The sequence below is a fragment of the Rhodococcus sp. RS1C4 genome, from assembly GCF_002258225.1.
Classification (GTDB): Bacteria; Actinomycetota; Actinomycetes; order Mycobacteriales; family Mycobacteriaceae; genus Rhodococcoides; species Rhodococcoides fascians_E.
Window position 1 is genome coordinate 112984 of the sequence record NZ_NOXZ01000031.1, and the last position, 57671, is coordinate 170654.

Consider the following 57671-nt stretch of genomic DNA (forward strand, 5'->3'; position numbering starts at 1 on the left):
CCACACCGACACGTGGCGGGTGCTCCGCATCCAGAGTGAATTCGTCGAAGGGTTCGGTGCGCTCGCCGAGGTGCCAAGGGCCGTAACGGTATTCGGCTCCGCCCGCACCCCGCAGGATCACCCGGAGTACGAGCGCAGCCGGCAGCTCGGACAAAGCCTCGCCGAGGCCGGATTCGCCGTCATCACCGGTGGCGGGCCCGGCGTCATGGAAGGAGCCAACCGCGGCGCATCCGACGCCGACGGCTTCTCCATCGGCCTCGGAATCGAGCTGCCGTTCGAGCAGGGACTCAACGACTGGGTCGATCTCGGCGTCAACTTCCGCTACTTCTTCGTCCGAAAGACGATGTTCGTCAAGTACTCCCAGGCATTCGTGTGCCTACCCGGCGGATTCGGCACCCTCGACGAACTGTTCGAGGCACTCACCCTCGTTCAGACCCGGAAAGTCACCAGGTTCCCGATCATCCTGCTGGGCACCGACTTCTGGTCCGGTCTGATCGAGTGGATCAAGAACACCCTCGTCGCCGAAGGCAAGGTCTCGCCGTCCGACCTGGAACTCATCCACTGCACGGACAGCGTCGAGGAAGCCGTGCGGATCATCGAAAGCACAACGGGGGAGCAGTCATGAGTTGGAACGTGTGCGTGTACTGCGCGTCGGGGCCCGTCGATCGGCCGTTCATCGACTTGGCGCGCGAGCTGGGCACGGAGATCGGACGCCGAGGATGGGGGCTGGTGTCCGGCGGCGGCAACGTGTCGATGATGGGCGCCGTCGCGGAGGCAGCCCGTGCGGCAGGCGCGAACACCGTCGGCGTGATCCCGAAGGCGCTCGTCCACCGTGAAGTCGCCGACGTCGACGCCGACGAACTGATCGTCACCGACACCATGCGCGAGCGAAAGAAGATCATGGAGGACCGCGCCGACGCGTTCATCACGTTGCCGGGAGGCATCGGGACGCTCGAGGAACTGTTCGAGACCTGGACAGCGGGTTACCTGGGAATGCACGCCAAACCGATCGTTCTGCTGGACCCGGTCGGTCACTACGACGGACTCCTGCAGTGGATCGACAGCCTGTCCTCGACGGGATTCGTGCAACAGCGGGCCCTGGACGCGCTGGTCAGAACCGACACCGTCCGGGGTGCACTGGATGCATGCGCGGAGCCTGCGGAGTGACCTCGAATTCGGACGGGAGCGCAGCCTGCGGAGTGACCTCGAAAACGGCCGGGAGCGCAGCCTGCGGAGTGACCTCGAAAACGGCCGGGAGCGGAGCCTGCGGAGTGACCTCGAAATCGGACGTTACTCTGGAGTAAGGTTAGCAAGGTCACATCGGACTAAGGGGAGTTCATGGCTGTCGATGCCCGTCAGAAGATCAAGGTGACCGACGTCGCCGTCGCGTTGCCGAAAATGGTGACGGAGGTGCCCAGCCTGCTTCGGGGTGTCGCCGGGTTCACCCGCAAACCCCATCACAAGGCGTCGATCGGCCTCGTGTTCCAGGATGCTGCGGCGAAGAACGGTGACAGGCCGTTCGTGCGGTTCGAAGGGGAGTCCACGTCCTACGCGGACGCCAACGCGATCGTCAATCGTTACGCTGCTGTCTTCGCTGACCGGGGTGTGACGCGCGGGGATGTCGTCGGGGTGTTGAGCAAGAACCGCCCGGAGGCTCTGTTCGCGGCGTTGGCTGCGGTGAAGCTCGGTGCGACGGCTGGAATGCTGAACTACAACCAGCGTGGTGACGTGCTCGAGCACAGCCTGGGAATTCTCGATGCGAAGGTCCTGGTATTCGACGAGAACACGCAGGAGGCACTCGATTCGCTCGAGGCTGCTCCGCAGGCCGGTTCGGTGCTGCCGCTGAAGGAACTGGACGAGCTGTCGCAGAAGGCGTCGCCGAAGAATCCGTCGGTCACCGCGGAGATCCTGGCGAAGGAGAAGGCGTTCTACATCTTCACCTCGGGCACGACGGGAATGCCGAAGGCGAGCCTGATGAGCCATTTCCGGTGGCTCAAGTCGATGTCCGGTCTGGGCAACATGGGTGTGCGTCTGCGTAGCGACGACGTCATCTACTGCTGCCTGCCGCTCTATCACAACAATGCTCTGACGGTGACGCTGTCCTCGGTGCTCGCCGGTGGTGCGACGATGGCGATCGGCAAGCAGTTCTCGGTCAGCAATTTCTGGGAAGACATCAAGGTGAACAAGGCCACGGCGTTCACCTACATCGGTGAGCTGTGCCGGTACCTGCTCACCCAGCCGAAGAAGGCGACCGACCGGGACAACACGGTCAAGCTCGTCGTCGGCAACGGCCTTCGCCCGGAGATCTGGGAGGAGTTCACCGAACGGTTCGGCATCCAACGCGTCGCCGAGTTCTACGGCGCCAGCGAGTGCAACATCGCCTTCATCAATGCGCTGAACATGAAGAAGACCGCGGGAATCTGCCCGCTGCCGTACGCGGTGGTCGAGTACGACGAGGAGTCCGGCAAGGCCAAGCGCGGTCAGAACGGCAAGCTGCGGAAGGTCGGGAACGGTGAGGTCGGTCTGCTGCTCTCCAAGGTCACCGATCGCGCCCCGTTCGACGGCTACTCCGACGACGAGGCCACCGAGAAGAAGCTCGTCCGCGACGGGTTCAAGGACGGCGACGCATGGTTCGACACCGGCGACCTCGTGCGTAAGCAGGGTTTCCTGCACGTCGCTTTCGTCGACCGCCTCGGCGACACGTTCCGCTGGAAGGGTGAGAACGTCGCGACCACACAGGTGGAAGGTGCCCTCGGCGGCCATTCCGCCATCGACGGTGCCGTCGTCTACGGCGTCGACATCGACGGTGCCGACGGCAAGGCAGGCATGGCTGCGGTGACGTTGCGCGACGGTGAGTCGTTCGACGGCAAAGCCGTCGCAGCGCATCTGTACGACAAGCTTCCGACGTACGCCGTGCCGTTGTTCGTGCGCGTCGTCGACAGCCTCGAACAGACGTCCACGTTCAAGAGCCAGAAGGTCGCCCTCCGCAAGCTCGGCTACGAGGAGGACGGGGAGAGCGAGCTCTACGTGCTGCGCGGCAAGTCCGGCGGTTACGACAAGGCGTACGACGGTTACGTCGACGAGGTCGCGGCAGGTAAGGCGCCCAGCAGCAAATAATGCCCGTGCCAGTATTGAAAGCATGAGCACTCTCTGCGGCAAGCCGGTGGCCGACGATCGCGCGCTCGTCATGGCGATCGTCAACCGCACTCCTGATTCCTTCTACGACAAGGGTGCGAACTTCACCGACGAGGCGGCGATGGCGTCGGTCCATCGCGCCGTCGCCGAGGGTGCCGACATGGTCGACATCGGCGGCGTCAAGGCGGGCCCGGGTGTGCTCGTCGACGCTGCCGAGGAGATCCGTCGCGTCGTTCCGTTCGTCGAGGCCATCCGCGGTGAGTACCCGGATCTGCTGATCAGTGTCGATACCTGGCGTAGCGACGTGGCGAGGCTTGCGTGCGGTGTCGGTGCCGATCTCATCAACGACACGTGGGCCGGGGCGGACCCTGGCCTCGTCGGGGTGGCCGCCGAGGAAGGCGTCGGCATTGTCTGCTCGCACACCGGAGGTGCCACACCGCGTACCCGACCACACCGTGTTCGCTATACCGATGTCGTTGCCGATGTCGTCGAGGAAGTGACAGCCGCGGCCGAGAAAGCTGTTGCCGCGGGTGTGCGTCGCGACTCGATTCTCGTCGATCCGACCCATGATTTCGGCAAGAACACCTTCCACGGGCTCGAGTTGTTGCGTCGCGTGGACGTTCTTGTAAACACCGGATGGCCAGTGCTCATGGCGCTGAGCAACAAGGATTTTATCGGGGAGACTCTAGGTGTAGAACTCGCCGACCGGTTGGAGGGAACATTGGCAGCGACAGCATTGGCCGCAGCAGGCGGCGCCCGAATGTTCCGGGTGCACGAGGTTGCGTCGACCAGAAGAGTCGTAGACATGGTTGCGGCGATACAGGGAAACAGGGCTCCGGTGCGGACCGTCAGGGGGCTGGCATGACGCTTGCGGACCGAACCACCGTCCTGGATTCATGGGCGGACACGAATACGTGGGACACCCCGTCGTGGTCCATCGCCGAACTCGAGGCAGCGAAGGCGGGCCGCACCGTCTCCGTCGTACTGCCTGCGCTCGACGAGGAAGACACCGTCGCGGCAGTAGTGGATACCATCCACCCGTTGCTCGGTGGTCTCGTCGACGAACTGATCGTCCTGGACTCCGGGTCGACCGACGCCACCGCCGAACGTGCCACGGCCGCCGGCGCGCGAGTGATCAGTCGCGAGGAAGCAATTCCCGGACTTGACCCGGTCAAGGGCAAAGGTGAAGTGCTGTGGCGAGCGATCGCTGCCTCGACGGGTGATCTGATCGCGTTCGTCGACTCCGATCTGATCAACCCGGACCCGGCGTTCGTACCCAAGCTTCTCGGCCCCCTGTTGATGGGCGACGGTATCCATCTGGTGAAGGGCTACTACCGACGTCCGTTGCGCACCAGCGGCACCGAGGACGCCAACGGCGGTGGCAGGGTCACCGAACTGGTTGCCCGGCCGATGCTCGCCGCCATGCGCCCGGAGCTCACCGGCGTGATCCAACCGCTGGGCGGGGAGTACGCGGGAACGAGAGAGCTCCTCTCCGCGGTGCCGTTCGCGCCCGGCTACGGCGTGGAGATCGGGCTGTTGCTCGACACCTACGACAAACTGGGACTCGGCGCGATCGGTCAGGTCAATCTCGGTGTCCGCAAACACCGCAACCGCCCGCTGGTGGAACTGGGCGCGATGAGCCGTCAGATCGTGGGCACCATGTTGAACCGCTGCGGAATGGTGGACTCGGGGGCCGGACTGATGCAGTTCCGCGTCGACGGAGATTCCTTCGTGCCGTTCTCCACCGAGGTGTCGCTGGCCGATCGACCCGCCATCAACACCTTGCACGTGTAACGCGCAGAACCGTTCGAGAGCAGGGCTGTGAGAAGATTCTGCGATGCTGACGCTTCTGCTGTACGTCGTCGTCATCGCGGTCATCGCAGCCCTGCTCTTCTTCGTCGCAAGTGCCGTGTTCGGTCGCGGTGAAGAGCTCGAACCCTTGCCCGAGGGGACGACGGCCACCGTCCTACCTGCCGAGGGCGTGACCGGCGACGACGTGAAAGACCTCAAGTTCCAGCAGACGTTGCGTGGCTACAAGCCCAGCGAAGTCGACTGGGCCCTGGAACGACTCGCCGCGGAGATCGACCTGCTCCGGTCGCGCCTGGACGATACGACGAACGTGGACAAGTGACGGCCGTACCCGGCCCCGACGGCAAGCTGCGGTGCCCGTGGGGAGCAACCGACGACGAGCTGTACCGGACCTATCACGACACCGAATGGGGTCGTGAACTCCACGGCCGAGACGCCCTGTACGAACGATTGTGTCTCGAAGCGTTCCAGTCCGGATTGGCGTGGATCACGATCCTGCGCAAGCGCGAGAACTTCCGTCGCGCCTTCGCCGGATTCGATCCGGAGAAGGTGGCGGCATTCGGCGCCGCGGACACCGAGCGGCTGATGCAGGACAGTTCGATCGTGCGCAACCGCGCCAAGATCGACGCAGCCATCGGCAACGCGAGGGTGATCCTCGACCTGGACCCCGACCTCGATTCGCTGCTCTGGTCGTTCGCTCCGGCCCCGCGAGGACAGCGTCTCGATTCGATATCGGACGTACCTGCGGTGACCACCGAATCCACCGCGATGGCCAAGGAGCTCAAGCGTCGTGGGCTGCGGTTCTTCGGTCCGACCACGGCTTACGCATTGATGCAGGCCACCGGAATGGTCGACGATCACCTGACGGGATGTTGGGTGAAGTCCCCGAATACCGACTCCAGTTCCCGGTATCGGTCCCGATAGGGAAGAATGGAGCGCAAGAACCATTCTCGCTCACGGCGAGAACACTTTTTTGGCCGAAGCGCAGAGCTGGGTGGCGCAGATCTGGAGGGAGCAGAGGATGGCGGCGATGAAGCCCCGGACCGGGGACGGTCCCCTCGAAGCAACCAAAGAGGGACGAGGGATCGTGATGAGGGTGCCGCTCGAAGGCGGAGGACGCCTGGTCGTCGAGCTCACCCCTGACGAGGCAGCCGCCCTCGGTGAAGAGCTGAAAGGCGTCACCGGTTAACTGTTTTTCGTTTCTGTGCCCAGCCCCGCTTGCCGATTCCGGCAGGTGGGGCTTAGTGGTGGTCGGGGTGCGCGGTAGGCGGGGTGTGTCGTGCTCGCCGACGTGATCGACCTGCTCGTCTGCCCGCACTGCGGCTCCGACCTCGACGTGGAGGACCGCACTCTTCTGTGCGATCGAGGGCATTCGTTCGACGTCGCACGTCAGGGATACGTCAGTCTCCAACCGGGCAGCGCAGGCAAGATCACCGGCGACTCACCGGACATGATCGCGGCCCGCACCGCGTTCCTGAGCACCGGCCACTTCGACCGGGTGACGGCGGCCCTCGTCGACGCGGTCGGTGCGTCTCGCACCGTGCTCGAGATCGGCGTCGGCAGCGGTCATTATCTGGCGGCCGTCCTCGATCGCACCGGTGGACGCGGAATCGGCATCGACGTGTCCAAGGCCGCGGCTCGTCGTGCGGCGCAGGCTCATCCCGCGATCGGGTCCGTGGTCGCCGACGTCTGGAACGGTCTACCCGTCCGTTCCGGCTCGCTCGACGCGATCACCTGTGTCTTCTCGCCGCGCAACGCCGCAGAATCCAGGCGGGTCCTCGCATCGGGAGGCAGGCTGGTAGTGGTCACCCCCACCGTCCGGCATCAACAGGAACTGATCGGCGAGCTCGGCCTCATCGGCGTGGACGAGGACAAGGCCAGGCGGCTCGGCGATTCCCTGTCCGGAGGGTTCGACCAGGTGGACCGGACAGCCGTCGAATACCGCATGGAGCTCACCCACACCGAGGTGGGCAGCCTCGTCGGGATGGGTCCGTCCGTTCGGCACACTACCGAAGCGGACAGGCGTGCCGCAATTGAATCCTTGTCCGAGCCGGTGGTCGTGACCGCGTCGGTCGTCGTCGGAACCTACGAGCGACGGGCGAGCGCCGCGGAGTAGACGTCCAGCGTCTGCTGAGCGATGGCCGCCCACGAGAATTCGGCGACGGCACGGGCACGACCGGCCTTGCCCATCGATGCCGCGAGCGTCGGATCCAGCGCGACCTCGTTGACCGTCCGGGCCAGAGCCTGCTCGAACGCCTGCGGTTCGTATGCGTTGTAGTGCACGAGGCGACCGGTGACACCGTCGTCGACGACCTCCGGGATGCCGCCGACGTCGGACGCGACCACCGCGGTTTCCGCTGCCATGGCCTCGAGGTTGACGATGCCCAGTGGCTCGTACACCGACGGGCAGACGAAAACCTGTGACGCAGAAAGTATTTCGCGGATCTTTTCGGTGGGAAGCATTTCGCGCACCCAGTGGACGCCGTCGCGCGCAGCGGACAGCTCGGCAACCGCACGTTCGGTCTCCGCGGCGATCTCCGGAGTATCGGGAGCGCCCGCGCAGAGCACCAGCTGAATCGACGGATCGAAATGGTGCGCGGCCGCGATCAGATGCCCGACGCCCTTCTGGCGCGTGATCCGCCCGACGAACGCGACGATCGGCCGATCCAGGTCGACACCGATGGCGTCCAACGCGGAATCCGACGGATCCGCGGCGGGTCCGGCGTGCCAGTTCTCGGTGTCTATTCCGTTGCGCACCACATGAACACGCTGCGGGTCCAGGCGCGGGTAGGCATCGAGGACGTCCTTGGCCATGCCCTCGCTGACGGCGATGACCGCGTCGGCGTACTCGACGGCATTGCGCTCGGACCACGACGAGATGCGGTAGCCGCCGCCCAGCTGCTCGGCCTTCCACGGACGGCGAGGCTCGAGCGAATGCGCGGTGAGGATGTGCGGAACGTCGTACAACTCCGCGGCCAGGTGGCCGGCGAGACCGGTGTACCAGGTGTGCGAGTGCACCACGTCCGCGTCCGCCGCGGCGTTCGCCATTCGCAGCTCCGCCGACAGGGTCGTCAGCGCCGCATTGGCGCCTTTCAGTGCCGGATCGGGATCATGGACGTGCGCGGTGTCCCGCGGCGCACCCATGCAGTGGATGTCGACCTCGCACAGCGCTTTCAGCTGCGCCGCGAGTTCGGTGACATGCACCCCGGCGCCTCCGTAGACCTCCGGCGGGTATTCCCTAGTCATCATCGCCACGCGCACATCTGTAAACCTACATTCCCGCGGTGAAACGCGTGTACTGCTAGCAAGCTTCACCCAGTGCGGATAGGTTGGCTCTGTGAGGACACAACCGCATGTTCTAGGGATCGTGCTTGCCGGCGGTGAGGGTAAGCGGCTCTACCCCATGACCGCGGACAGAGCAAAGCCAGCCGTACCGTTCGGCGGCGCCTACCGACTGATCGACTTCGTTCTGAGCAATCTCGTCAACGCCGGATACCTCCGGCTGTGCGTGCTGACCCAGTACAAGTCCCATTCACTGGACCGCCACATCTCCCAGACCTGGAGGCTGTCCGGATTCGCCGGCGAGTACATCACCCCGGTGCCGGCGCAGCAACGCCTCGGCCCACGCTGGTACACCGGCAGCGCCGACGCCATCTTCCAGTCGCTCAACCTCGTCTACGACGAAGACCCCGAGTACATAGTCGTTTTCGGTGCCGACCACGTCTACCGCATGGACCCCGAGCAGATGGTCCAGCAGCACATCGACTCCGGTGCAGGCGTCACCGTCGCCGGGATCAGGGTGCCGCGCAGCGAGGCCTTCGCGTTCGGATGCATCGACAGCGACGAGAACGGCAAGATAACCCAGTTCCTGGAAAAGCCCGCTCAGCCTCCGGGCACACCCGACGACCCCAACGTCACCTACGCATCGATGGGCAACTACGTCTTCACGACGAAAGTGCTGATCGACGCCATCAAAGCGGACTCGGAGAACTCCGACTCCGACCACGACATGGGCGGCGACATCATTCCCGCACTCGTCGAAGCCGGTGTCGCCTCGGTCTACGACTTCAACGACAACGTCGTACCCGGCGCCACCGAACGCGACCGCGGATACTGGCGCGACGTCGGAACCATCGACGCCTTCTACGACGCACACATGGACCTGGTGTCCGTGCACCCGATCTTCAACCTCTACAACCGCCGGTGGCCCATCCGCGGCGCCGCCGAGAACCTCCCACCCGCCAAGTTCGTGCAGGGCGGGCTCGCGCAGGAATCCGTCGTCGGCGCCGGATGCATTCTCTCGGCCGCGACCGTCCGCAATTCGGTACTCAGTTCCAACGTCATGATCGACGACGGTGCCACCGTCGAAGGCAGCGTCCTCATGCCAGGCGTACGCATCGGCAAGGGCGCAGTGGTTCGCCGGGCGATCCTGGACAAGAACGTCGTCGTCGGGCCCGGCGAAATCATCGGCGTCGACATGGAACGCGACAACGAACGCTTCAACGTCTCCGCAGGCGGCGTCGTCTCCGTCGGCAAGGGCGTCTGGATCTGACGGGAGTGGAGCCTGCGGAGACCCGAGGTCAGCTGCGCGAAGCGCAGATCAGTCCGTCGCCGAGCGGAAGCAGGACGGTGGTGAGACGCTCGTCTTCGGCGATGGCTCGGGCTGCTGCCCGGACTGCGACGGTGGTGGCGTCGCGCTGAGTCGAGTCCGGCACCCGGCCGTTCAGCAGTGCGTTGTGTAGCACCAGTACACCGCCGGGGCGTAGTAGTCGGACGCTCTCCTGAACGAAATGAAGATGGTCGACGGGGCTGGCGTCGATGAACACGAGGTCGTAGGTGTCGTCGGCGAGGCGAGGGAGGACGTCGAGCGCCCACCCGTTGATCAATCGCGTACGTGACGGCGGGATACCTCCGGCTCGGAACGCTTCCTTGGCCGCGCGCTGGTATTCCGGTTCGGTGTCGATGGTCGTGAGTACGCCGTCCTCGCGCATCCCGTCGAGCAACCAGAGGCCGCTGATGCCGGCGCCGGTCCCGATCTCGACGACGGTCTTGGCGCCGAGCATCTGAGTGAAGATGCTGAGAATCGCGCCGACGGAGGCCGGCACGGGTGCTGCACCGAGGTCCTCGGCGCGTTCGCGGGCCGAGACGAGAACGTCGTCCTCCTGAGCGGATTCCTCGGCATACGACAGCAATCTCTCGGCATTAGTCGGCACCCTGCGACATTAACGTGACCCGGACGAATTTCCGAGCGGACAGGTTTCTCAGCGGCACCTCAGGTTATTCACACGTCGGCCACACGCGAGTGGGAGAAGCTACTTGTGATCGCTTGATCGACGAGCAACGCGAAACAGGAACATCCCGGCGGTGTCGCTGGTTGTACTGGTACGTGTTCCTGAGCAGGAGGATCCAGCCATCTACGAGATCAAAGAAGATCTAGACACCGCCGAACTGAGCGGCACCGCCGCTTTCGATGCCAGCGGCGAGGACGCCACCATGCCGTCCTGGGACGAACTGGTCCGTGAGCACGGTGACCGCGTCTACCGTCTTGCCTACCGGTTGTCCGGTAACGCCCAGGATGCCGAGGATCTGACGCAGGACACGTTCATCAGGGTGTTCCGTTCCCTGTCGAACTACCAGCCGGGAACGTTCGAGGGTTGGTTGCACCGCATCACCACCAACCTGTTTCTCGACATGGTCCGTCGCCGCAACCGCATCCGCATGGAGGCGCTGCCCGAGGACTACGACCGTGTGCCGTCGGAGACACCCAACCCCGAGCAGATTTATCACGACGCCCGGCTGGATCCGGATCTTCAGTCCGCGCTCGACTCGTTGGCGCCCGAGTTCCGTGCAGCGATCGTGCTGTGCGACATCGAAGGCCTGTCCTACGAGGAGATCGGTGCGACACTGGGCGTCAAGCTCGGGACGGTGCGTAGTCGTATCCATCGTGGACGCGCGGCGCTACGGGAGTACCTTCGAGTGAACGGGAAGGTAGACACTTCTCACGCCAGTGTTCAGTAGCTACGAGGAGGGTTGGATGACGCAGGCCCGAGAGCCACGGCGGTTCAGCTCTACCGAACATCTGGCCAGCGAAGCGATCGCTGCATTCGCCGACGGTGAGCTGCGTATGAACGCGTACCTACGTGCTGCTCGGCACATTGCGGAGTGCCCGGAGTGCGCAGCCGAGGTCGATGCCCAGCAACAGGCGCGTAGCGCCCTGAAGGATTCGGGCGAGATGTCCATGCCCAACTCGTTGCTCGGTCTGCTCAGTCAGATCCCGATGTGCGAGCCGCCCGAGGTCAAAGCAGAGGTCGAGCGACGCCGACGCGTCATCGTGACGTCGGTCGTGAACCTTCGTCGCAGACGCCGTTAGGGTCGCCCTGTGTAATCTTGGCCGCTGTGACCGACGTGAGCGAGGGGTACCGGGAACGCGTGAGCACCAATACAGATCGCAGCACCGACACTGACCCGGAGGCGCCGCGGCTACCACCGCGTCCGGTCTACCGGCCGGAGGTCGATCCTGCCGCCACTGCCGCCTTCGGTCGTCCGAGCGACGTCCAAGGCTCCTTCACCCCCGCGGCACGTCGTGGCGGGCCGTCGCCCAGAATCACCTCGCGTGCCCCCGACCCTGTTCTCGCCGAGGCTTTCGGCAGGCCCACCGACGCGCAGGAATCGCTGCAGCGCGATCCTGAAGCTCCCACCGGCCCCCCGGAGGCAGAACCGGAACCCGAGGACCCGTGGCGCGACCCGAACTCCACCGTCAGGCTCGGCGCCGCAGCCGAGGACATCCCCGAGCCCGCAGTTCAACCCTTCGGCCCCAAGCTCGGTGTCCGTGAGGTTCTGTTCGGCGAGAAGGTCGCCCCGAAAGCTCTCGTCGTTCTCGGCGTCGTCGCACTGGCCATCGGTCTCGTCGGCGGCCTCATCGGGCGCGAAACAGCCGAGGTGACCGGAGCGTTGACCAGCCAGAAGGTGAATCTGACGCAGTCGACCGGCGAGGACTTGCCCCAAGGGCAGGTGGCACGCGTCGCCGACGCCGTCCTGCCGTCCGTGGTGTCCATTCAGGTCACGCTCGGCGAGAACGCAGGCACCGGATCCGGCGTCGTCATCGCCGGCGAGGGCTACATCGTCACCAACAACCACGTCATCTCGATGGCGGCCACCAACCCCGATCGCGCCACGCTGCAAGTGACGTTCTCCGACGGCACCAAGGTTCCCGCGGACATCGTCGGCCGCGACATCAAGACCGACCTCGCAGTGCTCAAGGCCGACGTCGGCAACCTCACCGTGGCCGAGCTCGGCAACTCCGCCGACGTCCAGGTGGGGGAGGACGTCGTCGCCGTCGGCTCGCCGCTCGGCCTGAACAAGACCGTCACACGCGGCATCGTCAGTGCACTCGACCGGCCCGTTCGACTGTCCGGCGAAGGCACCGACACCGACGCCGTCATCGACGCAGTGCAGACCGACGCCGCGATCAACCCGGGTAACTCCGGAGGACCTCTGATCGACGCCGAAGGGCGCGTCATCGGCATCAACTCGGCTATCCGCAGCGAGAGCGGCGGATCGGTCGGCCTCGGTTTCGCCATCCCGATCGACGACGTCACCGAGGTGGCTCAATCGCTGATCCGGACCGGCGAGATGAAACACCCGGACATCGGCATCAACGCTCGATCGGTGATCAACGACGCAACATCCGGTGCCGAAGTGGCGAACGTGCGTGCGGGAGGGCCGGCACAGGAAGCCGGAATCGTCGAGGGCGACGTCATCACCAAGGTCGGTGACCGCGCTGTGACCAGTGCCGACGAGTTGGTCGTTGCCGTTCAATCGAGCGAAATCGGCCAGTCGACGCCGGTTCAGCTGGTCCGGTCCGGCAGACTCGTCGATGTGTCGGTCACCCCGGTTTCGGACTAGGCTGGCAGGCGTGTTCGGCAACATCGGCTGGGGAGAGCTCGTCATTCTCCTGGTAGCAGCACTCGTCATCCTCGGTCCAGACCGGCTGCCCGGCGCCATCAGCTGGGTCACCAAGTCCATCCGCCAGGTCAAGGAATACGCCAACGGCGCAAGCCAGCAACTCAAGGACGAGCTGGGCACCGACTTCGAGGACCTGCGCAAGCCCCTCGCCGACCTCAATCAGCTCCGCGGCATGACGCCCCGCGCTGTCATCACCAAACACCTGCTCGACGGTGACGACTCCATCTTCACCGGCAACTTCGACTCCAAGAAGCCGAACGGCAGCTCCAACGGAACCCCGAACACCCCCGCCAAGCCGTCGCTCGAGAAGAAACTGCCCGCAGGCCAGACCCCGCCCATCGACTCCGACGCCACGTAGCGCTCTTAGCGTCACAGCATGAAGGCGCCACCGCAGTGCACTGGATCCCGTGGGTCGGACAGCTGCGGTGGCGCCTTCATGCTGTGGGTCGAGCCTTACAGCACCTTGTTCAGGAAGTCCTGGGTCCGAGGGTTCTGCGGATTGCCGAAGAGCTGATCCGGGGTTCCCTCTTCGACGATGACGCCGTCGGCCATGAAGATGACTCGGTCCGAGACCTCGCGGGCGAAGCCCATTTCGTGGGTGACGACGACCATTGTCATTCCGCCCTTGGCGAGGTCCCGCAGAACCTGCAGTACTTCGCCGACCATTTCGGGGTCGAGTGCCGAGGTGGCTTCGTCGAACAGCATGATCGACGGGCTCATCGCGAGTGCTCGGGCGATGGCGACGCGCTGCTTCTGACCGCCTGAGAGGCTCGCGGGCTTGTAGTCCGCGCGCTCGGACAGTCCGACCTGCTCGAGCAGTTTCAGTGCCGTGTCCTTGGCCTCGGACTTCGACATCTTCTTCGTCTCGACGGGTGCGAGCATGACGTTCTCGAGTGCCGTCATGTGCGGGAAGAGGTTGAAGTGCTGGAACACCATGCCGATGTTCTGGCGAATCTTGTCGAGATTGACGTTCTTGTCGGTCAGGTCGACGCCGTCGACGACGACGTGGCCGCCGGTGATGTCCTCGAGCTTGTTGAGGCATCGCAGGAAGGTGCTCTTACCGGATCCTGACGGTCCGATGACGCAGACGACCTCGCCGTTGGCGATCTCGGCGTCGATTCCCTTGAGGACCTTGTTGTCGCCGAATGCCTTCTCCAGCGCCTTGATCGAAATCTTGGTGCTCACTTGTTGATCCTCTTCTCGAGCCGGTTCGACAGCTTGGTGAGTGCCATGATGATGATGAAGTACATGACGCCGATGATCAGCCACATGTTGAACGACTCGAAGTTGCGGGCGATGATCAGTCGGCCTGTCTGGGTCAGCTCGGCCAGGCCGATGACCGACAGCAACGAGGTGTCCTTCAACGTGATGACGAACTGGTTGATGTACGACGGAATCATCGTGCGGATGGCCTGCGGCATGACGACGCGGCGCATCGACTTGAGGTAGCTGATCCCGAGGCTTCGCGACGCTTCCATCTGGCCCTTGTCGACGGCGAGGATTCCGCCTCGGACGATCTCGGCCATGTAGGCGCCCGCGTTGAGCGACAGCGTGATGATGCCGGCGGTGAATGCGGACATCTGGAAGTTCAGTGCCGCAGGGACACCGAAGTAGATGAAGAATGCCTGCACCAGCAGCGGTGTGCCGCGGAAGATGTCGACGTACGTCGTGCCGATTCCTCGGAGCACGATGTTGGACGAGACACGGAACAGGCCGAAGATCGCGCCGAGAACCAGAGCGATCGCGATGGAGATGACGGTGAGAACGACCGTCAGCCACAGACCTTTGAGCAGCAACTGCCAGCTGCTCTTGATCAGACCGGGGATCGAGTTGTCCGACGTCGACGCTTCCGCGCTGAGGTAGGTGTCGAGAATGTCGTCGTACTGCCCGCTCTCACGCAGGTTCGCGAGCCCGGTGTTGAACTGCTCGAGCAACTGCGCGTTGGTGCCCTTGGCGACGGCGAAGCCGTAACTTGCTCCGGCTTCCTTGTCGGTGACGGTCTTGAATCCGTTGCCCTGGTTGATGCCGTAGGCGAGAACGGGGTAGTCCTCGAAAGCGGCGGCGGAGTTGCCGGTACGCACTTCCTCGAACATCGTCGCCGAGTCGTCGAAACTACGGATCGTGAAGCCGTACTGGTCTGCGATGGAGTCCGCGAACGTCGCGCCCTCGGTGCCGTTCTTGACGGCGACGGACTTCCCGCGCAGGTCTTCGTAGCTCTCGATGTCGTTGTTGGACTCCAGAATTGCCATCTGGACACCTGAATCGAAGTACGGGTCCGAGAAGTCGAACGTCGCCTTTCGTGCGTCGGTGATGGACATTCCGGCGATCATTCCGTTGAACTGACCGCTCGTGACGCCTTGCAGGGCGGTGTCGAAGCCGACCTGCTCCACGTTGTAGGTGAAGCCCTGGTCCGCGGCGATCGCTGCCAGGAGGTCCATGTCGATTCCGACGAGTTTGCCCTGCTCGTCCTGGAACTCGAAGGGAGCGAACGTGGTATCGGTGGCGATGGAGTAGTTCTGTCCGGACGGCGGTGGCTGCTGCGCCGACGCCAGGGCCGGACCGAACAGCGACCCCACCAGGGTCACGAAAAGGGCGAGCACGATCGGTACCAGTACCGTCCGACTCGATTGCGGCTTCTTCATGCAGGCCACTCTCTATCGAAGAAAAGGATTCTCACCAAAGTGTAAGACTTGGCGAATTCTAAGACTCCAACCCTCGACAGGTGTGCATTCGGGTGGTATCAGGCCCTTCGGGTGGTGTCGATGCTCAGCGACATTCCGACGAGCCCGCGCTCCCGCACTGCGAGTTGCTTGGCCACCGCTTCCAACGCCTGTGCGGCCGGAGTCTCGGGCTGCGCCAACACGATCGGAGTGCCGGCGTCGCCACCCTCACGGACTGCAGTGTCGAGTGGAATCTGGCCCAGCAGAGGCACTTTCGCGCCCACGGCTTTGGTCAGCCGATCCGAGACATCCTGGCCGCCGCCGGATCCGAAAATGTCCATGCGGGTGCCGTCGGGCAGCTCGAGCCAGGACATGTTCTCCACGACTCCGGCGATGCGCTGACGGGTCTGCAGAGCGATGGCGCCTGCGCGTTCGGCGACCTCGGCGGCAGCCTGCTGCGGCGTCGTCACGACGAGGATCTCGGCGCCGGGAATCAACTGAGCCACGGAGATGGCGATGTCTCCGGTGCCGGGCGGGAGGTCGAGGAGCAGCACGTCGAGGTCGCCCCAGAACACGTCCGCGAGGAACTGCTGCAACGCGCGGTGCAGCATCGGTCCACGCCACACGACGGGCGTGTTGCCAGAGGTGAACTGAGCGATGGAGATGAACTTCACGCCGTGTGCCTGCGGCGGCATGATCATCTTCTCCACTTGAGTGGGTTTGGCGTCGTTGCCCAGCATGCGGGGGACCGAGTGACCGTAGATGTCGGCGTCGAGCACACCCACCGACAGACCACGCTTGGCCAGCGATGCGGCGAGGTTGACCGTCACCGACGACTTCCCGACGCCGCCCTTGCCCGACGCGACGGCGTACACACGCGTCAGCGAGCCGGGTTGAGCGAACGGGATGATCGGTTCCGCGGAATCGCCGCGTAGAGACTTGCGGAGTTCGGTACGCTGCTCGTCGTTCATGACGTCGAGTTCGACGGTGATGGTGCCGACTCCCGCGACATCGGCGACGGCTTTGGTGACGCGGTCGCTGATCTCCGATTTCATCGGGCAACCGGCAGTGGTGAGGTAGATCCCGACGTCGACGGATCCTCCGTCGCCGATGGTGACACCTTTGACCATTCCCAGGTCGGTGATGGGTTTGCGAATTTCCGGATCGATGACTTTCGAGAGCGCGCTTCGAACGTCGGATTCCGTCAGTACTGCCATGAGCTCATGCTAGTGGGGCGGGAGTGGAGCCTGCGGAATGACCCGGGGGAGGCGGGAGTGGAGCCTGCGGAATGACCCGGGGGAGGCGGGAGTGGAGCCTGCGGAATGACCCTTAGTGGATGCGCGGGAGCTGGTCGGAGGTGGGGACGATGCCGGTGGCGTAGCCGGTGGACCAGGCGAGGACGTTGGCGACGTAGGCCATGGAGTTGTTGTAGCGCAGGATGGCTTTGGTGGTCTGTCCGAGGTCGCGGAGGTTCAGGCCGCCGTCGCACAGGTAGTCGCCGGTGGCGAGGGCTGCGTCGTAGAGGTTCTGTGGGTCGGAGATGCCGTCGCCGTTGCCGTCGGCTTTGTAGCGGTTCCAGGTTTCGGGGAGGAACTGCATCGGTCCGACTGCGCGGTCGAAGTTGGGGTCGCCGTCGAGTGCGCCGCCGTCGGTGTCGGCGATGACGTTGTTGCCGGCAAGCGATCCGTCGAGGCGGGGGCCGAGGATGGGCTCGAGCAGCTGTCCGAGGTCGTCGGCTTTGCCGTTGTTGGCGTGGGTGGATTCGACGCGGCCGATGCCGGCGATGATGGTCCAGCTGATTCCGCAGCCGGGCTGGGTTTCGGCGAGAATCCGCTCGGCGTTCTTGTAGGCGGAGACGTTGACCGTCGGGATTGCGATGGGGCTGGCGGCGAGGCTCGTCGGCAGCTCGGGAGTCGGCGGGATCTCCGGCGCGGGCGCCGGGACGGGTGCTGCCTGCGGGACGGGTGCCTCGGCTGCGGCGACGGGCTGTGCCTCGGTGTCATCCGCGATGGGGGCGGGTGTTTCCACGACGGGCTCGGCTTCCTGCGCCGTGGAGGTGGTCGTCATGAAGGGGATGTACTCGGCCGCGCCTGCGCTGGTGGCGGCGGTGATGAGTCCTGCGGGGACGAGACCCGTCAGAGCAATCACCGAATTCCGGCGTACGTTGGAATTCGATGCTTTTCTGTGACGTCCCACGCGTCGGTACCTCCTGATCGTTTGCGAACCGGAGTCGAGGGTACCTGATTCGAGATCGTTCCGTTACACGGCCGTTATCAAGCGGCCCGGGCGGAACTAGTCCACGTCGAACGGGGCGTCGCTCTCCGGCGCCGGACCGTCCTCACGCTTGCGTGGGCTTTGCTTCTTCCGTGACTTCTTCGGCGCCGCGGACGGCTCGCCGCCCATCTGTTCCAGCAACTCGCGGATCTCGTCGAGTTCACGCCGCAGGTAATCACGAGTCGCGACCTCACCGACGGCGATACGCAGCGACGCCAGCTCGCGGGCAAGAAACTCCGTGTCCGCCTTCGTCTGCTGTGCCCGGGCACGGTCCTCTTCCAGCGAGACCCGGTCGCGATCGTCCTGACGGTTCTGCGCGAGAAGGATCAGCGGCGCCGCGTACGCAGCCTGCGTCGAGAAAGCGAGGTTCAACAGAATGAACGGATACGGGTCCCACTGAAGTGCGACGACGGCGACGTTCAGGAAGATCCAGACGATGACGATGATCGTCTGAATCGCCAGGTACCGTCCGGTGCCGAGGAAGCGGGCGGCGCGCTCTCCCGAGCTGCCGAGGTCGACGTCGAGATGCCAGTTGAACAGCCGCGAGCCCTGCGGTGTGTCCATGCGCTGCCGAGCGGTTTCCTTCACTGTCCTGCCACCTCCTGATCACGCCAGTCCTCGGGAAGAAGATGGTCGAGAACGTCGTCCACTGTCACTGCTCCGACCAGGTGATCTTCGTCGTCCACCACCGGCCCGCACACCAAGTTGTACGTCGCGAAATATCGGGTGACGGCCGTCAGGCTGTCCTCCGGCGACAACTTGGGCAGCGCCTTGTCGATCACGCCGCCGACCAGGCTCGCCGGCGGCTCGCGGAGCAGTTGCTGCAGGTGAACACACCCGAGGTACGCGCCCGTCGGAGTTGCCGTCGGCGGGCGAACCACGAACACCAGCGAGGACAGCGCAGGCGTCAGATCCGGGTTACGTACCCGGGCGAGAGCCTCGGCCACCGTCGTCGATGCGTTCAACACCACCGGTTCGGTGGTCATCAGACCACCGGCAGTGTCCGGTGAGTGTTCGAGAAGGCGCCGGACAGGAGCGGAGTCCTCCGGGTCCATCAGACGGAGCAGCGACTCCGCCTCGGGCTCGGGCAGTTCACCCAGAAGGTCGGCTGCGTCGTCGGGGTCCATTGCCTCGAGCACGTCGGCGCCGCGTTCTACACCGAGGTAATGCATCAGTTCGACCTGATCGTCGTCGGGAAGTTCCTGCACGACGTCGGCGAGCCGCTCGTCGTCGAGGGCGTGTGCCACCTCCATCCGTCGTTTCACCGGCAGCTCACGCATCGCGTTGGCCACGTCGGCAGCCCTCAGGTCCTCGAACTGCATCAACAGCTGCGCGACGCCTTGGCCGGGGAGGGACAGCTCGTTCTGGGTCAGGCCCTGGACGTGTTGCCAGTCCACGACATGGATTGCACCTCGGCGCGCGAGCCTGCCGCGGCTGCGCCGGACCGCGACCCGAGCGACCAGCCAGTCACGGGTTCGAGTCAGTTCGATGCCGAGGTCGACGACGATGGAATCGGCGTCGTGCAGCTCTTCGAGTTCCGGGTCGTCGACGCGAACCTTGGAGTCGAGAATCTGCGCGAACACGAGGATTTCGTTGGCTCGCTGCGAGAATCTGCGCAGACTCACGTTGCCGGTGTTGAGCTGAACGGAGTTGGGTTCGATGCTGGTGACGCGCAGCATCGGCACGAAAATTCTTCGGCGCGTCGCGAGTTCGACGACCAGGCCGAGTACTCGGGGTTGGGCGCGGCCGACGCGCATGGTGATGACGAGATCGCGGACGCGGCCGATCGATTCGCCGTCGGGGCCGAGCACGACCAGACCCGCGAGCCTGGCTGCGAATAGCTTGCTCAGTGCTGCCATGATGGAAAGGTTAGAGCGTGACAGTACGAACCGGAGAATCGACAGCCGGTGAACAAGCAGGGAGCGATGAGGCTCGAATGAGCTCGGTGAAGCAAGACCGTCCCCGCCGATCCGTACTCGCGGTTCCCGGCAGTTCCGCGAAGATGATCGAAAAGGCCAAAGGACTGAAGGCCGACGCGATCTTCCTCGATCTCGAGGACGCAGTCGCCCCGATCGCCAAGGTGGAGGCGCGCGGACGCATCGTCGAAGCGCTCCGGTCCGACGGATGGGGAGACCAACTGAAGGTCGTCCGCGTCAACGACTGGACGACGCCCTGGACCTACGGCGACGTCATCGACGTCGTCTCCGGTGCAGGTTCTCGGTTGGATGCGATCCTGCTTCCGAAGGTCGAGACCGCAGCGCACGTCGAAGCACTGGATCTGCTTCTGACCCAGGTCGAGAAGACGAGCGGACTCGAGGTCGGCGCCATTGGAATCGAACCGCAGATCGAAAGTGCTCGCAGCCTGCGCAACATCGACGAGATCGCCACGGCCAGTCCCCGTGTGCAGACTCTCGTGTTCGGTCCCGCGGATCTGATGGCCAGCGTGAACATGCGCACCCTCGTCGTCGGCGAACAGCCGGAGGGGTACGACACCGGTGACGCCTACCACCACATCCTGATGACCATTCTGCTCGCCGCGCGGACCCACGGACTGCAGGCGATCGATGGTCCGTACCTCCAGATCCGAGATCTAGACGCGTTCCGCCGCGCCGCGGGCCGCACGGCCGGTCTCGGCTTCGACGGCAAGTGGGTACTGCATCCCACCCAGATCGATGCCGCCAACGAAATCTTCTCGCCCCGGCAGGCCGATTTCGACAAAGCCGAGAACATTCTCGAGGCGTACGAATTTCATACCTCCGAGGCCGGTGGTGGCCGCGGTGCGGTGATGCTCGGAGACGAGATGATCGACGAGGCGTCGAGAAAGATGGCCCTGGTGGTCAGTGCGAAAGGGCGCGCGGCAGGAATGCTGCGTAGTGAAGTAACACAAAGTGCAGATTCGGGCACAATAGAGCAATGACGAATCCACTTTCGCAGCCCGGCCGCCCAGGTCAGGGTCTTCCGACTCCGCCGTCCGGGTGGCCGATCGGTTCCTACCCGACGTACGCCGAGGCGCAGAAGGCCGTCGACTACCTCTCCGACCAGGAGTTCTCGGTTCAGGACGTCACCATCGTCGGCGTCGACCTCATGCAGGTCGAGCGTGTTCTCGGTCGGTTGACGTGGCCGAAAGTCATTGGCGGAGGCGTCGTCTCGGGCGCCTGGCTCGGACTGTTCCTCGGCCTGGTGCTTGGTATCTTCACCAACGGCAACATTCTCGGGGCGTTGATCATCGGCATCGTCGGCGGCGTCATCTTCGGATTGATCTCCGCGGCCATTCCGTACGCGGCCACCAAGGGCCAGCGAGATTTCGCGTCGAGCATGCAGTTGGTCGCCGGTCGGTACGACGTGTTGTGCGAGCCCAAGAGTGCGGAGAAAGCACGCGATCTGCTCGCGCGTCTCGCGCTCTGACACGTTCGTCGAGACGGCAGGTTACGGAATAGTTCCAATATCCCTATCGCCGGCCTTCGTTCGGTTACGTTTCTTTACGTACAGGACAGTCAATAAGGAAGTTCTGTATACGTAATCGAAAATACGGAGGCGGAAAGTGCCGAGACAACGTAGTCAAAGGCCTCGGAGTGCGAGGCCTGCACACGCAACCAGAATAGGGGTGTTGGCGGCCGCTGCGTTGGTCGCCAGCCCGTTGCTCGCAGCCTGCGGATCCTCCGACAGCAGCACACCGGTACTGAGTTTCTACACCGCAGCGGACGGCGCCGAGCAGTACGCCGCCGCTGCGGAGGCGTGTTCGGCCGCGTCGAACGGACGCTATCGAGTGGAACAGCGAACTCTCCCCAAGAGCGCGAACGATCAGCGACTGCAGTTGGCCCGACGTCTGGCGGGCAACGACAATTCGTTGGACCTGATGACCCTCGACGTGGTGTGGACCGCCGAGTTCGCCGAGGCCGGCTGGGCACTTCCGGTCCCGGATGATCTCGCCGCCAAGCTCGAAGGCGGCGCCACCCTGGAAGGCCCGCTCGAAACGGCGCAGTGGCAGGACCAGCTGTACGCGGTTCCACTGAACTCCAACACGCAGCTGCTGTGGTACCGACCCGATCAGGTGCCGGGTGGTCAGCCGCCGCAGACGTGGGACCAGATGATCGACGAAGCCGAATCGAACGCGGCCGAAGGCAAACCCGCGTACATCGGCGTCCAGGCCAAGCAGTACGAGGGCCTGATGGTGTGGTTCAACAGCCTCCTCGTCAGCGCAGGCGGTCAGGTCGTCGCCGACGACGGTACGACGGTGACCCTGAACGACACTCCCGAGCATCGTGCGGCGACCGAGAAGACACTCGAGATCATGAAGCGCGTCGCCACGGCCGACGGCCACGACCCGTCGATCTCGCAGACCGACGAGGCCACCGCCCGTCTCGGTATGGAGGCCGGCAACTCGGCATTCCAGGTCAACTACCCGTTCGTGCTCCCGGGCATCAAGGAGAACGCGGCAGCCGGGGCAGTACCGTTCCTCGATCTGACGAACGTCCCTGCGGACCAACAGGATGCCAAGGTCGCCGAGGTGTTCCGCAGCGCGCCGTACCCGGCGGTGATCCCGGATACTCCGGCCAAGGTGACCATCGGTGGCTTCAACATCGGCGTCGCCAAGACCACTCAGCACGAGGACCTCGCGTGGGAAGCCGTCGAGTGTCTGACCAACGAGGACAACCAGCGCAACAACGCCGTCAACGGCGGAGTTCCGCCGGTGCTGGCACAGCTGTATCAGGACCCTGAATTCCAGGCCGTCTACCCGGCGTGGGAAGGCGTACTCGACTCCATCGAGAACGCCGCGGTCCGACCCGTCTCACCTGCCTACCAGAGCATTTCGATCCTGCTTGCCGACGCGCTCAATCCACCTCAGAACATCGATCCCGTTGCGGACGTGGACAAGCTCGCCGACCTGGTCTCCAAGGCTGTCAATTCGGAAGGGCTGATTCCATGAGCGAGACGTTGGACAAACAGGAGATCCTGAAGAAGGTCTCCGACGGCAAGAAGGCCGAACGTCGGCTCGGTCTGACGTTGATCGCTCCCGCCGCGATCATGATGATCGCGGTGACCGGATACCCGATCATCTACGCCTTCTGGCTCAGCCTGCAGAAGTACAACCTCGCGTTCCCCGACGATCGTGAGTTCGTCGGAATCTCCAACTACGTCACCGTTCTCACCGACGGATACTGGTGGACGGCGTTCGGTGTCACCACCGCGATCACCATCATCTCGGTGATCATCGAATTCGTACTCGGCCTCGCGGTAGCGCTCATCATGCACCGCACGATCTTCGGCCGCGGACTGGTGCGCACGGTCGTGTTGATCCCGTACGGCATCGTCACCGTCGCCGCCGCCTACAGCTGGTACTACGCGTGGACGCCGGGCACCGGCTACCTCGCCAACCTGCTGCCCGACGGCAGTGCCCCACTGACCGAGCAGATTCCGTCGCTCGCCATCGTCGTGCTCGCCGAGGTGTGGAAGACGACGCCGTTCATGGCCCTGCTTCTGCTGGCCGGTCTCGCACTCGTCCCGGACGATCTGCTCAAGGCCGCGCAGGTGGACGGCGCGGGAGCGTGGACACGGTTGGTGCGCATCACGATCCCGCTGATGAAACCGGCGATCCTCGTTGCGCTGCTGTTCCGCACACTCGACGCATTCCGCATCTTCGACAACATCTACGTGCTCACCAAAGGCAGCAACGGCACGGGATCGGTGTCGATTCTGGGCTACGACAACCTGTTCGGAGCGTTCAACCTCGGACTCGGCTCGGCGATCAGCGTTCTGATCTTCTTCTGCGTCGCCATCATCGCGTTCGTGTTCATCAAATTGTTCGGTGCGTCGGCGCCGGGCTCGGACGACGGAGGCCGTAAGTAATGACGACCGTGACGCCTCGCAAGAAGGTCGGTTGGACCGTCATCAATGCGCTCGTGCTGCTGTACGCGCTCATCCCACTGGCATGGATCATCAGCTTGTCGTTCAAATCGACGGCCACCATCGCCGACGGCAAGTTCATTCCGAGCTCGTTCACCCTGGACAACTACAAGGGCATCTTCCAGACCAACCAGTTCACCTCGGCACTGATCAACTCGATCGGAATCGGACTGATCACCACGGTCATCGCCGTCGTGATCGGAACCATGGCTGCCTACGCCGTCGCTCGCCTCGACTTTCCGGGCAAGAAGGCGCTCGTCGGTGCGGCTCTGCTCATCGCGATGTTCCCGCAGATCTCGCTCGTGACACCGTTGTTCGACATCGAACGCGCCATCGGCCTGTTCGACACGTGGCCGGGCCTGATCATTCCGTACATCACGTTCGCGTTGCCGCTCGCGATCTACACGCTGTCGGCGTTCTTCCGGGAAATCCCCTGGGAGTTGGAGAAGGCCGCCAAGATGGACGGCGCGACACCGGCACAGGCATTCCGCAAGGTGATCGCACCACTGGCGGCACCCGGCATCGTCACGGCCGCGATCCTGGTGTTCATCTTCGCCTGGAACGACCTACTGCTGGCGATCTCGCTGACCGCGACGGAGCGATCCATCACCGTTCCGGCCGCGATCTCGCAGTTCACCGGTAGCTCTCAGTTCGAGGAGCCGACAGGGTCCATCGCCGCGGCTGCCGTGGTCATCACCATTCCGATCATCATCTTCGTGCTCTTCTTCCAACGACGTATCGTGGCGGGCTTGACGTCCGGCGCAGTGAAGGGATAACCGTCATGGCCGAAATCGTTCTCGACAAAGTCACCAAGCTCTACCCGGACGGCGCGGCTGCGGTCAGCGACGTCGACATCACCATCGCCGACGGCGAATTCATCATTCTCGTCGGTCCGTCGGGCTGCGGAAAGTCGACGACGCTCAACATGATCGCCGGTCTGGAGGACATCTCCTCGGGTGAGCTGCGCATCGCAGGCGAACGCGTCAACGAGCGGGCACCGAAGGACCGCGACATCGCGATGGTGTTCCAGTCCTACGCGCTGTACCCGCACATGACGGTGCGTCAGAACATCGCGTTTCCGCTGACGCTCGCGAAGCTCGGCAAGGACGAGATCAACACCAAGGTCGAGGAAGCAGCGAAGATCCTGGACCTGAGTCAGCACCTGGACCGCAAGCCGTCGAATCTGTCGGGTGGTCAGCGTCAGCGAGTCGCGATGGGCCGGGCCATCGTTCGTACACCCAAGGCGTTCCTGATGGACGAGCCGCTGTCCAACCTCGACGCCAAGCTGCGCGTGCAGACGCGTGCGGAGATCTCGCGGTTGCAGAAACGTCTTGGCACGACGACGGTGTACGTCACGCACGATCAGACCGAGGCCATGACGCTCGGGGACCGGGTCGTCGTACTGCGGGGTGGGCTCGTGCAGCAGATCGGATCGCCCCAGGAGCTGTACGACAAGCCGCGCAACCTGTTCGTGGGCGGGTTCATCGGATCGCCGTCGATGAACTTCGTTCCGGGCCAGCTCACGTCGGACGGGGTGCAGACGGACCTCGGCACGTTCGAACTGCCGCACGAGCGTCGTCAGGCGATCGCGCAGAAGAACCCGGGCAAGGACGTCGTCGTCGGTATCCGTCCGGAGCACTTCGAGGACGCGGCGTTGATCGATTCCTATCAGAAGTTGAACGGTGCGACGTTCACCGCGAGGGTGGATGTTCTGGAGTCGATGGGCAGCGACAAGTACGTGTACTTCGAGTCCAAGGGCAGCAAGGTGCAGTCCGCGGAGTTGCAGGAACTGGCTGCGGACGCCGGTCTCGGGGACACCGGAGGTGCTCAGATCGTCGCCCGTCTGGCCGCGGAGTCGGCGGCCCGCGAGGGCGGCGACGTCGAGCTGTGGTTCGATCCGGGCAAGATCTCGGTGTTCGACCAGGCCTCGGGTGACAACCTGACGCTGTAGAGGGCTCTACCCCCTGTGTGAGTGGAAATGTAGGCCCTGGGCCACCGGAGCGGAGCCGGCGAAGCGACCCGAAGACACATTTCCACTCACATAGGGGAAGCGAGCTACAGTGACGAGCCGGTGGACAAGCCCTGGAAGAACCCGGGCGCGAAGTTCGGAATGTCGGTCGGCGCCGGGGCGGGGGCAGGCGCGGGAACCGGCTGAGCCGGAGCCAGATTCGGCAACTGGAACTGTGGAAGCTCCCATTGAGGCTGAGCCTGCTGATGTCCCTGCTCGTCACGGATCGGATCGGCCGAGGCGGTACCCACCACCGCGACGAGCGGAACGGCAACCAGTACCCCGGTGACAGCAGTGCGGGACAAGATCTTTCGAGCGTTCATTCGGATTCCCTTTCGTGTGCGTACAACTCGAATCTAGGTACGCACGGAAGGGTCCGAAAGGGAGAAGCGGCTACTCCCAGAACGTCAGCAGTCTTCTGCCAGGATGCGCTCACCAGCGGATGCGCGTGCTTTTGCCTGCTCGGAATCGCCTCCGACCGTGGAGGCTGCTGTGAGTGTGCTCCGAGTCGCGCGGGGTACGCGGATCGCGAAGGCGGACAGGGTCGCAATGGCGCACGCGAGTGCACCGACCAGGAACGCTGCGGTGTAGACGATCTCGCGAGGAACAGATGTACTCGCGATCGTGTAGGTGGCGAGCATCGTCGTCAGGACCGCGCTCGCAATGGATGTCCCGACTGTTCGAACGATGGAGTTGACGCTGTTCGCGACGCCGGTGTCCGCCGGAGAGACCTCGGCCATCAGCAGGTTCGGGATCGAGGCGAAGGCCAGCGACACGAAGACGTTGACGATCGACGACGCGAGAATCACCTGCCACGTCGTGTCGTGGAACAACGCGAACTGGATGAATCCGACGATGCCGATCGCGCCGCCGCCGATCAGAACCGGCCGTGGGCCGAACCGTCGGATCAGCCCACCGCTCAACGTCGCCGCGACGACGCCCACCGCGGCACCGGGGAGCAGGTAGACGACGCTGGCGGACAGCACGTCGGCGCCGAAACCGTATCCGGCGACCTCGCGCGGTGTCTGCACGAAGTACGAGCACGCCAGGAAGTTGACGAACATGCCGATGCCGACGAACAGCGTCGCGACGCTCGTTGCGAGCAGTGGGCCGTGGGTCAGCATGCGCGGCGCGACGAGCGGGGCGGCAATGCGGTTCTCGAATATCCACCAGCAGGCGAGGACGACGATGCCGCCGACAGCGCAGAGAACCGTCGGAATCGATCCCCAACCCCACGACCGGCCCTGTGTCAGTGCGAGGAAGAGAAGTACCAGTGCGGCCGCGAGCAGGATCGCACCCCACCAGTCGACCGAGCCGGTTCCGGTGCGTGCGCGCGTGGGAACACCGAACCAGACGAGTGCGATCGCCGCGGCGACGAAAGCGACGGTGAGCCAGAACACACGGTGATAGTCCGCGCCGTCGGCCGTCAGGACTCCGGTGAGCACGAGACCGAACCCACCGCCCGCGCCGAGAGTGCCGGACAGAATGGCCATCGATCCGACGAGGCGGCGCGGGGGCATTTCGTCGCGCAGCAGAGCGAGGGAGATGGGAAACAGCGCGTAGGACAGACCCTGGAGGACGCGTCCGGCGAGCAGAAGTGGCAAGGATTCGGTGACGGCGGCCAGGAGCGATCCGAGCAACACGAGAACCAGGACGGCGATGAGGACGGGTCGCTTGCCGTGCAGGTCGGCGAGGCGACCGATGACGGGGGTCGCGACGACGGCGGCCAGTAGGTTGGCCGTCAGGACCCAACCGGCCGCTGTCGTGCTGACGCCGAGCTGTGTACCGATCGTGCCGATGATGGGGACCACCATCGTCTGAAGGACAGCAAGTGTCATGACGACGAAACAGAGGCCGGGAAGCAGCAGGCGTCCAGGGTGGATCTCGTCGGTGCGAGCCTGGGTGGGCATGACGAAAACCTCGTTACTTTTTCACAAGAGCTAAAAGGAAGACCAAAAGTTTGATGTGTGCATCTAAGTAACTATCAGGTTTGTGCCCGCCGGGAAAGACGAGCGGTGTTCTACGGAGTGCGCGAGCTGCGAGCGCGCTGGCGAAGCTCGGACACGATCTCGTCGTTCCAGATGTGTTCGCGGACCAATCGGTACCGCTCTCGGCTCATCCACATGTACGCCTCGGCGTCGGTCCGGCCCTCGAGAATGTCGGCGGCCCGGACCATCCTGACGACGGGCAGGAACTCCTCACCGAACCATCGGCGCGCGACGGTCGCCCGGTCCACGAATTCGCCCAACTCCTGCATCAACCTGAAACCCCACGCTTCGACCGACTCGCTCAGCTCGGCGTAATCGAACGGGTCGGTCACGGTGACGGCCTCACGAGCCTTCCCGACGAGGGGGACCCGGGACAGGAAAATCCGTCGGTGATCCTTGATCAGCAGGTCACCGCGCCGAGTGATTCCTTCGGGGGAGATGCGGGTGACGATTTCCGTGACGAGCGCGTCGATCGTGGTGCGGTGCATCGCGAACGCGATCGACACCCGGTGATGGCCGTCGAGCACGAAATGCATGGAACCGATGCGATAGACCTGAATCGGCGGCATCGCCTCGCCTCGCCGCTGCGCCGCAGCAAGACGCTGCCACCGCTCCCTGATCCGAGCCGACGTCGGCCTGAAGAACCGGTCGAAGTCCCGGGTGCGGTCGACACTGCCGACGATCGAATCGACACGAATGACCTGAACACCCAGTTGGCGTTCACCGACCTTGCCGAGCGCGGCGACCACCTCGTCGAACGGCAGGATCGTGTTGATGTCGTCGGGTTGGCGACGCAACCAGCCGACGAGACGCGCCACATCGGCACGCCGACGCTGACGGGTGAAGTCGTTCTCGGCGTCGGCCGCGGGGAATCCGGTGTCACGTGCCATGGCGTCGCCTCACGATGGTCGGTGCTGTGATCTCCCGAGCCCCTCCACCGGGTTCTATGTCCAGCAAGGTGTAGCCGACGGTGTTCACGACGGCTGTGTCGTGCAGTCGAAGATCCGGAGGTGACTGCCCGTGCGGATGAATGTGCCCGTGCAGCAGAACCTGCGGTCGAAGAGACTGCACCGTGTCGTGCAGGCACTCGAATCCGATGTGCGCGGGATCGGTGTCGTCTCCGACGCCGAACGGTGGACTGTGCGTCAGCAGTACATCGACGCCGCGGTCGTCGCCCCGGACCTTCTCTGCCCACGTCTTGGTCCGTGTCAACGTCCGTGCCCGACGCCTCTGTTGGCGCTGGGTCCACTGGTTGGGTCCGCCGTTGTAGCGGATGGACCCGCCGAGACCTGCGATGCGAAGGCCCGCTGCGGTCACGATCCGACGATCCGCGTTGACGGCGCCGACGGGGCCCGGCCAGGTGCTCGGCAGTCCCGCCCGCATCCATCCGGCGCGTCCGGCCGAGTAGCCCGTCAGGTCGGCGTCGTGGTTTCCCGGCACGAACACGCACGGCGCGTTCAGGGCGTCGGTCAGATACTCGAGGTAGTCGAACGGGAGGTCTCCCGCGCCGAGAACGAGGTCGACGTCCAGTGAACGCACCTGAGAACTCCACAGGCTTTCGATCGTTTCGTCGGAGACGGCAAGGACAGAGACCACGCGGACGACGCTACCGGGCAGCGGTGGTGTTGGATGGACTTCGTGAGCGACAGTGTCATAGCTCGGGTACGCAGTCATCTGCTTGCCGCGATCGGAGACGAGAAGCCGACGCCGTTCTCGGTGACGTTCCTCGGTCTCGAATCGTTGGACGTGTTGACGTTCTTCCCGCGACGCGACGAGTTCGCCCGGTTCGTGACGCTCGGTTGTTCGAGGTATCCGATGTCGGATCCGAGCGAGATGATCGCCGACGCCACCCGCGGTCCTCGCGCCGAGCTGATTCTCGTCACCAGAGTGTTCGACGGGATCGACAAGGATTTCCTGCGGAACCTGGCCAAGCTTGCCGCGACGCCGTCCGTCGAGGGTGTCGTGCTCCGCGAGGATCTTCTGCTGGATCTCGGTGAACCATTGTGGGCGGGTGCGCCGTTCACGGCGGTGCTGCTCGGGCGCAGCGACATCGAGGATCTCGAGCTGCCCGAGCCTGCCGACCCGGTCCAGTTTCTCGATGTCGTGCCGATCACGGGCACCGAGGCGGCGTGGGTTCGGCTGCGCGGCGCCGAGGCCCTGCGCGACGCGTGGACGGAAGCGGGAATCGACGTCCGTGACCCGAGCCGGTCCGCCGTGACGCTCTAGAGCCAGTCGTTCTTGCGGAACGTCGCGAACAATCCCACGCAGGCCACGGCCACCACGGCGACGACGATGTAATACCCGTACTTCCAATGCAGTTCGGGAATGTTGTCGAAGTTCATCCCGTAGATGCCGGCCACCATCGTCGGCAGGGCTGCGATGGCCACCCACGCCGAGATCTTGCGCATGTCCATGTTCTGCTGCATCGTCACCCGCGCCAGCGCGGCGTCGACGAGCGAGCTCAGAACCTCGTCGAACTCCGCTACTCGTTCCGCGACCAGAGTGTGATGGTCCTGCACGTCGCGCAGGTAGCGTCGAACCGCTTTGGGGACAGGGTTCTCCGAGCTCTGAGCCAGCTGATTCAACGGCGTCGACAACGGCGTGACGGATCGTCGAAGTTCGACGACCTCACGCTTGAGCAGATAGATGTTCTCGATCGGTACGTGATGGTGCGGCGAGAAGACCTCTTCCTCCATGACGTCGACATCTCGCTCGATCGAGCCGGTGACCTCGAGATATTCGTCGACGACGTGGTCGGCGACGGCGTGCAGAACGGCCGACGGCCCCAGAGCCAGCTGCTCGGGATTGTTCTCGAGCGTTCGCCGCACACCGGACAACCCCGAATGCTCGCCGTGGCGCACGGTGATGACGAAGTCCCGTCCGAGGAACACCATGATCTCGCCGCTCTCGACGATTTCGTTGGCCGTGGTCACCGATTCGTGTTCGACGTAGCTGATGGTGCGCAGAACGAGGAACAACACGTCGTCGTAGCGCTCCAACTTGGGACGCTGATGCGCGTGGACGGCGTCCTCGACCATCAGTTCGTGGAGGCCGTAGCACTGCGCGACACCGTCCATCTGACCCTCGTCCGGGGCATGCAGACCGAGCCAGACGAAGCCTTCCCCTCGCTTGCGGACCTCGGCTATCGCCGCCGAATGCGTGTACTTGCCCGGCAGCCGGTGCCCGTCGACGTAGACCGCGCAATCGACGATCGCGCGAGCGGTGGGTACGGGAACCTTCGGTCCGGCTGCCTGTCCACGATTGGACGGCCGCAGGGAGTGGAGCGACGGAAGCGACGGCCTCGGAGGTAGAGACGGCATGGCGCGAATCGTACGCCTGCGATACCAACGCCCGGTGCGCCTGAGACACTGGCTGTCGTGCGCATCGACCTCCACACCCACTCCTCGGTCTCCGACGGCACCGACACTCCCGCGGAGCTGGTCCGCGCCGCTCGTACCGCCGGACTCGACGTCGTCGCGCTGACCGATCACGACACCACATCGGGGTGGGACGAGGCCCTCGATGCAGCCCCGACCGGACTGACCGTCGTGCGCGGTATGGAGATGTCGTGCGTCGGCCGAGGGGAAGACGGCAAGCCGGTCCCGGTGCATCTTCTGGCCTACCTGTTCGATCCGAACGACTCGAGCTTCGCCGACGAACTCGCCCGCCTTCGAGGGGAGCGAGCGGCCAGAATCCGGCTGATGGCCGAGCGTCTAGCCGCTGACATCCCAGGCATCGTCCCCGACGACATCATCGCGGCCACCGGCGAATCGGCAGGCAGGCCTCACCTCGCCCGAGCCCTCGTCGACCTCGGCGCCGTCGACAGCGTTCAGCACGCGTTCGACGGCTACCTGTCGACGACCAGCCCGTACTACGTCGACAAAGTGGACACACCGATCCAGCGGGCCGTGGAGATGATCGCGGCGGCAGGGGGCGTCAGCGTCGTCGCGCACGCCCGTGCACGCAAACGCGGACGGATTCTCGACCCGAACCACATCCGAGAACTCGTCCCGCACGGTCTCGGCGGCGTCGAAGTCTTCCACGCCGACCACGACGAGCCGGACACCCACTTCATGCACGAACTCGCCGACGAACTCGGCATCATCGCGACCGGATCGTCGGACTACCACGGAGCGAACAAACCCCTGAAGCTCGGAGAACACACCACCGCGCCGGACCAGTACGAGCGCATCCTCCGCGCGGCGACAGGGTCGACGGTCCCGTCGTGAGCTTCGACACGACCCTCTACCTCACCGTCCTGATCACCCTGTTCGTGATCATGGACCCGCCCGGTGCCATCCCGGTGTTCCTCTCCCTCGTCGGACGCAAGAGCAAGGAAGCACGCAACCGCGCCGCATGGCAGGCACCGGCGGTATCGCTCACCGTCATCACCGTGTTCGCGATCGGTGGCCAGGCCATCCTGAACTACCTGCACATCGGTATCCCCGCACTGCAAGGCGCAGGAGGACTGCTCCTGCTCATCATCGCGCTGTCCCTGCTCACCGGACGCGGAGCCGGCGGCGGCGCCGAAGCCGAAGACGTCAACGTGGCACTCGTCCCTCTGGGAACCCCACTGATGGCCGGGCCGGGAGCAATCGCCGCCGTGATCGTCAACGTCAGCCAAGCCGAAGGACACGTCGGATCCCTCCTCGCGGTCGCACTCGCAATCGTGACCATCCACCTCGTGTTCTTCCTCGTCCTCCGATTCTCTACCGTCCTCATCCGCATCCTCGGCGAAGGCGGCATCACACTGCTCGCCCGCATCGCAGGTCTACTGCTGGCCGCAATCGCGGTCCAGCTCATCGCGGACTCCGTCCGCGGATTCATCACAGGAGGCTGACGGTTTGCTACGAGGTTTGAGTGGGGCCGTCACCGCGGGCCTCGTCGTACTGGCCGTCGTCGTCGCCGGCGCACAGTATCTCGGCAGCCAACGGGGATTCCCCGGCCCGGGAACAGTATCCGTCGCCGCGCACATCGCCGCAGCCATCGGCGCCGTCGTGATCCAGCACTTCGCGGATCACCGACGCCGCGCCGTCTCCGTCATCGCATCACTACTGGTCCTCGCCGTCGCCGGCATCCTGCTGTGGACACAGTGGTGGGGCTGACGCGGGCTCACTCCGCAGGCTCCGCTCGCGGGTGGGGCTGACGCAGGCTCACTCCGCAGGCTCCGCTCGCGGGTGGGGCTGACGCAGGCTCACTCCGCAGGCTCCGCTCGCGGGTGGGGCTGACGCCGCGGGCTCAGTCCGTCCTGGACCGCAGTCGACGGCAGGGATGTTTGCGCATCACGCGGTCCCGGTGGCAGACTGACCGACCAGTGCAGCCTGCGGTGCCACAGCGCCCGGCTCTTGTCTGCGACGGCGTCACCCGCCTCACGCCATCTTCGTGATTTCCCGACGCTTTTACGCGTCTTTACGTGACTGGGGCAACTAACGTGACTGCTGTGACCGAATCCATCGACAACGCCATCGACCCGACCGCCATCACCGACGAGGACATCTTTCTCGGCCACGTCGGCGGAAAACTCTCGGTCGAACTGACTGCGCCGTTGGACACGCAGCGGGACTTGTCCATCGCTTACACGCCCGGCGTCGCGCAGGTCAGCCGCGCGATCGCGTCCGACGCCTCGCTGGCGAAGCAGTACACGTGGACCGACCGTCTCGTCGCCGTCATCACCGACGGATCAGCTGTTCTCGGACTCGGCGACATCGGACCACGCGCGTCGCTTCCCGTCATGGAAGGCAAGGCGGCGCTGTTCAAGAGGTTCGCCGGCCTCAACTCCATCCCGATCGTTCTCGACACGAACGATGTCGACGAGATCGTCGACACCATCGTCCGGCTCCGCCACAGTTTCGGTGCGGTTAATCTGGAGGACATTTCTGCGCCCCGCTGCTTCGAGATCGAGAAGCGGGTCGTCGAGGCTCTCGACTGCCCGGTGATGCACGACGACCAGCACGGCACCGCCATCGTGGCGCTCGCAGCACTCAACGGCGCCGCGAAGTTCCAGGGCCGACGTACCTCCGAACTGAAGATCGTGATCTCCGGAGCGGGCGCCGCTGGAGTCGCATGCGCCAACATCTTTCTCGCAGCGGGTATCTCGGATGTCGTGGTGCTGGATTCCAAAGGCATCGTCTCCGCCGACCGCGGTGACCTGAACGCCGTCAAGGTCGATCTCGCTGCACGCACCAACCCGCGTGGACTTTCCGGTGGGGCAGGGGATGCGCTGGTCGGCGCGGACGTGTTCCTCGGGGTCTCTGCGGGCAAGATCGACGAGAGCTACATCGCGTCGATGGCGCCGCACTCCATCGTCTTTGCATTGTCGAACCCCGACCCGGAGATTCATCCGGAACGGGCTGCGCTGTACGCGTCGATCGTCGCGACCGGTCGCAGCGACTTTCCCAATCAGATCAACAATGTGCTCGCCTTCCCCGGCGTGTTCAGAGGCGCACTCGACGCCGGAGCGCGACGGATCACCGAAGGCATGAAACTCGCCGCCGCCGAGGCAATCCTCTCGGTACTCGGCGACGAGCTGGCTGCGGACAAAATCGTGCCCAGCCCGCTCGACCCTCGCGTCGCCCCGGCCGTTGCGGACGCAGTTGCGGCAGCAGCGCGAGCCGAGGGTGTCGCGTAGGACAGGGAAACGAAGCGCCCCGAATCACGCCTCACCTGGCTGTGGTTCGGGGCGCTTTCCCGTTTTCGCCCGGCTTTGCTCCGGCTTTCGGAGCGAAAGTGGCGTCTGGTCAGTCTGACTGACTGAAGGGCTCGTTCGCTCCGAAAACCGGACTGTGGGCGTGGGTGGTCCTGGGACGGAATGTGGCCGTTGGTCGAGCTAGTGCAGGTTCGGTGTTCGACGCAACCGGCCGGTGCCGGGCACGGACGCGTACACCGCGAGGGCGAGGAGGCCGTCGACGACGAGTGCGAGCACGGCAACCAGGATGGCGCCGACGAGAACTCGGTCGTAACTGTAGAGCGCCAGACCGTCGAAGATGTAGCGGCCGAGCCCGCCGAGGTTGACGTAGGCCGCGACGGTCGCGGTAGCGATGACCTGCAGGGTGGTGTTCCGAAGACCGCCGAGAATCAAGGGCATCGCGTTGGGGATCTCGACTCGGAACAACACTTGCAATTCGGTCATGCCCATAGCGCGTGCTGCATCGACGACGTCTGCGTTCACGTTCGCCACTCCGGCATACGTTCCGGCGAGCATCGGCGGAATGCCCAGTAGGACAAGGGCGATGATCGGTGGAACGAGCCCGAGACCGATGAGCAGCACGAGGAACACGAGCACGCCGAGCGTCGGAAGCGAACGAAGGGCGTTGACGAGTCCGACGATCAGTACCTCGCCGCGGCGCAAGTGCCCGATCAGCAGCCCGACGGGTACTGCGATCGCCGAGGAGACGACCACGGCGATGAAGCTGTACCAGATGTGTTCGAGGATCCGTGCGCCGATTCCGGTGCTGCCCTCCCAGTTCGCCGGGTCGGTCATGTACGCGAAGGCGTCGGTGAAGATGTTCATGCCCGTGCTCGCTTCTTGCCTGCCGACGTTCCGATACGGGTCCACGGCGTCAGTCGACGCCCCAGCAGATACAGCGCAGCGTCGAAGATCAGCGCCAGGAACACGATGGAGATGATCCCCGCGACGATCTGATCCGGGTAGTCACGCTGGTACCCCTGGGTGAACAACTGGCCGAGACCGCCGATGCCGATGACCGAACCGACGGAGACGAGCGAGATGTTGGTGACGGCGACAACGCGGATGCCTGCCACGAGAACCGGAAGTGCCAGTGGCAGTTCCACTCCGATCGCGCGGCGCAACGAGGTGTAGCCCATCGCCTGCGCGGAGTCGACGACGGCGAACGGCACCGAATCGAGTGCTTCGGGGACCACTCTGATCAGGAGCGCGGTGGAGTACACGGCGAGAGCGATGACGACGTTGATCTCGTCGAGAATCCTGGTGCCGAGGATGGCTGGGATGGTCACGAACAAGGCGAGCGACGGGATGGTGAACGCGATGCTGGCCACCGTCAACGTGATTCGGCGGATCCACGAGACGTTGCGAACCAGAGTGCCGACGGGGACCGCGATTGCGAGTCCGATGAGCAGGGGGACCAAGGACAGGTACAGATGAGTCTTGGTCAGGTCGAGAACGACGTCGAAATTGTCGACGAGCCAACGCATCAGAGCGACCCGAAGTGGTGCTCGTTGCGCGCCTCGTCCTCGGCGCGGCGTTGTGCCGCCAGATGCTCGAGAATTTCCGAGCCGTCGAGACTGCCGACGACCGCACCCGACTCGTCCACAGCGACACCGATTCCGGACGGAGACGAAATGGCTGCGTCCAGCGCCTGTCGGAGGTCACCTCCGACGGTGAACAGCGACCCGCCTGCCGCGGTGCTTTCCTGAACACTGCGCCCGGCGCGGATGCCCTCGACACCGGTGACGTCGATCCAACCCAGCGGCGCACGATCGGCCGTGACGACGAGAACCCACTGGCCCTGCTCGAGCCGGAGGCCGTCGAGTTTCTCGACCGGAGAGGTGTCGATGTCGTGCACGGGAACGGCGTCGGCGCTGCGGAAGGACAATCCGCGGTAGCCGCGATCGCGTCCGACGAACGAGGCCACGAAATCCGTTGCGGGTGAGGAGAGTACGACCTCCGGCCGGTCGTACTGCTGAAGCCTGCCTCCCGTCCCGAAGACGGCGATACGGTCCCCGAGGCGTACGGCCTCGTCGATGTCGTGGGTGACGAACACGATCGTCTTCTTCAGCTCGGCCTGCAGCCGGAGCATTTCGGTCTGCAGGTCCTCGCGAACGACCGGATCGACGGCGCTGAACGGCTCGTCCATCAACAGGATGGGTGGGTCCGCAGCCAGTGCACGGGCGACACCGACTCGCTGCTGCTGCCCACCGGACAGCTGAGCCGGATAGCGGTCGGCGAAAGCAGGGTCGAGCCCCACACGTTCGAGGACACCCAGTGCGGCGGTTCGTGCAGCGCGGCGCGACGTGCCCCGCAACACCGGGACCGTCGCGACGTTGTCGACGACGGTCCGGTGGGGGAGCAGACCCGCACTCTGGATGACGTATCCGATACCGCGCCGCAGCTTCACCGCGTCGGACTCGGCGATGTTCTTCCCGTTCACCGTGATCACCCCGGACGTCGGGGTGATCATGCGGTTGATCATCCGCATGGACGTCGTCTTGCCGCAGCCCGACGGCCCGACGAACACCGTGAACGATTCGGCCTCGATGTTCAGATTCAGCGAATCGACCGCGGTGGTGCCGCTGAGAGTGGAGCCTGCGGAACGACCCCCGGCTTCCGGGTATCGCTTGGTGACGTTCTCGAATGTGATCACGTGCGGCTCTCTCTAGGAGACCGGAGTATCCAGTCCCTGTGCGGTGACCCACTGCTGTGCGGCAGCAGCAGGCTCTGTCTTCGACTCACCGGATACGGACTGGTTGAGCGCCAGCAGTTCCTCGGTGGTCAGCTTGTCCGAGATGGCGTTCAGCACCGACGTCAGCTTGTCCGACGTCTTGCCCGCGTTGATGACGGGAATGACGTTCTGCGCGGCGAAGTTGAACTCCGGATCCTCGAGGACGACGAGGTTGTTCTCGGCGATCGACGCGGATGTGGAGAAGATGTCGGCGGCCGTGACCTCGCCGGAGGTCAGCGCGCGGACCGTGGCCGGGCCACCACCGTCGGACAGCGGCACGAAGTTGGCCGGATCGATGTTCACGCCGTAGTTCTCGCTCAGCCCGGGGAGGCCGTAGGTGCGCTCGGCGAACTCGGGAGGTGCACCCAACTTGATCTCACCGGAGTAGGGGGCGAGGTCCGCGATGGACGTCAGATTCCACCGGTCGGCGGTCTCCCTCGTCACGACGATGGAATCCTTGTCCTCCGCCGACGCCGGGTCTGCGACGACGAGGTCCGAGCCCAACGCGTCAGGGAGCGCAGCTTCCACGTCGTCCGCCGACGTTGCCGTGGCCTCGGGATCGAGGTACTGCAGCAAGTTACCGGTGTAGTCCGGGATCACGTCGATGGAGCCGTCCTTCAGTGCCGGGATGTACGCCTCACGGCTGCCGATGTTCAGGGTCGTGCTGACGTCGAAGCCGTTGACCTTCAGCACCTCGGCGTAGATGTTGGCGATGATCTCCGACTCGGTGAAGTTCGCCGATCCGACCACGATGGAATTGGGGTCGGAATTGGTGTCACCTCCGCCCGAGGACAACGGATCGGAGTCCTCGCCGCCGCATGCAGTGAGAGCGAGGGCCGCTACCGACAGGGCCGCGACAGCGCGCGCAGTTCGGGTGATCTTCACAAGGAATCCTTCCATCGTGTCCAGCCGTCGCGTTCAGCCTGTTCCAGAGCTGTCCGAGCATGCGGGATGGTGCTTCGAGCGAGTCTAGCCATAAGGTTGTCCGGAGTATTTCTCTCGCAGGGCTCTGTTCCCAGCGTGCGAAACGTTAAACCAGACCACCGACAACTACTCCTCGAACGGAGATCTCTCTCGTGCGTGCGTTCGGCAACCGGCTGGTCGGCTCCCTCGTCCTGGCGTCGGTGGTCACCGCATGCAGCGCCGCGGCCGAGCCGACGGACGCGTCGTCGGTGGTGGTCGGTCGCGGAGACGACACGACGAGTGGACTGCTGGCCGAGATCTACGCGGGAGCGATTCGGTCCGCCGGAGTCGCCGTGTCGGTCACGGACGGTCTCGGAGAACGCGGTGACTACCTTGCCGCACTCGACGCCGGGGATGTCTCGCTCGTTCCGGATTTCACGGGCGAACTTCTGCGTACGTTCGATTCGACGTCCACGTCGACGGACGCCGAGGATGTCTTCGTCGACCTGAACAGGTCGTTGCCGGAAGGGTTGTCGGTGGGCGACTACGCGCTTGCGGAAGACCGCATTGCTGTCGCGGTAGCGCCCGACGGGCCGCTTGCCGAACTGACGACAGTCTCGGAATTCGTGGACAACCGCGGTAGGGCGACGTGGGGTGTCGTCGGTGATCCGCCCGACCCGGACCCGATGGAGGTCGCCATGCGGCTGGTTCCTAGCGGAACAGGATTTGTGTTCGAGGACATCGCCGTCTACGTCGATGCAGACGCTGCGACAGCCGCACTCGAGTCCGGCGAGATCGGAGCGTTGGTGTTCAGAACGGCATCGCTCGGCCCGGCGGCGGCGAATCTGATGACCCTCGAGGACGAACAGTCGGCGTTCAGCGCGGAGAACGTTGTGCCGTTGATGCGCACGGGGACGTTGAACGATGCCGCGACAGCGACGTTGAGTGTCGTTGCGGGCGAACTGACCACAGCGGACCTCGCCGACATGATCGGCGAGGTCCGCAGTGGGGGAGAATCAGGCGATGTCGCTGCTCGTTGGCTCGGCGAGCACAACCTCTGACGATCGCAGACGTGCCCCGAGGAAAGCACCGAGGTGGTGAGTCGCCTCGGCGGCCTCGCGCAGTATCGAGGTCTGCAGATGCGCGACGTGCCACAGCTTCTCGTACTCTACGTACTCGACCTCGTTGCCCTGCGTCAGTAGCCGATCGTGAAAATCCACGATCTGCGAGTAGAGCACCTCGGCCTTGCCGACGTGCATGACGATGGGCGGAAGGCCGGACAGGTCTCCGTGCAACGGCGCGAAGCCCTGATCGAGTGGATCCCCGTCGCCCAGGTACGCTTCCGCGGCCGCGAAGGACCAAGCGGTGTTGACGACGATGTCCCGGGGGAACGGCGCGTCGCGAGCACCTGGATCCACCCACGGCGAGATGAGGCCCAGCGCAGCCGGTTTCACACCGTCGTCGACGAGATGCCGGGCCGTCGCGACGGTCAGCCCGCCGCCCGCGGAATCGCCGGCGATGGCAATCCTGTCCGGCGTGTATCCGTGTGCCTTGACGAGTTCGCGGAACGCCGCGACGGCGTCGTTCAGGCCGGCGGGATAGGGGTTCTCGGGCGCCAGGCGATAGTCGAGAACGTACACGGCACTGGCCGATTCGCGCGCCAGGTGGGCAGCGAGCGAACGGTGCGTCGAGATGGATCCGATGGTGTACGCGCCGCCGTGCAGATACAGAATCGCAGTATCGCGCTCGGTTGCTCCGACGGTGATCCGCTCGGCGGGTCGGCCTGCAAGCGTCGTCTTCAGGCTGACGGCGCCGTCGGGCATGGTCTGCAGCGGAGAAGCCAGATCGAGGATCCGCCGCTGCACCGACACCGGCAACCTGGCGTCGAGGGCCAAGCGGTAGAACGGTTTCAGTGCGGCGGCGACCAGCGGAAGCGGCAGGTAGAAGGACTTCATCGTCCTACTTCTTCCTGGGCATGACGCGGTTGGCGATGGTGGCGACCACGCGCTGGTACTTCGACCCGGTGATCCGCTGGAACAGGTCCAACGCGATGGCGTCGGATCCGATGAGTACGCGGCCCTTGCCCTTCTCGACGCCTTTGAGGATCGTCTTCGCGGCCTGATCGGGTGTTGTCTTGGCGAGTTTCGCGTCGAAGAACTTCGCGACCGACTGCTGGTCGTAGTTCTCGGCAACCGTGGCGTTGCGCGCGATGGCGGTCTTGATGCCACCGGGGTGCACGACGGTCATCTTGACGGGAGCCTTGGAGATCAGCAGTTCCATCCGCAGCGCTTCACTGAAACCGCGGACGGCGAACTTCGCCGCGTTGTAGGCGGCCTGCGACGGCATCGCGAGCAGCCCGAAGAGGCTGGAGATGTTGACGATGTGACCGTCGCCGGATTCCTGCAGGTGCGGGATGAAGGCTTTGGTGCCGTTGACGACGCCCCAGAAATCCACGTCGACGATGCGTTCGATGTCCTTGAACGAGGACTGCTCGACGTCACCGTGGTACGCGATGCCTGCGTTGTTGTAGATCTGGTTGATCTTGCCGAAGCGTGTCTTGACGGTCTCGGCGTACTCGATCACGGTTTCCCGCTGGGTGACGTCGAGGAACTGTGATTCGACCTCGCCGCCGAGTGCCTCGACCTGCCGCACGGTCTCGGCCAGGCCGTTCACGTCGACGTCGGACAGTGCGAGTTTCGCTCCGCGCTGAGCCAGGTTCAGCGCAAGGGCGCGTCCGATACCCGATCCCGCGCCGGTGACGACGGCAACCTTGCCGGTGAATGTGGTGGTCACTTCGCTGCTACCTCGATGTCGGAGTCGTTCACGGTGCCCACGGCGGGAGCGGGCAGATCGGATGCTGCGACGCTTCGGTAGGCCGCCAGATCGAACTTACGGGTGATGGCGCGGAAGCGGAAGGTGAAGTCCGGCCACAGCGTCGTGTTGTTCCCGTGCTTGTCGAGGTACCAGCTGGCGCAGCCGCCGTTCATCCAGACGCTGTCCGCCATGCGGTCCTGCAGGTCGGCGTTGTAGTCGTCCTGGATGTCCTTGCGGACCTCGATGACACCGATGTCGTGCTTCTCGATGGTGTCCAGGGCGTCGACGACGTAGTTGAGCTGCGACTCGATCATGAAGACCATCGAGGTGTGGCCGAGACCTGTGTTGGGCCCGACGAGGAAGAACATGTTGGGGAAGTTCGCGACAGCGGCCCCCTTGTAGCCTTGCTGGCCTTCCTCTTCGAAGGTCTGCGCGAGGGTCTTGCCGCCCTTGCCGTAGATCCCCTGGTAGGCGGGCGAATCCGTGACATGGAATCCCGTTGCCACGACGAGTGCGTCGATCTCGCGCTCCGTGCCGTCCGCGGAGACGATCGAGTGCGCCTTGACCTCGGCGATGCCGTCGGTGACGAGGTCGACGTTCGGGCGGTCCAGCGCGGGGTAGTAGGCGTTGGAGATGAGCATGCGCTTGCAGCCGATTCGGAAGTTCGGCGTGACCTTCTTGCGGAGCGCCTTGTCCTTGATGCCCTTGTTGATCTGCTGCTTGGCGATGAGCTCGAAGATGCGCATCAGCGCGGGCTTCTTCGCGAGACCGACGACCTGCGTCTCGCGTGCCGCGTAGATGCCGGTGCGGGACAGTCGCTGGAATCCGGGGATGCGCTTGAAGGCGAACTTCTCGAGTGCGGTGTACTCGCGGTCGAACCGGGGAAGGATCCACGGCGCGGTGCGTTGGTACACGTCGAGGTGCTTCACCTTGCCGGCGATTGCGGGCACGATCTGGATGGCCGACGCACCGGTGCCGATGACGGCGACACGCTTTCCTTCCAATGAGACGTCGTGGTTCCACTGTGCGGAGTGGAAGACGTCGCCTTCGAAGCTCTCGATGCCTGCGATGGGCGGCAGGTTCGGCTCGCACAGGGCGCCGACGGCCGTCACGACCACCTTTGCGGTGTACTCGCCGGTGCTCGCGACGACGTCCCAGCGGTGAGTGCTCTCGTTCCAGGTCACGGAGGTGACGTCGGAGTTGAACACGTGCTTGTCCAGCACGTTGTACTTCCGCGCTACAGACGAGATGTACTTCTGGATCTCGGGCTGAGTGGAGAAGGAGCGGGTCCAGTCCGGGTTCAGCGCGAACGAGTACGAGTACAGGTGCGACGGCACGTCGCAGGCTGCGCCCGGGTAGGTGTTGTCGCGCCAGGTGCCGCCGACGTCGCTGCCGCGTTCGAGCACGAGGAAATTGTGCTTGCCCTTCTGGGACAGCTTGATCGCTGCACCGAGGCCTGCGAATCCGCTGCCGATGATGAGGGTGTCGACCGTGCGCGGGGCAGTCACGCGCTCCGAGTTATCTGTTACGGAAAGACTCATGAAACAGAGAGTAGGAGCTTATTGAGTGTGAGTCAATAGTTATTGACTGCTATTCAGTAAGCTGGTTGCATGTCCAGTGTGAACACCCCGGCTGCCAAGCGAACGCGTATGAGTCCACAGGAGCGTCGTGCCCAGCTGATCGAACTGGGAACGGAGATGCTCGCGGACCGACCGCTGGAACAGGTATCGGTCGAGGACATCGCCGACCAGGCCGGAGTGTCCCGCGGCCTGCTCTTCCACTACTTCTCGTCGAAGCAGGACTTCCACCTCGCCATCGTGCGAGAAGCAAGCAAGACCATGCTCGAGCGCACCGCCCCGGACATGACCCTCGACCCGTACCAGATCCTGCGCGACTCCATCGCCAACTACGTCGACTACGTGACCGAGAACCGCGAAACCTTCATCTCTCTACTCCGCGGCTCCGCCACCGGCGACCCGGACATGCGCGACGTCTTCGAGCAGACCAGAACCACCATGGCCGAGCGCACCATCGCCAACCTCTACAAACTGCACGTCGAGGCCAACCCCACCACCGAACTTGCCGTGCGTGGATGGATCGCCTTCGTCGAGGAAGCCACCATCTCGTGGCTCCGCGACCCCCGCATCAGCCGAGACGAACTCATCGAACTGAACGTCGGTGCACTGCCCGCCGTCGCCCTGGCGCCCAGCATGATCGCCAGCCTCCTCGGCACCGGGGCTGAGTAACCTCCCTCTGTTCGGCATGGATGCGCCATGGCAGCCGTACGACGAATGTCACGTGACACCGATGCCGATGCCGAAACTGGCGGCCGAAAAAACGAATGCGCCGTTCGGTCACTCGAGGTGACCGAACGGCGCATTCGCTCCGAATTGGTGCGGGTCGACTATCCCTCGCCGACGCCCGAGAAGGCTTCGTCGATGATTTCGAGCTGCTCCACGGCGTGGACCTTGCTCGAACCCGAGGACGGTGCGGACATTGCACGGCGGGAGACGCGCTTGATGTTGCTGAGCACGTCGGGCATGAGCTCGGGGAATGCGAGGCCGAAGAACGGCCATGCACCCTGGTTCGCAGGCTCTTCCTGGACCCACCGGAATTCCGTTGCGTTCGGGTAGCTCTTGATGGCCTCGGTGATCCGACGGGTCGGGACCGGGTAGAGCTGCTCGATGCGGACGATGGCGACGTCGACGCGGTTGTCCTTCTGCTTGCGTGCCAACAGCTCGTAGTAGAGCTTGCCGCTGACCATCAGGACGCGCTTGACCTTGCTACGGTCACCGGTTCCGGTTTCGTAGGTCGGCTCGTCGAACACCGAGTGGAACTTGCCGTCGGTGAAGTCCTCGATGTTGGACACAGCGGCCTTGTTGCGCAGCATCGACTTCGGGGTGAAGACGATGAGCGGACGCCGGATTCCATCGCGTGCGTGGCGACGCAGCAGGTGGAAGTAGTTGGCCGGCGTCGACGGAACCGAGACGGTCATCGATCCTTCGGCGCACAGCGTCAGGAACCGCTCGATGCGGCCGGACGTATGGTCCGGGCCCTGGCCTTCGTGGCCGTGCGGGAGGAGCAGCACGACGTCGGACAGCTGTCCCCACTTGGCTTCACCGGAGCTGATGAACTCGTCGATGATGGACTGCGCGCCGTTGACGAAGTCACCGAACTGCGCTTCCCACAGGACGAGTGCGTCCGGGTTGCCGACGGAGTAGCCGTACTCGAAGCCGACGGCCGCGAACTCGCTGAGCGCGGAGTCGTAGACCATGAACTTGCCGGGATTCTCGCTGCCGATGTTGTGCAGCGGGGTGTACTCGGCGCCGGTCTTGCGGTCGATGATGACCGAGTGACGCTGGGTGAACGTTCCGCGGCGAGTGTCCTGGCCGGAGAAACGGACGTTGCGTCCTTCGTCCACGAGCGATCCGAGGGCGAGCAGCTCGCCGAACGCCCAGTCGACCTTGCCTTCGTAGGCCATCTCGCGACGCTTCTCGAGCACGGGCTTGACGCGCGGGTGCACGTTGAAGCCTTCGGGGACCTCGAGGAACGCATCGCCGATGCGGTGCAGGATGGACTTGTCGACGGCGGTGGTGAGCTTGGCCGGCAACTGCTGGTCGAGTTCGACCGATTCGCTGGGTTCGGGGTTGTACTTCTCCAGTTCGCGAACCTCGTTGAACACCCGCTCGAGCTGTCCCTGGTAGTCGCGGAGCGCGTCCTCTGCCTCCTTGAGGGAGATGTCGCCGCGGCCGATGAGGGATTCGGTGTAGCTCTTGCGGACGCTGCGCTTGGTGTCGATGACGTCGTACATCGCCGGCTGCGTCATCGACGGGTCGTCGCCCTCGTTGTGGCCACGCCTGCGGTAGCAGATCATGTCGATGACGACGTCCTTGTTGAACTTCTCGCGGAAGTCGACGGCGAGCTGTGCAACGCGGACACATGCCTCGGGGTCGTCGCCGTTGACGTGGAAGATCGGCGCGCCGATCATCTTCGCCACGTCGGTGCAGTACTCCGAGGAACGGGAGTGCTCGGGTGCGGTGGTGAAGCCGACCTGATTGTTGACGACGATGTGCACGGTGCCGCCGGTGCGGTAGCCGCGCAGCTGTGCGAGGTTCAGCGTCTCGGCCACGACGCCCTGGCCTGCGAAGGCCGCGTCGCCGTGGAGCATGAGCGGCAGAACCGAGAAGCCGCCTTCGCCCGGTCCCTTGTCCAGAAGGTCCTGCTTGGCGCGAACGAGGCCTTCGAGGACCGGGTCGACGGCCTCGAGGTGCGACGGGTTCGCGGTCAGCGACACGGCGATGTCGTTCTCGCCGAACATCTGGATGTAGGTGCCTTCGGCGCCGAGGTGGTACTTCACGTCGCCGGAGCCGTGTGCGGCTGCCGGGTTCATGTTGCCCTCGAATTCGGTGAAAATCTTCGAGTACGGCTTGCCGACGATGTTGGCCAGCACGTTCAGTCGACCGCGGTGCGGCATACCGATGACGACCTCGTCGAGGGCGTGCTCGGCGCTCTGGTCGATGACGGCGTCCATCATCGGGATGACGGACTCGGCGCCTTCGAGCGAGAAGCGCTTCTGGCCGACGTACTTGGTCTGCAGGAAGGTCTCGAACGCCTCGGCGGCATTGAGCTTGCTCAGGATGTACTTCTGCTGTGCCACAGTCGGTTTGACATGAGTGGCCTCGACTCGCTCCTGCAGCCAGGCAACCTGGTCGGTCTCGAGGATGTGGGTGTACTCGACGCCGACGTGGCGGCAGTAGGAGTCGCGCAGAACGCTCAGCACGTCCCGCAGCTTCATCTTGTCCTTGCCGTGGAATCCGCCGACCTTGAATTCACGGTCGAGGTCCCACAGCGTCAGGTCGTGGCTGATCACGTCGAGGTCCGGGTGCATCCGGAACTTGTCCTTGGTGAACTGCAACGGATCCGTGTCGGCCATCAGGTGACCGCGGTTCCGGTACGCCGCGATGAGCTCGAGAACGCGGGTGTTCTTGTCGACGGTGCCCTCCGGCAGATCCTTGCGCCAGCGGATGGGCTCGTACGGGATCTTCAGCGAATGGAAGATCTCGTCGTAGAACTCGTCGCTGATCAGCAGGTTGTGGATCGTGCGGAGGAAGTCGCCGGACTCTGCACCCTGGATGATGCGGTGGTCGTACGTCGAGGTCAGCGTCATGAGCTTGCCGACGCCCAGTTCCGCGAGGCGCTCGTCGGACGAGCCCTGGAACTCGGCGGGGTACTCCATGGCTCCTGCGCCGATGATGGCGCCCTGGCCGTTCATCAGGCGAGGAACGGAGTGCACGGTTCCGATGCCGCCGGGGTTGGTCAGCGAGATCGTGACGCCCTGGAAGTCGTCGCCGGTGAGCTTGCCGTCACGGGCACGCCGGACGATGTCCTCGTAGGCGTTGTAGAACTGCGTGAACGAGTGCTCGTTCGTGTTCTTGATGGCGGCGACGACGAGGGAGCGGTTTCCGTCCTTGCCGGGCAGGTCGATCGCGAGGCCGAGGTTGGTCGACGCCGGGGTGACTGCGTTGGGCTTGCCGTCGACCTCGGCGAAGTGCCGGTTCATGTTGGGGAACGCCTTGACGGCCTGCACGATGGCGTAGCCGAGGAGGTGCGTGAACGAGATCTTTCCGCCCCGCGTGCGTGCGAGGTGGTTGTTGATCACGAGGCGGTTGTCGACCATGAGCTTGGCCGGGATAGCGCGGACGCTGGTCGCCGTGGGGATCTGCAGTGAGGCCGACATGTTCTTCGCGACGGCAGCAGCGGCGCCGCGGAGGACCTTGGACGATGCCTCGGCCGCGGGGGCGGCTGCAGCGGGCTTGGCTGCGGGAGCGGACGGTGCCGCACCTGCCGCCTTGGAGGTCGCGGGCTTCGCGGTGGGCGCAGGCTTCTCGGCAGCTGCCTTCGGCGTTGCGGATTTCGGGGCGTCGGCCTTGGCTGCCGGGGCCTTGGGCGCAGCCTTCGCTGCCGGGGCCTCGGACTTCGTGGGCGCACCGTTGCCGTTGGAGCTCGTGCCGTTGGAGCTGCTGGAGCTCGTCGACTTTCCGGAGCTCGCCGAGCCGCTTCCTGCACTTCCGTTCGGAACCGGCGCGGCCTCGTCACCTGCCGGCGCGTCCGGGTCGTAGTCGGTGAGGAATTCGTGCCAGCTTGCGTCGACCGATGACGGGTCGTCCTTGAATCGCTGGTACATCTCGTCGACCAGCCATTGATTTTGTCCGAATTGGGTAGTGGAGCTGCTGCTCACGGCAGTAGTTCGCCTCGCTTCTTCTCTTCGTTCCCGATCACACGCGCGTACACATCCAGGGTAGACCTCATCCGGGGAGCGCGGACGTCCGGGACGTGGCTGTGGTATGTACTCACGAGTAACTGTCAACCTCGTTGCTGACGACTCCTGTGCTTATCGAATTATTCCCGCCGCGCGTTTCGGCCGCATCCCACAAGCGTGCGTAATACCCGCCGCGGGATCTCAGATCGTCGTGAGTCCCGGTCTCGACGATCCGGCCGTGGTCGACCACGACGATCATGTCGGCGCGTGCCGCCGTCGCCAATCGGTGCGCGACGACGACGGACGTTCGTGCACGCAGCACCCGCGTGCTGGCGTCGAGGACCGTGCGTTCGGTCGCGGGATCGAGTGTCGCGGTCGCCTCGTCGAGGAGCATCAGGTCGGGGTCCACCAGCTCGGCTCGGGCCAGCGCGATCAGCTGCCTCTGCCCGGCGGACAGGCCTTGACCACGTTCGCCGACGGGTTGGCGCATACCGCCTCGAAGTGCGGCGATGGCCTCCAGTGCGCCGACGGCGCGGGCCGCTGCTTCGATCTCCTCGCGTGTTGCGTCGGGTTTGCCGAAGGCGATGTTCGACGCGACGTCGCCGGTGAAGAGGTGCGCTTCCTGCGGGACGACGCCGAGCCTGCCGCGGTATTCGGCGAGTGAATAGTCGCGGAGATCGGTGCCGCCGACGCGTACCGATCCGGAAGTTGGGTCGTAGAACCGGGCGAGGAGTTTGACGATGGTGGACTTGCCCGCGCCGGTCTCTCCGACGAGGGCGACGGTTGCTCCACGGGGGATTGTGAGATTGACCTCACTGAGTGCTTCGGTGTCTGCCCCGGCATAGCGGAAGCCGACTTCGTCGAAGGCGATGTCGGTTCTGAGTCGGCCGTCGGGAATGCGTGTGGCAGCTCCGGTCGTCGCTGCTTCGATGGAACTGGGGGTGCGCAGGAGGTCGCCGATTCTCCGTACCCCGACGCTGGCTTGCTGGTAGCCGTCGAACACTTGGGACAGTTGCTGGATGGGCCCGAACAGCAGGCCGAGGTAGAGCACGAACGCGACGAGGGTTCCGGCGGAGGTCGACCCGGAGGCGACCTGGTGAGCACCGACGAACACGACGAGCGCGAGTGCGGCGTCGGACAGGAACGTGATGAAGGGGAAGTACACCGAGATCGCGCGCTGAGAACGCATCCGGCTTGCGCGATACAGGTCGGCTCGCTCGGCGAACCTGTCGGCGGCGAACTGTTCTCGGCGGTAGGCCTGTGCGGAGCGCAGACCGGCGATGTTCTCCTGGAAGTCGGCGTTGACCGCGGAGATTCTTTCCCTGGACTCGGTGTACGCGGCGGAGGAGATCCGCTTGAACACGACGGTCGCGATGATGAGAGGAGGTACGACTGCCAGCGCGACGAGTCCGAGAGGCAGGTCGGTGATCAGCAGGGCCGTGGCGATGCCGACGACGGTCACGAGGCTGACGACTGCCGTGGACGCCCCGGTCTGGATGAAGGTGGACAGTGCGTCGACGTCCGTCGTCATTCTGGTCATGATGCGGCCGGACAGTTCCCGCTCGTAGTAGTCGAGTCCGAGGCGCTGGATGTGCGCGTAGCTCTTGACCCGTAACCCGAACAGCACGCGTTCGCCTGCTCTGGCGGTGATGACCGTGGTGGCTGCGATGACGAACCACCCGGCGACCGCGAGGAACACGCCTGTCGCGGTGGCTGTCCAGAGGGCGCCCGTGTCGGCGCGGGAGACTCCGTCGTCGACGGCGAAACGAACGATGGATGGAAACGCGATCGACGCGAGGGAGTCGATCGCGAGCAGGACGACGACGGCTACGAGGAGTGTGCGTACCGGCGTGAGGAGCCGTGACAGCCGGAAGTCGGTGTCCGGGGCGCGTACGTCGCTGGGCGTGGGCGGCATTTCGGTAGCTGGGGGAAGGGCGTCGACGGCGTCCCTGAGCTCGGGGGTGGCCGCGACACTTCCGAGGGCCCCGGCGATCTGACCGCCGCCTCCGCCGCCGGTGGGTCTGCCCGCGCTCTGTGGTGTGCCGGACGTCGTAGCCGCCGTGCCCGCAAGTGCAGGCTCGGTGTCGGGCCACAGCTCGTTGCGGTGCGGGTTCGCAGACGCGGAAGCGTCGGTAGCGCCGTCGTAGGCTTTCTGGTCGTTGGAGAGCAGTTCGCGGAACAGTGGACATCGCGCGTCGAGTTGGTCGACGGTTCCGATGTCGATGACTCGGCCGTCGTCGAGTACGGCGACTCGGTCGGCGAGGGTCAGCGTGGATCGGCGGTGCGCGAGCACGATGGTGGTGCGCCGTGGTCGACGCCGGAGTGCGTCGAAGATCTTGGCCTCGGTTGTCGCGTCGACAGCGGAGGTTGCGTCGTCGAGGACGAGAACTCTCGGGTCGGTGAGCAGCGCCCGGGCCAGCGCTATGCGTTGTCGTTGGCCGCCGGACAGGGTGAGGCCGCGTTCGCCGACCACGGAGTCGTAGCCGTCGGGGAGTTCGGAGATGAACTCGGCTGCTTCGGCGAGTACGGCGGCGTCGTGTATTTCCTCGGCGGTGGCGTCGGGACGGCCGAGGGCGATGTTGGCTGCGATGGTGTCGGAGAACAGGAACGGCTCGTCGAACACGAGGCCGACTGCTTCGCGGAGGTGCTCGGCGCTGACGTCGGCCACGTCGATTCGCGCGGCGCAATCGCCGGTCGAGGTGAGGGCGACGGAGCCCGAGCGCGGACTGTAGAAGCGTGGCAGAAGCAACGACAGTGCTGTCTTGCCCGACCCTGCGTGCCCGACGACGGCGACGCTCTCACCTGGTGCGACGGCGAGATCGAAGGATCGGAGTACGTCGCGTTCGGGCTCGAAACCGAAGGTGACGGCGGACAGGTCGATACCGAGGGGGCCGTCGGGGAGGGCGATGGGGTGCGGCGGCTCGGGTACGGATGGGCCGGTGTCGATGACGTCGTAGACACGCTCGACTGCGGCCCGAGAGAGCTGCGCGAGGATGACGACGGAGGACAGAGTGCGGGTGACTGCGGACAGGGTCGCGACGTAGGTGGCGAAGGCCAGGAACGTGCCGACGGTGATGTGGCCGTGCAGTGCGAGGTAGCCGCCGAGCGCGATGACGCCGACGAGGCCGAGTTGGGGGATTGCGGCCATGGAAGGGGCGAGCCGGGCGTTGATCTTCGCTGATCTCATCCGCTCGGCGAACAGGGTGCGGGACAGGTTCTCCAGCCGATCGACGGCGCGTCCTTCCTGTCCGAAGCCTTTGACGACGCGGACACCGGTGACGGTTTCCTCGACGTGTTGGGCCAGGTCGGCGGCGCGTTGTTGGGCCGACCAGGTGGCGGCGAACTGCTTCGGTCGGACTTTGTACACGACCAACGTGACGGCGGGGACGATCGCCAGCGCGACGACGGTGAGGAGCGGGGACAGGTACGCCATCACCACGAGTGCGAGGACGAATTGCAGGAGCGCGCCCGCGGACAGCGGAACCATGGCGAGGAGGCCCTGCACCAGCTGTAGGTCGGTGATGGACCGGGACACCACTTGGCCGGTGCGGATTTCGTCCTGTTTGCGGCCGTCGAGGCGTTGCAGGGAGGAGAGCAGGCCGAGGCGCAGGTCGTGTTGTACGTCGACCGAAAGGCGACCGGCGAGGAGTCGTCGGCCGAACTGGCATCCGAACCGGACCACGGCCAGGCCGCCGATCGCGAGGGCGACCCACATGATGGTCTCGCCCGCACCGGCAGAGGCGTCGTCGATGGCGATCCGTGTCAGCAACGGAAACGAGATGTCGATGACGGCGGCGATCATCGTGACGGCCAACGCGCCCACGGCGGTGCGTCGGTGCACCCAGCACTGCGCTACGAGCCGACGTATCCAGGATTCACTCATCGATAGCGAACGGTAGTCCGCACCTCCGACAGGCGATCAGCTGATGTCACGCTCCCGGGTCCGCAGCCACCCGGCAACGACGATCAGTGCGGCCCACAGCGCCAGGCCGATGGGCGCCCACGGCCACTCTGCCAAGCCGTTGCCGTCGTCGAGGTTCCACGCGACGACGGTGGACAGCGTCAGAGATCCGGGTGCGATCTGCCAGAACCCGACGAGGCCGAGGCCGGAGAGAATGCCGAGGACAACCAGTTCACCGACGGGGAACCAGGCGACGATGGCGATCGACGGCCAGGTGGGTGAACCGAACAGCAGCCCGAGACCGGATCCGATGAGCGACCACATCACGACGACGAACAGTCCTGCTGCGATGTAGCCGAAGACGTCGCCGTTCAGTGTGAAGTCTCCGGCGGTGAACGCGAGCATGCACAGAATGGTCAGGATGGAGACCACCAGCCCGTATCCCAACGCGAAGAGTGCCGTCACGAGCACTTTGGCGCCGATGACCCGATCGCGCCCACGCGCGGACAGGAACGACGTCGTGATCGTGTCGTGGCGAAACTCCGTTCCGGCGTTGATCGCCGAGAACACGGATCCGAACAGTGTTGCCGCACCGAGGGCGACGAAGAGCCCGGCGAGGACCACTTCGTTCATCTCGCTGCCGGTGATGTCGCTCATGCCCTTGCCGACCGCCGAGGAGATGGCGGTGGCGCCGATGCCGACGAACACCGGCGGTAGTGCCAGGGCCCACCAGAACTTCAGGGTGGTGACCTTGCGAATTTCCGAGGTGAGGACAGTGCTCATCGTCGGTCACCTTCCCACGGAGACGGTTGTGCAGCGGGCGGCCAGTAGCCGGGCTGCGGTTGTCCGTAGCCGGGTGGCGGTTGTCCGTAGCCGGGTGGCGGGTAACCCGCGTGCTGTGGTGGGTGGCTCGGTGCTGCCGCGTACTGCCCGGCCGTCATGGAGAGAAAGACCTGCTCGAGGTCGACGTGTTCGCTGCTGGTTCCGAAGACCGTGACCTCGGCTGCCACGGCGATGCGGCGCACGGTGTCCGCGTCGGCGCCGGCGACTCCGAGACGGCCGTCGGGAAGGAGTTGTGTGTTGGTGATGCCGTTCGACGCGAGGGCGAGGGCGAGGGTTGCGGGATCGGATACCGCGACGAGGATCCGGTTGGGTCGTGAGGAGCGCAGTTGTTCGATGCTGCCCTGGTAGACGAGCGACCCTGCACTGACGATGACGAGGTTGTCGACGGTGGCCTCGACCTCGCGCAGGAGATGGCTGGAGATCAGCACGGTCCTGCCGCCGGCCGCGTAGGACTTCAGGAAGTCGCGGAGCCAGGCGATGCCTTCGGGGTCGAGTCCGTTGGCCGGTTCGTCGAGTACGAGGATCTCGGGGTCGCCGAGCAGCGCGGTGGCGAGGGCCAGTCGTTGCCGCATTCCCAGGGAGAAGCCGCCGACCTGGCGTTTGGCGGTGTCGCTGAGTCCGACGAGGTGGAGGACGTCCGCGGCACGTGAGTCGGGGACACCGATCGCCGACGCGAAGATGCCGAGGTGACCGATGGCAGTGCGCTTGGGATGCAGGCTGCGCGAGTCGAGGACCGCGCCGACGGTACGGGCCGGGTCGACGAGTTCGGAGAACGGGACACCGGTGACGAGTCCGATTCCTGTGGTGGGTTTCGCGAGACCGAGCAGTAATCGAAGGGTGGTGGTCTTGCCGGATCCGTTGGGGCCGAGGAAGCCGGTGATGGAGCCGCGGGGCACGGCGAAGGACAGATCCGACACCGCGCGGACGGTGCCGAAGTTCTTGGTCAGTCCGTGCGCTTCCAGTGCGTTGCCGAAGCCGTACGTCATGTGTGCGTGTCCCCCGGGCCGACGTGAAGTACCGGGCCGGAAGATCCGGCCCGGTACGAGGTTACGGGTTCACACGTCGGTCAGGGGAGCACGTGCTTCACAGAAATGCCGCGGCCACTTCCCGGTAGATCACCGACGGGTCGCCGTCGTCGGGTAGCGAGTGCAGCGTGACGTGCGAGGCGCCCGCGTCGAGGTGCTGACGGAGCCGGGAGGCGATGGCGTCCGCGTCTCCGTGTGCGACCAAGGCGTCGATGAGACGATCGCTGCCGCCGTCGCCGATCTCGTCCGCGGAGTACCCGAGACGCTTCAGGTTGTTCACGTAGTTCACCAGGTGCAGGTAGGGATTGTTGACGGGCGGCCGCCCGATCTCCCGAGCCTTCTCCGCATCGGATTCGAGCACTGCCTTGTGTTCGGGCGCGAGGATCTTGTCCGGGCCGAGGATCTCGCGGGCTTCGGCGGTGTGCTCGGGCGTCGTCAGGTACGGGTGAGCGCCTGCGCTTCGATCGGCCGACAGTTTCAGCACCTTCGGACCGAGGGCTGCGAGTACGCGTCGGGACTCGGGGACGCCGCCGTCGTCGAGGGCGTCGAGATAGTTCACCAGTGCGTCGTACGGCTTCTGATACTCCTGCGTCGCTTCGGGGTGCCCGGCACCGATGCCGAGGAGGAATCGACCGGGATGCTTCTTCTCGATGCGGTGATAGGACTCGGCCACGTCGGGCGCGGCGGCGGACCAGATGTTGACGATGCCGGTGGCAACGACGATGGACTCGGTGGCGTCGAGGGTCTCCTCGGCCGAGGTCAGGTCTGCCGGCGGCGAGCCACCGAGCCAGATCGTGCCGTAGCCGCTGGATTCGATGAGGCGGGCCAGTTCCGGCGGGATGCCGGAGTAGTGCCGCCAGATTCCGAGTGTGCCCAAATCGGGTGTGCCCAGATCGGGTGTGCGCTGCTCAGGTGTGTCGGTGGTCATATGGTGTCCCAACGCCGAGTCACTGCTCTAGAATTCCGTCGATCGGGTCCGCGTCGATGACGGCGCCTTCGGGCCACATCTTCGGTGCCGGTCCGAAGGCTTCGCGGGCGTTGCGGATGACGCCCTTGCCGATGACGCGGTTTCCTGCGCCGCCGATCACGGCGCCGATTCCTGCGGGCAGAAGTTTGCCGAACAGCAGTGCACTGCGCTTGGCCAGGTACTTCTGGACGAATTTCTTGACGAGGGACTTGTTCATGTTCGTCATCGCGCCACCGGGAATTCGCGATGTGACGAGCGGGCCCCAGTTCTTCGCGGAGCTACCGACGGTCTTCTGGACGATCTGCATGCCGGATTCACCCAGCGCCACCGACAGGACCAGCGCGCGTCGTTGTTGGTGATCGTGCACCGGAATGCCGTGCACCGATGCGACCGACAATGTCAGCAGCGCGGACGATTCGATGAAGAATGCGGTCTCGGCGCCCACGGCGGCGATCGACGCGACGGTGCCGACGCCCGGTACCGCGGCCGCTCCGCCGACGGCGCTGCCACTGCCGGTGACGGCGAGGAGGAAGCGGTTCTCCAGACGTTCGATCAGCTGTGCAGGCGTGTCGGTCGGGTGTGCCCGACGCATGTGTGCGACGTACTTCTCGACGGCGGGCCCCTGCAGGCGCGATGCGTTGTCGAGGATCTTGACGAGCGATTTCTCGAGACGCCCGCCTTCCTTGATGGTGTCGACCTGGTCGTTGCTCTTCTTCGCCACCGGCGCTCCCGATCTGCTCGTCGTACCGGTTTTCCGGCCCCGACCCATTGCTACCCGTTCGCTCACGGTTCTACCCTGCGTGAATGGGCTGTGTTTCCGATGGTGCGCGACGGCGTCCCGCCGGCCGGCTTCGGCCGTACGTCTCGTCGTACGACGGATATCGGCTTGCCGGTTTCGAGCCGGGCGAGCATGTGGGCATGCCGAGTCCGGCGTTGACGGTCATCGTGTCGATCGAGTCGAAGCTCGAGATCGCGGATTCTCCGCGGCAGGGGGCCTGTGCGTTCGAGACGTTGGCCAGTGGCATTTCGGCCGAGCCCGTGACGATTGCTCACGACGGCAATCAACACGGGATCCAGTTGTCGTTGACGCCTGCGGGGTCGCGCGCGCTGTTCGGAGTGCCGACGTCGGCTTTGGGGGAATGGATGGTCGATCTGCCGGAGGTGCTGCCCCAGGCCGCCGAGATGGTCGAGCGTGTGTCCGCCGAGTCGGACTGGGATCGACGCTTCGATGTGCTCGACGAGATCCTCGGCCGTGTGTTGGTGGCGAGCGCGATCGATCCGACGTTGACCGAAGCCTGGCGTCTGCTGGTGGAGAACGGTGGATCGGCACGCGTCGGGGATGTGGCGCGGGAAATCGGGTGGAGTCGACGGCACCTGATCAACCGGTTCACGGCGGAGTTCGGCGTCGGGCCGAAGGACGCGGCGCGGATCGCGCGTTTCGATGCATCTCATCGACTTCTGCGACGCGAGACGATTCCTCCCCTCGCCGACATCGCCGCACAGTGCGGGTACTACGACCAGGCACACATGGCGCGGGAGTGGCGCGAGTTCGCCGGGATGGCGCCGTCGCGGTGGCGTCGGGAAGAGAAGTTCGCATTCGTACAAGATGACGACGTCTGATCCGAGCATGCTGTGGCCATGACATCCACGACAGTCTGGCCTTGTTTCCGCTACCGGGACGCCCGCGCGGCAATCACGTTCCTCGTCGACGTCCTCGGGTTCGCCGAGGCCGCCGTGTACGGCGACGGCGACGTCGTCGAACACGCCGAACTCCGCTGGCCCGAAGGCGGCGGCGTGATGCTCGGCAGTGCAAGTCGGGTCGTTCCGCAGGCTCCACTCCAGGCCCGACCGGACAGCGCGATATCCGATCTACCTGCTGGAGTGGGCTCTGCCTACGTCGTCACCGACCACCCCGACGAGATTCACGATCGCGTCGTGGCGGCAGGTGGCGTCGTCGTCCAGGGGCTTCGGGAGGAGGACTACGGAAGCCGCGGCTTCACGTGCCGCGACCCCGAGGGTGTGCTGTGGAGTTTCGGAACCTACGCCGGAACCCAGTGATCGGCGGGAACTAGCTCCTCGGTGCGAGGCGGGGGAGGCGGGGTTCCGTCCCCGAAGGGACGTCCACCGAGTGATTCACGGCCGTGCGGTTCGAGCCAGCCGTGCAGATCCGGTCCTTTGGGCACGATCGACGTGGGATTGATGTCGGTGTGCACCACGTAGTAGTGCCTCTTGATGTGGTCGAAGTCGACGGTGTCTCCGAAGCCCGGCGTCTGGAACAGGTCCCGGGCGTAGTTCCAGAGCACCGGGATCTCCGTGAGCTTGCTGCGGTTGCATTTGAAGTGGCCGTGATAGACGGCGTCGAACCGCACGAGTGTGGTGAACAGGCGGACGTCGGCCTCGGTGATGGTGTCTCCGACGAGGTAGCGCTGCTCGCTCAGCCGCCCGGTCAACCAATCCAGTGCAGTGAACAGCCTGTCGTACGCATCGTTGTACGCCTCCTGTGACCCGGCGAATCCGCAGCGGTAGACGCCGTTGTTGACCTCGGTGAACACGCGCTTGGAGACTTCGTCGATCTCGGATCGAAGCGCCTGCGGGTACAGGTCGGGGGCGCCGTCGCGGTGGTGCTGCGTCCACTCGGTCTCGAGATCGAGGGTGATCTGCGGGAAGTTGTTGGTGACGACCTGTCCTGTGGCGATCTCGACGATCGCCGGCACGGTGATGCCGCGCGGGTAGTCGGGGAACCGTGCGAAGTAGGCGTCCTGCAGCCGGGGGATGTTCAGGACCGGGTCGACGCCCCCGGGTTCCTCGTCGAAGTTCCAACTGCGTGGATCGTGCGTCGGACCTGGAATGCCGAGCGACAGCACGTCTTCGAGGCCGAGAAGACGACGGACGATGATCGAGCGGTGAGCCCACGGGCACGCGCGGGCAGCGACCAGTCGATATCTGCCCGGCTCGACCGGATACCCGTCGCGGCCGTCCGCGGTGATGCGGGTTTCGATGTAGTTGGTGTCGCGGGTGAATTCCTTGCCGTTCTCCACATAACTCATACCTTCAACCTACTTTGATCGACACCAGCGCACCCCACTCTTCGAAACCCAGTCTCGCGCCGAGCCGTCGGGCAACGACGTTGTCGGCGTGGCACCGCCACTGCGGGATCATTCCTTCGTCGAACGCTTCGTTGGTGGCGAGGCGCGACACGACCTGGCCGTTGCCCTGGCGTCGGGCATCAGGGGCGGTGAGCACCCCGACGTCGCCGAGAAGTCCTTGCCATTCCGCGTAGCCCGCACTCGCGAGCGGTGCGGCTGCGTCCACAGGTGCGTCGTCGCCGAGAAGGGTGAACCACGACTGCTTGTGCACGAGGTCGGCAGCGATCACGTCGTCGGGCGCACAGGCGGATTCGAGACTGTCGACGTGTGCGCGTTCGTGCGAGATCAGTGGATCGTGGCGGTCGATGGTGGTGCCGGCATCGTCGGCGTACGACAACACGATCGGGCCGGATGTGCGACCGGAAGCGAGTTCCCTCAGGCGTCCGCCGGTCAGCTCGTCGTCGGACATCGTCGCCGCCGCGGTCAGTGCCGACGCGGGCCCGATCAGTGCGCTGGAGTCACCGAGACGAACAAATGTGACGGAGGTCGCATTCTCGTCGGAGTGCACGTGGCGAACACCGGGCCGAAACGCGGAATCGCCGAGGTCGAAGTGCCTGGACCACGCGAGGCGGATGATGTCGTGATGATGTGAATCCACCGAATCGAGGCTATCGGGTGCTCGGGAAAATCAAGCTATTGGACTTTTTCTGC

Annotated in this window: 57 protein-coding genes (1 of these 57 running past the window's edge); 29 read left to right on the plus strand and 28 right to left on the minus strand. The window is 64.8% G+C overall.

The genetic code is table 11. The annotated features are described in order from the left end of the window. From CH289_RS15595 to CH289_RS15635, 9 genes are all read left to right on the plus strand, one after another. Positions 1-625: the 3' portion of an LOG family protein gene (locus tag CH289_RS15595; protein WP_019665397.1), read on the plus strand. The gene continues 119 nt to the left of window position 1, outside the view; 625 of the gene's 744 nt are visible here — the last part of the coding sequence; the start codon falls outside the window, past its left edge; its stop codon occupies positions 623-625. Beyond that, a complete protein-coding gene (locus CH289_RS15600) occupies positions 622-1167 on the plus strand; it encodes an LOG family protein (protein ID WP_037158387.1) in 546 nt (181 codons plus the stop codon). Before CH289_RS15595 ends, CH289_RS15600 begins: the two co-directional genes overlap by 4 nt. Before the next feature lie 171 nt (positions 1168-1338). Continuing rightward, the gene (locus CH289_RS15605) at positions 1339-3117 is read left to right on the plus strand and encodes a long-chain-acyl-CoA synthetase (RefSeq protein ID WP_037141221.1); all 1779 of its coding nucleotides are present in this window, start codon (positions 1339-1341) and stop codon (positions 3115-3117) included. Positions 3118-3139: 22 nt separating this feature from the next. Then, positions 3140-4000 (plus strand): dihydropteroate synthase, encoded by an 861-nt coding sequence (gene folP / locus CH289_RS15610; RefSeq protein ID WP_019665394.1) that lies wholly within the window; start codon positions 3140-3142, stop codon positions 3998-4000. Beyond that, positions 3997-4929: a glucosyl-3-phosphoglycerate synthase gene (locus CH289_RS15615; RefSeq protein ID WP_019665393.1), complete on the plus strand. Its 933-nt coding sequence runs from the start codon at positions 3997-3999 to the stop codon at positions 4927-4929. Before folP ends, CH289_RS15615 begins: the two co-directional genes overlap by 4 nt. Before the next feature lie 43 nt (positions 4930-4972). Further along, positions 4973-5266 carry a DivIVA domain-containing protein gene (locus CH289_RS15620; protein ID WP_019665392.1) on the plus strand — a complete coding sequence of 98 codons (294 nt, stop codon included), beginning with the start codon at positions 4973-4975 and terminating at the stop codon, positions 5264-5266. After that, entirely contained in the window at positions 5263-5868 is a 606-nt protein-coding gene (locus CH289_RS15625; protein WP_037141227.1) for a DNA-3-methyladenine glycosylase I, read from the plus strand. Before CH289_RS15620 ends, CH289_RS15625 begins: the two co-directional genes overlap by 4 nt. 97 nt (positions 5869-5965) lie before the next feature. Continuing rightward, entirely contained in the window at positions 5966-6133 is a 168-nt protein-coding gene (locus CH289_RS15630) for a DUF3117 domain-containing protein (protein WP_068369835.1), read from the plus strand. A gap of 90 nt (positions 6134-6223) precedes the next feature. Beyond that, the gene (locus CH289_RS15635; RefSeq protein ID WP_094728125.1) at positions 6224-7060 is read left to right on the plus strand and encodes a putative RNA methyltransferase; all 837 of its coding nucleotides are present in this window, start codon (positions 6224-6226) and stop codon (positions 7058-7060) included. Here the strand turns inward: CH289_RS15635 and glgA are convergent. After that, the gene (gene glgA / locus CH289_RS15640) at positions 7030-8205 is read right to left on the minus strand and encodes a glycogen synthase (RefSeq protein WP_026347837.1); all 1176 of its coding nucleotides are present in this window, start codon (positions 8203-8205) and stop codon (positions 7030-7032) included. The two genes, CH289_RS15635 and glgA, sit on opposite strands and share 31 nt — an antisense overlap. A 76-nt stretch (positions 8206-8281) precedes the next feature. Between glgA and glgC the strand changes: the two genes are divergently transcribed. Further along, complete coding sequence (glgC, locus tag CH289_RS15645) at positions 8282-9496, plus strand: glucose-1-phosphate adenylyltransferase (protein ID WP_026347836.1); 1215 nt, start codon at positions 8282-8284, stop codon at positions 9494-9496. A 28-nt stretch (positions 9497-9524) separates the two neighbouring features. Here the strand turns inward: glgC and CH289_RS15650 are convergent, their stop codons facing one another. Then, on the minus strand, positions 9525-10157 hold the full coding sequence (locus tag CH289_RS15650; RefSeq protein ID WP_026347835.1) for an O-methyltransferase: 633 nt from the start codon (positions 10155-10157) through the stop codon (positions 9525-9527). 199 nt (positions 10158-10356) lie between these two features. Between CH289_RS15650 and sigE the strand changes: the two genes are divergently transcribed. From sigE to tatB, 4 genes are read left to right on the plus strand one after another with little or no spacing between them, the layout of a single operon-like run. Further along, positions 10357-10962, plus strand: coding sequence for an RNA polymerase sigma factor SigE (gene sigE / locus CH289_RS15655; protein WP_026347834.1), 606 nt, complete (start codon positions 10357-10359; stop codon positions 10960-10962). Between the two features lie 16 nt (positions 10963-10978). Further along, positions 10979-11314 carry a hypothetical protein gene (locus CH289_RS15660; protein ID WP_033188102.1) on the plus strand — a complete coding sequence of 112 codons (336 nt, stop codon included), beginning with the start codon at positions 10979-10981 and terminating at the stop codon, positions 11312-11314. A gap of 59 nt (positions 11315-11373) precedes the next feature. Continuing rightward, positions 11374-12849: a S1C family serine protease gene (locus CH289_RS15665; protein ID WP_218828461.1), complete on the plus strand. Its 1476-nt coding sequence runs from the start codon at positions 11374-11376 to the stop codon at positions 12847-12849. A gap of 10 nt (positions 12850-12859) precedes the next feature. After that, on the plus strand, positions 12860-13267 hold the full coding sequence (gene tatB / locus CH289_RS15670; protein ID WP_019665382.1) for a Sec-independent protein translocase protein TatB: 408 nt from the start codon (positions 12860-12862) through the stop codon (positions 13265-13267). 95 nt (positions 13268-13362) lie between these two features. Here tatB and CH289_RS15675 read toward each other — a convergent pair whose 3' ends face one another. From CH289_RS15675 to CH289_RS15700, 6 genes are all read right to left on the minus strand, one after another. Continuing rightward, positions 13363-14094, minus strand: coding sequence for an amino acid ABC transporter ATP-binding protein (locus CH289_RS15675; protein WP_019665381.1), 732 nt, complete (start codon positions 14092-14094; stop codon positions 13363-13365). Beyond that, positions 14091-15551 (minus strand): amino acid ABC transporter substrate-binding protein/permease, encoded by a 1461-nt coding sequence (locus CH289_RS15680; protein WP_020113422.1) that lies wholly within the window; start codon positions 15549-15551, stop codon positions 14091-14093. Before CH289_RS15680 ends, CH289_RS15675 begins: the two co-directional genes overlap by 4 nt. Before the next feature lie 98 nt (positions 15552-15649). Next, complete coding sequence (locus CH289_RS15685; RefSeq protein ID WP_094728127.1) at positions 15650-16786, minus strand: Mrp/NBP35 family ATP-binding protein; 1137 nt, start codon at positions 16784-16786, stop codon at positions 15650-15652. Positions 16787-16898: 112 nt separating this feature from the next. After that, positions 16899-17765 (minus strand): lytic transglycosylase domain-containing protein, encoded by an 867-nt coding sequence (locus tag CH289_RS15690; RefSeq protein WP_027499054.1) that lies wholly within the window; start codon positions 17763-17765, stop codon positions 16899-16901. A gap of 96 nt (positions 17766-17861) precedes the next feature. Beyond that, the gene (locus tag CH289_RS15695; protein WP_051104910.1) at positions 17862-18407 is read right to left on the minus strand and encodes a DUF1003 domain-containing protein; all 546 of its coding nucleotides are present in this window, start codon (positions 18405-18407) and stop codon (positions 17862-17864) included. 20 nt (positions 18408-18427) lie between these two features. Further along, a complete protein-coding gene (locus tag CH289_RS15700; protein ID WP_019665376.1) occupies positions 18428-19702 on the minus strand; it encodes a magnesium transporter MgtE N-terminal domain-containing protein in 1275 nt (424 codons plus the stop codon). Positions 19703-19779: 77 nt separating this feature from the next. Here CH289_RS15700 and CH289_RS15705 point away from each other — a divergent pair, with 77 nt between their 5' ends. From CH289_RS15705 to CH289_RS15730, 6 genes are all read left to right on the plus strand, one after another. After that, complete coding sequence (locus CH289_RS15705; RefSeq protein WP_019665375.1) at positions 19780-20760, plus strand: HpcH/HpaI aldolase/citrate lyase family protein; 981 nt, start codon at positions 19780-19782, stop codon at positions 20758-20760. Further along, a complete protein-coding gene (locus tag CH289_RS15710; protein WP_019665374.1) occupies positions 20757-21248 on the plus strand; it encodes a YflT domain-containing protein in 492 nt (163 codons plus the stop codon). Before CH289_RS15705 ends, CH289_RS15710 begins: the two co-directional genes overlap by 4 nt. Positions 21249-21447: 199 nt before the next feature. Further along, entirely contained in the window at positions 21448-22770 is a 1323-nt protein-coding gene (locus CH289_RS15715; protein ID WP_019665373.1) for an ABC transporter substrate-binding protein, read from the plus strand. Continuing rightward, the gene (locus CH289_RS15720) at positions 22767-23690 is read left to right on the plus strand and encodes a carbohydrate ABC transporter permease (RefSeq protein WP_019665372.1); all 924 of its coding nucleotides are present in this window, start codon (positions 22767-22769) and stop codon (positions 23688-23690) included. The genes CH289_RS15715 and CH289_RS15720 overlap by 4 nt, the downstream gene beginning before the upstream one ends. Further along, on the plus strand, positions 23690-24523 hold the full coding sequence (locus tag CH289_RS15725) for a carbohydrate ABC transporter permease (protein WP_019665371.1): 834 nt from the start codon (positions 23690-23692) through the stop codon (positions 24521-24523). Before CH289_RS15720 ends, CH289_RS15725 begins: the two co-directional genes overlap by 1 nt. A gap of 5 nt (positions 24524-24528) precedes the next feature. Further along, on the plus strand, positions 24529-25698 hold the full coding sequence (locus CH289_RS15730; RefSeq protein ID WP_094728128.1) for an ABC transporter ATP-binding protein: 1170 nt from the start codon (positions 24529-24531) through the stop codon (positions 25696-25698). Between the two features lie 104 nt (positions 25699-25802). On the opposite strand, the gene CH289_RS15735 is transcribed toward CH289_RS15730, so the two are convergent. The 4 genes from CH289_RS15735 to CH289_RS15750 form a co-directional block, all read right to left on the minus strand. Next, positions 25803-26078 (minus strand): hypothetical protein, encoded by a 276-nt coding sequence (locus CH289_RS15735; protein WP_019665369.1) that lies wholly within the window; start codon positions 26076-26078, stop codon positions 25803-25805. An 84-nt stretch (positions 26079-26162) separates the two neighbouring features. Then, positions 26163-27665 carry an MFS transporter gene (locus CH289_RS15740; RefSeq protein WP_033188062.1) on the minus strand — a complete coding sequence of 501 codons (1503 nt, stop codon included), beginning with the start codon at positions 27663-27665 and terminating at the stop codon, positions 26163-26165. Between the two features lie 110 nt (positions 27666-27775). Next, positions 27776-28633, minus strand: coding sequence for a hypothetical protein (locus CH289_RS15745; protein WP_019665367.1), 858 nt, complete (start codon positions 28631-28633; stop codon positions 27776-27778). Then, the gene (locus tag CH289_RS15750; protein WP_037141238.1) at positions 28623-29339 is read right to left on the minus strand and encodes a metallophosphoesterase family protein; all 717 of its coding nucleotides are present in this window, start codon (positions 29337-29339) and stop codon (positions 28623-28625) included. The genes CH289_RS15745 and CH289_RS15750 overlap by 11 nt, the downstream gene beginning before the upstream one ends. A 33-nt stretch (positions 29340-29372) precedes the next feature. Here CH289_RS15750 and CH289_RS15755 point away from each other — a divergent pair, with 33 nt between their 5' ends. Beyond that, positions 29373-29969, plus strand: coding sequence for a suppressor of fused domain protein (locus CH289_RS15755; protein WP_019665365.1), 597 nt, complete (start codon positions 29373-29375; stop codon positions 29967-29969). On the opposite strand, the gene CH289_RS15760 is transcribed toward CH289_RS15755, so the two are convergent. Continuing rightward, positions 29966-31063 carry a magnesium and cobalt transport protein CorA gene (locus tag CH289_RS15760; protein ID WP_026347831.1) on the minus strand — a complete coding sequence of 366 codons (1098 nt, stop codon included), beginning with the start codon at positions 31061-31063 and terminating at the stop codon, positions 29966-29968. The two genes, CH289_RS15755 and CH289_RS15760, sit on opposite strands and share 4 nt — an antisense overlap. Positions 31064-31120: 57 nt before the next feature. On the opposite strand from CH289_RS15760, the gene CH289_RS15765 reads away from it, so the two are divergent. The 4 genes from CH289_RS15765 (at position 31121) to CH289_RS15780 (ending at position 34371) form a co-directional block, all read left to right on the plus strand. Next, positions 31121-31972, plus strand: a complete 852-nt coding sequence (locus tag CH289_RS15765) for a PHP domain-containing protein (RefSeq protein WP_020113102.1) — start codon at positions 31121-31123, stop codon at positions 31970-31972. Then, positions 31969-32583 (plus strand): MarC family protein, encoded by a 615-nt coding sequence (locus CH289_RS15770; protein WP_019665362.1) that lies wholly within the window; start codon positions 31969-31971, stop codon positions 32581-32583. Before CH289_RS15765 ends, CH289_RS15770 begins: the two co-directional genes overlap by 4 nt. A 16-nt stretch (positions 32584-32599) precedes the next feature. Next, the gene (locus tag CH289_RS15775; protein WP_019665361.1) at positions 32600-32848 is read left to right on the plus strand and encodes a hypothetical protein; all 249 of its coding nucleotides are present in this window, start codon (positions 32600-32602) and stop codon (positions 32846-32848) included. Positions 32849-33174: 326 nt separating this feature from the next. Further along, positions 33175-34371: an NAD(P)-dependent malic enzyme gene (locus tag CH289_RS15780; RefSeq protein WP_170949157.1), complete on the plus strand. Its 1197-nt coding sequence runs from the start codon at positions 33175-33177 to the stop codon at positions 34369-34371. 198 nt (positions 34372-34569) lie between these two features. On the opposite strand, the gene CH289_RS15785 is transcribed toward CH289_RS15780, so the two are convergent. From CH289_RS15785 to CH289_RS15800, 4 genes are read right to left on the minus strand one after another with little or no spacing between them, the layout of a single operon-like run. Further along, a complete protein-coding gene (locus tag CH289_RS15785) occupies positions 34570-35253 on the minus strand; it encodes an ABC transporter permease (RefSeq protein ID WP_037141242.1) in 684 nt (227 codons plus the stop codon). Next, a complete protein-coding gene (locus tag CH289_RS15790; protein WP_019665358.1) occupies positions 35250-35915 on the minus strand; it encodes an ABC transporter permease in 666 nt (221 codons plus the stop codon). Before CH289_RS15790 ends, CH289_RS15785 begins: the two co-directional genes overlap by 4 nt. Then, positions 35915-37084 (minus strand): ABC transporter ATP-binding protein, encoded by a 1170-nt coding sequence (locus CH289_RS15795; protein ID WP_019665357.1) that lies wholly within the window; start codon positions 37082-37084, stop codon positions 35915-35917. Before CH289_RS15795 ends, CH289_RS15790 begins: the two co-directional genes overlap by 1 nt. Positions 37085-37096: 12 nt before the next feature. Continuing rightward, a complete protein-coding gene (locus CH289_RS15800; RefSeq protein ID WP_170947450.1) occupies positions 37097-38062 on the minus strand; it encodes an ABC transporter substrate-binding protein in 966 nt (321 codons plus the stop codon). Positions 38063-38238: 176 nt separating this feature from the next. Here CH289_RS15800 and CH289_RS15805 point away from each other — a divergent pair, with 176 nt between their 5' ends. Beyond that, a complete protein-coding gene (locus tag CH289_RS15805; RefSeq protein WP_094728129.1) occupies positions 38239-39126 on the plus strand; it encodes a glycine betaine ABC transporter substrate-binding protein in 888 nt (295 codons plus the stop codon). Here CH289_RS15805 and CH289_RS15810 read toward each other — a convergent pair. From CH289_RS15810 to CH289_RS15820, 3 genes are read right to left on the minus strand one after another with little or no spacing between them, the layout of a single operon-like run. Beyond that, complete coding sequence (locus CH289_RS15810; RefSeq protein WP_019665354.1) at positions 39082-40020, minus strand: alpha/beta hydrolase; 939 nt, start codon at positions 40018-40020, stop codon at positions 39082-39084. The two genes, CH289_RS15805 and CH289_RS15810, sit on opposite strands and share 45 nt — an antisense overlap. A gap of 4 nt (positions 40021-40024) precedes the next feature. Next, a complete protein-coding gene (locus CH289_RS15815; protein WP_019665353.1) occupies positions 40025-40858 on the minus strand; it encodes an SDR family NAD(P)-dependent oxidoreductase in 834 nt (277 codons plus the stop codon). Then, on the minus strand, positions 40855-42420 hold the full coding sequence (locus CH289_RS15820; protein WP_027499051.1) for a flavin-containing monooxygenase: 1566 nt from the start codon (positions 42418-42420) through the stop codon (positions 40855-40857). Before CH289_RS15820 ends, CH289_RS15815 begins: the two co-directional genes overlap by 4 nt. 69 nt (positions 42421-42489) lie before the next feature. Here CH289_RS15820 and CH289_RS15825 point away from each other — a divergent pair, with 69 nt between their 5' ends. Beyond that, entirely contained in the window at positions 42490-43125 is a 636-nt protein-coding gene (locus tag CH289_RS15825) for a TetR/AcrR family transcriptional regulator (RefSeq protein WP_019665351.1), read from the plus strand. A gap of 158 nt (positions 43126-43283) precedes the next feature. Here CH289_RS15825 and CH289_RS15830 read toward each other — a convergent pair whose 3' ends face one another. The 6 genes from CH289_RS15830 to CH289_RS15855 form a co-directional block, all read right to left on the minus strand. After that, positions 43284-47117, minus strand: a complete 3834-nt coding sequence (locus CH289_RS15830) for a multifunctional oxoglutarate decarboxylase/oxoglutarate dehydrogenase thiamine pyrophosphate-binding subunit/dihydrolipoyllysine-residue succinyltransferase subunit (RefSeq protein WP_094728130.1) — start codon at positions 47115-47117, stop codon at positions 43284-43286. Between the two features lie 112 nt (positions 47118-47229). Further along, positions 47230-51021, minus strand: a complete 3792-nt coding sequence (locus CH289_RS15835; RefSeq protein ID WP_179276815.1) for an ABC transporter ATP-binding protein — start codon at positions 51019-51021, stop codon at positions 47230-47232. A gap of 36 nt (positions 51022-51057) precedes the next feature. Then, positions 51058-51822: an ABC transporter permease gene (locus tag CH289_RS15840; protein ID WP_019665348.1), complete on the minus strand. Its 765-nt coding sequence runs from the start codon at positions 51820-51822 to the stop codon at positions 51058-51060. Next, the gene (locus CH289_RS15845) at positions 51819-52868 is read right to left on the minus strand and encodes an ATP-binding cassette domain-containing protein (RefSeq protein ID WP_094627508.1); all 1050 of its coding nucleotides are present in this window, start codon (positions 52866-52868) and stop codon (positions 51819-51821) included. Before CH289_RS15845 ends, CH289_RS15840 begins: the two co-directional genes overlap by 4 nt. Positions 52869-52965: 97 nt before the next feature. Beyond that, positions 52966-53835, minus strand: coding sequence for an LLM class F420-dependent oxidoreductase (locus CH289_RS15850; protein WP_094728131.1), 870 nt, complete (start codon positions 53833-53835; stop codon positions 52966-52968). Between the two features lie 19 nt (positions 53836-53854). Beyond that, on the minus strand, positions 53855-54595 hold the full coding sequence (locus tag CH289_RS15855; RefSeq protein ID WP_094728132.1) for a YbdD/YjiX family protein: 741 nt from the start codon (positions 54593-54595) through the stop codon (positions 53855-53857). An 83-nt stretch (positions 54596-54678) separates the two neighbouring features. On the opposite strand from CH289_RS15855, the gene CH289_RS15860 reads away from it, so the two are divergent. Together CH289_RS15860 and CH289_RS15865 are read left to right on the plus strand one after the other, a co-directional pair. Further along, entirely contained in the window at positions 54679-55494 is an 816-nt protein-coding gene (locus CH289_RS15860; protein ID WP_230593944.1) for an AraC family transcriptional regulator, read from the plus strand. A gap of 18 nt (positions 55495-55512) precedes the next feature. Then, entirely contained in the window at positions 55513-55932 is a 420-nt protein-coding gene (locus CH289_RS15865; protein WP_026347826.1) for a VOC family protein, read from the plus strand. Here the strand turns inward: CH289_RS15865 and CH289_RS15870 are convergent. Next, positions 55914-56921, minus strand: coding sequence for a glutathione S-transferase family protein (locus CH289_RS15870; RefSeq protein ID WP_051127791.1), 1008 nt, complete (start codon positions 56919-56921; stop codon positions 55914-55916). The two genes, CH289_RS15865 and CH289_RS15870, sit on opposite strands and share 19 nt — an antisense overlap. Positions 56922-56925: 4 nt before the next feature. Next, positions 56926-57618, minus strand: a complete 693-nt coding sequence (locus CH289_RS15875; RefSeq protein WP_094724292.1) for a GNAT family N-acetyltransferase — start codon at positions 57616-57618, stop codon at positions 56926-56928. Between the last annotated feature and the right edge of the window lie 53 nt (positions 57619-57671).

Bases quoted from the DNA above. Each gene is read 5' to 3' on its own strand.
- CH289_RS15700 (WP_019665376.1), bottom strand. From the start codon at position 19,702: ATGGCAGCACTGAGCAAGCTATTCGCAGCCAGGCTCGCGGGTCTGGTC.
- CH289_RS15730 (WP_094728128.1), top strand. From the start codon at position 24,529: ATGGCCGAAATCGTTCTCGACAAAGTCACCAAGCTCTACCCGGACGGC.
- CH289_RS15755 (WP_019665365.1), top strand. From the start codon at position 29,373: ATGGACTTCGTGAGCGACAGTGTCATAGCTCGGGTACGCAGTCATCTG.
- CH289_RS15605 (WP_037141221.1), top strand. From the start codon at position 1,339: ATGGCTGTCGATGCCCGTCAGAAGATCAAGGTGACCGACGTCGCCGTC.
- CH289_RS15695 (WP_051104910.1), bottom strand. From the start codon at position 18,407: ATGGACACACCGCAGGGCTCGCGGCTGTTCAACTGGCATCTCGACGTC.
- folP (WP_019665394.1), top strand. From the start codon at position 3,140: ATGAGCACTCTCTGCGGCAAGCCGGTGGCCGACGATCGCGCGCTCGTC.
- CH289_RS15660 (WP_033188102.1), top strand. From the start codon at position 10,979: ATGACGCAGGCCCGAGAGCCACGGCGGTTCAGCTCTACCGAACATCTG.
- CH289_RS15825 (WP_019665351.1), top strand. From the start codon at position 42,490: ATGTCCAGTGTGAACACCCCGGCTGCCAAGCGAACGCGTATGAGTCCA.
- CH289_RS15705 (WP_019665375.1), top strand. From the start codon at position 19,780: ATGAGCTCGGTGAAGCAAGACCGTCCCCGCCGATCCGTACTCGCGGTT.
- CH289_RS15845 (WP_094627508.1), bottom strand. From the start codon at position 52,868: ATGACGTACGGCTTCGGCAACGCACTGGAAGCGCACGGACTGACCAAG.
- CH289_RS15630 (WP_068369835.1), top strand. From the start codon at position 5,966: ATGGCGGCGATGAAGCCCCGGACCGGGGACGGTCCCCTCGAAGCAACC.
- CH289_RS15740 (WP_033188062.1), bottom strand. From the start codon at position 27,665: ATGCCCACCCAGGCTCGCACCGACGAGATCCACCCTGGACGCCTGCTG.
- CH289_RS15870 (WP_051127791.1), bottom strand. From the start codon at position 56,921: ATGAGTTATGTGGAGAACGGCAAGGAATTCACCCGCGACACCAACTAC.
- CH289_RS15725 (WP_019665371.1), top strand. From the start codon at position 23,690: ATGACGACCGTGACGCCTCGCAAGAAGGTCGGTTGGACCGTCATCAAT.
- CH289_RS15785 (WP_037141242.1), bottom strand. From the start codon at position 35,253: ATGAACATCTTCACCGACGCCTTCGCGTACATGACCGACCCGGCGAAC.
- CH289_RS15835 (WP_179276815.1), bottom strand. From the start codon at position 51,021: ATGAGTGAATCCTGGATACGTCGGCTCGTAGCGCAGTGCTGGGTGCAC.
- CH289_RS15680 (WP_020113422.1), bottom strand. From the start codon at position 15,551: ATGAAGAAGCCGCAATCGAGTCGGACGGTACTGGTACCGATCGTGCTC.
- CH289_RS15620 (WP_019665392.1), top strand. From the start codon at position 4,973: ATGCTGACGCTTCTGCTGTACGTCGTCGTCATCGCGGTCATCGCAGCC.
- CH289_RS15735 (WP_019665369.1), bottom strand. From the start codon at position 26,078: ATGAACGCTCGAAAGATCTTGTCCCGCACTGCTGTCACCGGGGTACTG.
- CH289_RS15860 (WP_230593944.1), top strand. From the start codon at position 54,679: ATGGGCTGTGTTTCCGATGGTGCGCGACGGCGTCCCGCCGGCCGGCTT.
- CH289_RS15710 (WP_019665374.1), top strand. From the start codon at position 20,757: ATGACGAATCCACTTTCGCAGCCCGGCCGCCCAGGTCAGGGTCTTCCG.
- CH289_RS15600 (WP_037158387.1), top strand. From the start codon at position 622: ATGAGTTGGAACGTGTGCGTGTACTGCGCGTCGGGGCCCGTCGATCGG.
- CH289_RS15865 (WP_026347826.1), top strand. From the start codon at position 55,513: ATGACATCCACGACAGTCTGGCCTTGTTTCCGCTACCGGGACGCCCGC.
- CH289_RS15720 (WP_019665372.1), top strand. From the start codon at position 22,767: ATGAGCGAGACGTTGGACAAACAGGAGATCCTGAAGAAGGTCTCCGAC.
- CH289_RS15745 (WP_019665367.1), bottom strand. From the start codon at position 28,633: ATGGCACGTGACACCGGATTCCCCGCGGCCGACGCCGAGAACGACTTC.
- CH289_RS15820 (WP_027499051.1), bottom strand. From the start codon at position 42,420: ATGAGTCTTTCCGTAACAGATAACTCGGAGCGCGTGACTGCCCCGCGC.
- CH289_RS15800 (WP_170947450.1), bottom strand. From the start codon at position 38,062: ATGGAAGGATTCCTTGTGAAGATCACCCGAACTGCGCGCGCTGTCGCG.
- CH289_RS15850 (WP_094728131.1), bottom strand. From the start codon at position 53,835: ATGACCACCGACACACCTGAGCAGCGCACACCCGATCTGGGCACACCC.
- CH289_RS15685 (WP_094728127.1), bottom strand. From the start codon at position 16,786: ATGGCAGTACTGACGGAATCCGACGTTCGAAGCGCGCTCTCGAAAGTC.
- CH289_RS15840 (WP_019665348.1), bottom strand. From the start codon at position 51,822: ATGAGCACTGTCCTCACCTCGGAAATTCGCAAGGTCACCACCCTGAAG.
- CH289_RS15790 (WP_019665358.1), bottom strand. From the start codon at position 35,915: ATGCGTTGGCTCGTCGACAATTTCGACGTCGTTCTCGACCTGACCAAG.
- CH289_RS15615 (WP_019665393.1), top strand. From the start codon at position 3,997: ATGACGCTTGCGGACCGAACCACCGTCCTGGATTCATGGGCGGACACG.
- CH289_RS15760 (WP_026347831.1), bottom strand. From the start codon at position 31,063: ATGCCGTCTCTACCTCCGAGGCCGTCGCTTCCGTCGCTCCACTCCCTG.
- CH289_RS15810 (WP_019665354.1), bottom strand. From the start codon at position 40,020: ATGAAGTCCTTCTACCTGCCGCTTCCGCTGGTCGCCGCCGCACTGAAA.